Consider the following 57,671-nt stretch of genomic DNA (forward strand, 5'->3'; position numbering starts at 1 on the left):
GGTCATCTTTTGCGCGCGATTGCTGGGGAATAGCACATCCAGCGTCTGGCCATTGAGCAACCACGGACGACCATGCGTCATATAATGCTCAATCCAGTAAATCGCTTCTTCACCCATTGGCACAAGGCGCTCTTTGTTGCCTTTACCAATCACCCGCACCACCCCCTGACGCAGGCTGACATCGCTCAGGGTTAACCCCACCAGCTCAGAAACGCGCAGACCGGTGGCGTAGAGTAGCTCCAGCATCGCTTTGTCGCGCAGTTCGAGCGGAATCTCAATCGAGGGTGCCTGCAACAGGCGTTCTACCTGGCTTTCACTCAGATCCTTGGGCAAGCGCTGCGGGAGTTTCGGGGCGGAAAGCAGTGCGCTGGGATCGTCGCTACGCAGCTTTTCACGGTAAAGATATTGAAACAACCGCCGGATGGCGCTCAGGGTACGTGCTGAGCTGGTGGCTTTATAACCGCCCTCCACCCGTTCCGCCAGAAACTGCTGCAAGTCGAGTGCTTCCAGCGTCAGCAGCGTGCGCTCATGATGATGCAGCCAGCCGGTGAGAGTTTGCAGATCCTGGCGATAGGATGCGAGGGTATTTTGTGCCAGATTGCGCTCAATCCAGAGCGTATCCAGAAACTGTTCAATCAGGTCGCTGTCTGCCACTTTCTCCCTCCAGCCGGTGTGAAATCGTGCTCATTATGCCTGAAAAGCGCCTGCTTCTGGTACAATTGCGCCAGAGTGAGTCTCAGACAGAGCATTAATTGCATGAATATCGGCCTGTTTTACGGTTCAAGTACCTGCTACACCGAAATGACCGCGGAGAAGATTCGCGACTTTATTGGTGAAGAATTAGTCACCCTGCACAACCTGAAAGATGACGATCCGGCGTTGATGGAGCAGTACGATTTGCTGATCCTCGGTATCCCAACCTGGGACTTCGGTGAGTTGCAGGAGGATTGGGAAGCGATTTGGCCGCAAATCCCGGCGCTGAACCTGCGCGGAAAAATTGTCGCCCTGTATGGCATGGGTGACATGATTGGCTACAGTGAATGGTTTCTCGACGCGCTGGGTATGCTGCATGAACTGTTGCAGCCGATGGGCGTGCAGTTTGTCGGCTACTGGCCGCTGGAAGGCTACGAATTTACCAGCCCGAAACCGTTAACCGCCGATGGCAAACAATTTGTCGGTCTGGCGCTTGATGATGTGAACCAGTTTGAACTGAGTGATGAACGCATCGAACAATGGTGTGAACAGATTCTGACGGAAACCGCCGCGCTACTTTAACGCGTGATTCCTACGATGTAGCGGCGCGATTTATCGCGCGGTTTTTTCCACATTACGCACGAAACCGCGCGATAAATCGCGCCGCTACGGGCTTAAACAGCAGGCGCGCAATCTGCGCCAGTTGCCTTCTGGCATGTTGTCATGCATCAGCCACAACCGCCTGCATTGCCCCTGGTCGTTACGTAGCACCAGCAAGACGCCAATCGGCAACCAGCCTGGTGCGCACGCGTTGTGCCAGCGCATATCATCCCAGTGCCAGATACCCTGATGATCCAACGAAAGTGGCCCGCAGCATCGTTGCAACTGCCGTTGGTGACGCCATCCCTCCACCAGCAATACCAACAACAACGGCGCTTTACTCCAGCGCCATGTTTCCGGCCAGGGCAGGCAAACCACCAGTGAACAACAAAGCAGCAGCATCAGCGCCTGCAATATCCGGGCGCTGTGCGATGGATGCAGCTTACATCGCCACCGGACCGCGTTCACGATTGCGCTGCTGAATCAGTTTCACCATACGCTGAAACTCGGGATCGACCGGTTCACCGTGGTTCATCATCCAGTTGAATAAATCCGGGTCGTCGCTTTTCAATAAGGCCACGAACACCTGCTTGTCGGTGTCAGTCAGCGAATCGTACTCATATTTGAAAAACGGCATGATAGCGATGTCCAGCTCCAGCATGCCCCGACGGCACGCCCATTGGACGCGGGCTTTGTCATGAATATCCATGTCTCTTTTCCACAGCGGCAAACAATGGCACTCAGTGTACCTGCTTTTTTTCGCGGGTGCAGGCGTCACTGCACTGGCTGTGCAGTGACGCGCAAAACCCTTTCACACAATGCAGGGTTATCACGCGATTTGTGCGTCAGGTTCCGCAAACTGGTTGCAAAGCCGCGCTGCTCTTTTAACATGGAAAGATTGTCTACGGATGAACCCATTAATCAGGAAAAACCCATGCCCATATTTACCCTTCCCCCTCGTCAGCCGACTGCATCATCTCGTCTGCCTTTAACCCTGATGTCACTCGATGAGTGGGCGCTGGTTGCGGTGCAGGGCAAAGACAGCACCTCGTATTTGCAAGGCCAACTGACGCTGGATGTAGCCGCGCTGGATGCGACACAGCATCGTCCGGCCGCGCATTGCGATGCCAAAGGGAAAATGTGGAGCAGCCTGCGTCTGTTTCATCGTGGCGAAGGTTATGGCTACCTGGTACGCCGTAATCTGCGTGATACCCAGCTTACGGAGCTGAAAAAATATGCGGTGTTCGCCAAGGTGGCCATTGCCGCCGATGATGATGCCGTACTGCTGGGCCTGGCTGGCTTCCAGGCACGCACGGCACTGGCAGGTCTGTTCCCGGTGCTGCCGGATGCCACAACCCCGGTGGTGGAGCAGGGCGACACGACTCTGCTGTGGTTTGAGCAACCGGCGGAACGCTTCCTGTTGGTTACTACGCTGGCCCAGGCTGAAGCGCTGAAGGATAAACTGACGGGTGATGCGCAATTCAATGACAGCACGCAGTGGCTGGCACTGGATATTGAAGCAGGCATTCCGGTGATTGACAGCGCCACCAGCGCACAGTTGATCCCACAAGCCACTAACCTGCAAGCGCTGGATGCCATCAGCTTTAAAAAAGGCTGCTACACCGGGCAGGAGATGGTAGCACGCGCGAAATTCCGTGGCGCCAACAAACGCGCGCTGTACTGGCTGGCTGGCCAGGCCAGCCATCTGCCACCGGCCGATGGGTCGCTGGAATTACAGATGGGTGACAGGTGGCGTCGCACCGGCACCGTGCTCACCGCCGTTCAACTGGATGACGGTGAAGCATGGATTCAGGTGGTGATGAATAACGATCTGGAACCGGATAGCGTGCTGCGGGTGGAGGGTGATGAAGGGGGCAAGCTGACTATTCAGCCATTGCCCTATTCTCTCGAAGATTAAATTTCTCAGGCTTCCTTTTCCCTCACCCCGCCCCTCTCCCGCAAGACGGGAGAGGGAGATATGTCATATGCAAGACCGGGAGGATGGATTTTACATCACATAGAAATAAATAGCGCAGAAGTGGCACACACTGCCACCCAACACAAACGCGTGCCAGATTGCATGGTTATAGGGGATGCGGCGCGCGACATAGAAAATCACGCCTAACGAGTACACGATCCCGCCCGCCGCCAGCAGCCATACGCCACCCGCTGACAATTTTGTTGCCAGTTGATAAATCACCACCAGCGACAGCCAGCCCATACTGAGATAGGTGACCAGCGATAGCACCTTAAAACGGTGGGCAATGGTGAGTTTAAAGATGATTCCCGCCAGCGCGAGGCTCCAGATGACAATCATCAGCCCTTTAGCCAGCGACGATTTCAGTCCCACCAGCAGGAATGGCGTATACGTCCCCGCAATCAGCAAATAGATGGCACAGTGGTCAAATTTTTTCAGCCAGTATTTGGCTTTCTGGTGTGGAATGGCGTGATAAAGGGTCGACGCCAGAAACAGCAGGATCATGCTGCCACCATACAAACTGTAGCTGGTGATCGCGGTGGCATCCGCCTGCATTTCAACGGCTTGCGTTAAAAGCAATACCAGGCCAATAATGCCAAACAGGCAGCCTAATCCGTGGCTGATACTGTTAGCAATCTCCTCTGCCAGCGAATAGCCCTGAGCGATAAGACGGTTCTGTACCATGAGAGTGCATCCCGAAAAACGAAGAAACTGACTGTGCTTTTTCTGTGCATCAGAGTAACCAGAATTAATTTCAGTGTACACATGTACGCTAAAATTAATCTGTGAATCAGTGTTTCAGCCAGTATGATCAGACGTAGCGGCGCGATTTATCGCGCGGTTTTTCCGGCACAGCACGCGAAATTGCGCGATAAATCCGCGCCGCTACGGATCGGAGAGATATTTTGTTTACCGCCCACCTGCGGCATCAATGATAGTGCCGGTGATATAGGATGCGGCATCACTGGTGAGCCAGAGGATAGCCTCGGCGATCTCTTGCGGCTGACCGCCACGCCCCATTGGGATAACGCTGGCAAGCCGATCTACCCTGCCAGGTTCACCACCGTCAGCATGCATTTCGGTGTAAATAAATCCCGGACGTACGCCGTTCACGCGAATCCCCTGCGCGGCAACTTCCAGCGATAAGCCTTTAGTAAGTGTATCCATCGCGCCTTTGGAGGCGGCGTAATCCACATATTCTCCTGGCGCTCCGGTTCTGGCCGCGGCGGATGACACGTTGACGATCGCGCCACCGCTGCCGCCGTGTTGGGTTCCCATGCGCTTCACCGCTTCGCGGCAGCATAAGAACGTACCGGTGACATTGGTAGCAAAGACACGCTGGAGGCGTTCTGCGGTCAGGTCTTCAGTGCGGCACTGCTGAAACAGAATGCCCGCATTGTTGACCAACACCTTCAGCGGCGCTTCGTAGCGGTCAAGCTGCTGAAACATCCGTACCACCTGCGCTTCATCGGCGATATCCGCCTGCACCGTAAACGCCTTGCCACCCTGTGCTTCGATGGCGGCGACCACCTGTTGCGCTTCAGCTTCACGCTGGCGGTAATTCACCGCCACGCAATAACCTGCCTGCGCCAGTAATAACGCCGTAGCACGACCGATACCGCGACTTGCGCCAGTGACTAATGCCAGTTCCATTTTGCCTCCAAAGAAAAAGGCCGGTTTCCCGGCCTTCGATAACGTGTGGTTCAGTGTAGCTTACGCATACTCACTCATCGGTACGCAGCTACAGAACAGGTTGCGATCGCCAAACACATCATCCAGACGTTTTACCGTCGGCCAGTATTTGTTAGCGCTGCCTGCCGGGAACACGGCCAGCTCACGGCTGTACGGATGCGCCCACTCACCAACGATCTCCATCTGAGTGTGCGGCGCATTGACCAGCGGGTTGTCCTCTGCCGGCCATTCACCATCTGCCACACGATCGATTTCCATACGGATTGCCAACATCGCATCAATAAAGCGATCCAGCTCGATTTTGCTCTCTGATTCCGTCGGCTCGACCATCAGCGTCCCCGCAACCGGGAATGACATGGTTGGCGCATGGAACCCGTAATCGATCAGACGTTTGGCGATATCCATTTCGCTGATGCCGGTTTGTTCTTTCAGCGGGCGAATATCAAGAATACATTCATGCGCCACGCGATCATCGCGACCGGTATAGAGAATCGGATAGGCTGACTGCAAACGGCTGGCGATGTAGTTGGCATTGAGGATTGCCACCGAACTCGCCTGCTTCAATCCTTCAGCACCCATCATGCGGATATACATCCAGCTGATCGGCAGAATCGAGGCACTGCCAAAGGGGGCTGCGGATACCGCGCCCTGCTGCGTCAGTACACCATCAATCTGCACTACGCTATGGCCCGGTACAAACGGTGCCAGATGCGCTTTCACGCCGATCGGTCCCATACCTGGGCCGCCACCGCCGTGTGGAATACAGAAAGTTTTATGCAGGTTAAGGTGAGAGACATCCGCGCCGATATAACCTGGCGTGGTGATCCCCACCTGTGCGTTCATGTTGGCGCCATCCAGATAAACCTGACCGCCGTACTGATGCACGATCTGGCACACTTCACGGATAGTCTCTTCATACACGCCGTGCGTTGACGGGTAGGTCACCATGATGCAGGAGAGTTTATCGCCTGACTGCGCCGCTTTCTCACGCAGATCGCCGAGGTCGATGTTGCCCTGTTTGTCACAGGCCACCACCACCACCGACATTCCCGCCATCTGTGCCGACGCCGGGTTGGTGCCATGCGCAGAGCTGGGGATCAAACAAATATGACGATCGCCTTCGTTACGGCTTTCGTGGTAGCGACGGATAGCCAGCAAGCCAGCATATTCACCCTGCGCACCAGAGTTCGGCTGCATACACAGCGCGTCGTAACCGGTCAGCTGTACCAACCACTGCGACAGTTGGCCGATCATTTGCAGATAACCGGACGCCTGTTCTGCCGGGCAGAACGGGTGCAGTTCAGCGAATTCCGGCCAGGTAATTGGGATCATCTCTGCGGCGGCGTTCAGTTTCATGGTGCAGGAACCGAGCGGGATCATCGCCTGGTTCAGCGCCAGATCCTTTTTCTCCAGGCTGTGCATATAACGCATCATCTCAGTTTCGCTGTGATGACGGTTAAATACCGGGTGCTCGAGAATCGCACTCTGGCGCTGCTGCGCTGCCGGGATTCCGCTGTTTTCAGCAGCCACGGCGCTGTCCAGCGCATCAATGTCCTGGCCATGTTCATCACCCAGCAAAATGGCGAACAGCGCCTGCACGTCTTCACGACGGGTAGTTTCATCCAGCGTGATGCCCACGGCGTGATGAATGTCGCTACGCAGGTTAACACCGAAACTCAGAGCACGGTTTAGCACTGCCGCTTTGTCAGCCACTTCGACGGTCAGGGTATCGAACCAGCTATTGTGGCGCAGTTTCAGTCCGCCATTTTTCAGTCCGGCCGCCAGGATGCTGGTCAGACGGTGGATACGCGAAGCAATACGTTTCAGGCCAGCCGGTCCATGATAAACCGCATAGAAACCAGCGATGTTTGCCAGCAGCACCTGTGAAGTACAGATGTTGGAGTTGGCCTTCTCACGGCGGATATGCTGTTCACGGGTTTGCATCGCCATACGCAGCGCGGTGTTACCGGCGGCATCGCGCGACACACCGATGATACGCCCCGGCATAGAACGCTTGTGCTCGTCACGGCTGGCAAAAAATGCCGCGTGAGGACCACCGTAGCCCATTGGCACACCGAAACGTTGCGCAGAACCAAATACAATGTCTGCGCCCTGCTTGCCCGGTGCTTCCAGTTGCACCAACGCCATAAAGTCAGAGGCGACACTCACCACCACTTTGCGGCTTTTCAGCTCGGCAATCAGCGAACGGTAGTCATGCACTTCACCGGTGGTACCCGCCTGTTGCAGCAGCACACCAAACAGGTCGTCATGATCGAGCGCTTTTGCTGCGCTATCGATAATCAGTTCAAAACCAAAGGTTTCGGCACGCGTACGCACCACATCCAGTGTTTGCGGATGGATGTCGTCAGCGATAAAGAATTTGTTGGCATTTTTTAGCTTGCTGACGCGTTTTGCCATCGCCATCGCTTCAGCGGCGGCGGTGGCTTCGTCAAGCAGTGAAGCCGATGCGATATCAAGGCCGGTCAGGTCCAGCGTCAGGGTCTGGAAGTTGAGCAGCGCTTCCAGACGGCCCTGCGACACTTCCGGCTGGTACGGGGTATAGGCGGTGTACCAGCCCGGATTTTCCAGCATGTTGCGCAGAATCACCGGAGGGGTGATCACCGCAGTGTAGCCCATACCAATCCAGGATTTATAACGCTGGTTCTGACTGGCAATTGCTTTCAGCTCTGCCAGCGCCTGCTGCTCGGTGGCTGCATCACCCACAGCGGGCGGTCCCGGCAATTGGATGTCGGCAGGCACAATGGAACCAATCAGGGATTCCAAAGAGCTGGCACCAATCGCTTCCAGCATGGTGGCCTGTTGCTCCGGCGTTGGTCCGATATGGCGCTCAATAAAAGCACCGTTATGTTCAAGCTGGCTGAGAGTCTGAGTCATTAGCAGTAAATCCTGAATCGGGCTGGGTATTAATACAGACAAAAAAGAAAGGTGCCGCCACGCGACACCTTCTGATACTGGCGCTTAATCTTCGATGGTTTTTTTATAACCTTCGGCATCCATCAACGACTCGAGTTCAGACTCATCGCTGGCCTTGATTTTGAACAGCCAACCGTCGGTGTAGGGGTCGCTGTTGATCAGTTCCGGTGAGCTTTCCAGCTCTTCGTTGACCGCCAAAATTTCGCCACTGATGGGAGCGTAAATATCAGAAGCCGCTTTTACCGATTCGGCAACTGCGCAATCTTCACCGCTCTCAACCACGCGGCCCACTTCCGGCAGATCGACAAACACCATGTCACCCAACAGCTCCTGAGCATGTTCGGTAATCCCTACGGTGTAGGTGCCATCGGCTTCCTGACGCACCCACTCGTGGCTATCTTTGTACTTCAATTCGTTTGGTACATTGCTCATCGCCAAATCTCCTGAAAAAGTTACTGTGCGACCGGTTTACCGGCGCGAACAAAAATTGGTTTGGTGACCTTTACCGGCATTTCACGATTGCGGATTTCCACAATCGCCTGCTCGCCAATTCCGGCTGGCACGCGTGCCAGCGCAATGCTGTATCCCAGCGTCGGTGAGAAGGATCCACTGGTAATAATACCCTGCTGCGGCTGACCTTGTTCATCGGTGAAACGTACCGGCAGGCCGTTACGCAACACCCCTTTTTCGGTCATGATCAGACCGACCAGTTTTTCTGTTCCGGCAGCGCGCTGAGCTTCCAACGCCTCGCGGCCAATAAAATCACGGTCGGTGGGTTCCCAAACAATGGTCCAGCCCATATTCGCCGCCAGCGGTGAAACGCCCTCGTCCATCTCCTGGCCGTAGAGGTTCATCCCCGCTTCCAGACGCAACGTATCACGCGCACCCAAACCAGCCGGTTTAACCCCTGCCGCCAACAGGCGCTGCCAGAAATCCGCGGCGGCGTTAGCCGGCATGGCAATTTCGTAGCCCGCTTCACCGGTATAACCGGTGGTAGCGATAAACAGATCATCCGCCTGCACACCGAAGAACGGTTTCATGCCCGCGACGGCATCACGTTGCGCGGCACTGAACAGCGACTGCGCTTTCTGTTGCGCATGCGGTCCCTGCACCGCGATCAGTGCTAAATCGTCACGTTCAGTCAGGGTAATGCCATACGGCTGTGCGTGTTCACCAATCCATGCAAGGTCTTTCTCACGCGTGGCTGAGTTCACCACCAGACGGAAGAAGTCCTCGGTCATAAAGTAAACAATCAAATCATCAATGACGCCACCTGATGCATTTAGCATGCCGGTGTAAAGCGCTTTGCCTGGCTGGGTCAGTTTGGCGACGTCGTTCGCCAGCAGGTAACGCAGAAATTCGCGGGTGCGGGCACCGTGCAGGTCAACGATGGTCATGTGGGAAACATCAAACATGCCGGCATCAGTGCGTACCACATGATGCTCATCCATTTGCGAGCCGTAGTGGAGCGGCATCATCCAGCCGTGAAAATCCACCATACGTGCGCCGCAGGCCTGATGCTGTTCGAATAGAGGCGTTTGCTGAGTCATAACCATCCTGTAGAAACAAGTGAGCGTGACGCGCCTGCGTAGCCGATTGCGGCTGACGCAAACGTTCTCTTTGCGCTGACGTTACCACCGAACGAGGCAATTAACCATAAGCAAAACGAGGGCGAACTTGCGTTGGGCGTCAGCAAAACGCCGCACAGGATGCAGGATAATTCACTGGTTTTATGTGATTAACCACGCACAAAATACAACAAGTTAACTTTTATACAGAAAAATAATGTAATCCAGCACTCCGTATGGGCCAATGGCACCGCATAAAAAAATCTTTTGCATGAGAAAATGTAATGCGAATTACGACGTAAAATTAGAATAAATCAAACGAGGCGCAAAAAGGGTGCGAGAATGCCTCAGGATGGTGCAAAGGAGGCAATGATCGTAGCGGCGCGATTTATCGCGCGGGTTTTACCGGCATCGCGAACGGATTCGCGCGATAAATCGCGCCGCTACAGGAAGGGGAGATTAGCGCAGCCAGGCGGGGATATCATTCAGCCCCATGGCCTGCTTGAGCATCATCGGTTTGATGCCTGGCAAGGTATCGGCCAGTTTCAACCCGACATCACGCAGCAATTTCTTGGCCGGATTGCTGCCCGCAAATAATTCACGGAAGCCCTGCATACCCGCCAGCATTAACGCAGCACTGTGCTTGCGACTGCGTTCATAACGGCGCAGATAGAGATGCTGACCAATATCCTTGCCCTGACTGTGCAGGCGGCGGATTTCACCGATCAACTCCGCCGCATCCATAAAGCCGAGATTGACACCCTGGCCTGCCAATGGGTGGATGGTGTGCGCGGCATCGCCGACCAGCGCCAGTCGGTGCGCAGCAAAGTTACGTGCATAGCGCGCCATCAGCGGGAAGGTTTTACGTTCGCTCTCGACCTGGCACAGACCCAGGCGCATATCGAACGCGACGGAAAGCTGTTGATTAAACAGCGCTTCGGGCATCGCCTGCAAACGGCTGGCTTCCTGCGGCGACAACGACCAGACAATGGAGCTGAGATGCGGGTCCTGCATCGGCAAAAATGCCAGAATGCCGTCGCCGTGGAACACCTGGCGCGCCACCGCATCATGCGGCAGATCGGTGCGGATATTTGCCACCAGCGCGTGATGATCATAATCCCAGAAAGTGATAGGAATATCGGCCTTATCACGCAACCACGAGTTGGCACCGTCAGCGGCAATCAATAAACGCGCGCTCATCATGCTGCCGTCCTGGAGCGTGATAAAGGCTTCGTTGTCGCCAAACGCCACCTGCTGCAACTGCGCCGGAGCCAGCAAGGTGATATCGCTGCACTGGCTGGCACGTTGCCACAGCGCGCTGTGAATCACCGGATTTTCAATAATATGGCCGAGATGTGCGAGGCCCTGCTGCTCATCATCGAAACTGATGCTGCCAAAGCTGTCCTGATCCCACACTTCCATGCCGTGATACGCGCTGGCGCGCAGAGCCAGAATCGTTGACCAGACATCCAGTTTTTGCAGCAGGCGTTCGCTGGCGGCATTGATTGCCGAGACGCGAACGGATGGCGCAGCTGCCGGATCAAACTGCGGTTCTGCGGCCTTCTCCAGCACCGCGACGCGTAATCCGCTGCCTTGCAGCCCACAGGCGACGGCCAGTCCGACCATGCCACCACCAGCGATAGCCACATCAAAAGTTTGCATTGCTGCCCCTTAATTCATGCTTAACGTTTTACCCAGCCGAGCGTACGCGCGGCAAGGGGGTTTCGCAGCCACGGCAGGTGGTCCATCGCCACCAGCCCAAAATTTCGTCCTGCCACTAGCGGAGCATAACGGTTGGCGAACAACCGCACCAGACCATCGGTGACGCCAATGGTGGCGGCACGGTCCGGTTGGCGTCGTGCGGCAAAATGATGCAGCACCGCATAACTGCCAGGGTCCTGACGCTGGCGCCAGGCGCTGGCGAGATTTTCCGCCAGCGACATCACATCACGCAGGCCGAGGTTAAAGCCCTGCCCGGCAATGGGATGCAGCGTTTGCGCCGCATTGCCAACCAGCGCCAGACGATGCGCCACCTGGCGTTCAGCCGTTTGCAACGCCAGCGGGTAGATTTCGCGCTGACCGGTATGGGTGAAGCGCCCGAGACGCCAGCCAAAGGCCTGTTGCAACTCACGCAGGAAAGTCGCGTCATCCCACTGCATCAGGGCTTCTCGGTCATCCAGCGGATGACACCATACCAGTGACATGCGATTGCCCGACATCGGTAACAGCGCCAGTGGGCCATGTTCGGTAAAACGCTCAAAGGCGCGCCCCTGATGTGGCAACTGCGTGGTGACATTGGCAATCACCGCCAATTGCTGATAATCCTCACGCTGCCAGTTAATGCCGCAGGAGGCAGCCAGCGGTGAACGCGAACCGTCAGCCGCCACCAACAAAGCACCGTCCAGTTGCTCGCCGCTATCGAGCGTGACCTGCACGTTATCAGCGCTGCGTGACACCGCTGTGACCTGCGCCGGGCAACGTAACGTTACACCCGGCGCCTGTTTCAGACGCTGGAACAGCCGTTGTCCAACATCGAACAACTCCACCACCTGCCCCAACGCCGGGAGCTGATAATCCGCCGCCTGCATCGAGACAAACCCAGTGTGGCCACGGTCAGAAACGTGCACCTGGGTGATTGGCGTGCCGCAATCCTGCAATGAACGCCACAGATCGATCTCCGCCAGTTGCTGGCAAGTGCCGGCTGCCAGCGCGATGGCACGGCCGTCATACCCCGGATGCGCACGGCTGTCCGGCTCACTGCGCTCTATCAGCGTTACCGGCAGTTTTCCCTGAGTGAGATGGGATAACGCCAGTGCCAGAGTGGCACCGGTCATGCCGCCGCCTGCAATCAGAATGCTCATGCCTGTCGTGCCGCCGCCATTAAGGCTTCAATCGCATCAGCATCCTTCACTACGCTGTCGGTCAGATTCTCGTTGCCGTCTTCGGTGATGACGATGTCATCTTCGATACGAATACCGATTCCGCGATATTGCGGAGGCACCCTGGCGTCTGGTGCGATATACAGACCAGGCTCAATGGTCAGAACCATGCCGGGTTCGAGGATGCGGTCGCGGCTTGGTGTGCCGTAGTGACCGACATCATGTACATCCAGCCCCAGCCAATGGCTCAAACCGTGCATAAAAAATTCACGATGGGCCTGCTCGGCCAGCAGGGCATCCACTTCGCCTTCCATCACCCCCAGTTCCACCAGGCCGGTGACCATGATACGCACCACTTCTTCGTTCACGTCATGGATGCTCACGCCCGGACGGAAGAGTTCCAGCGCTTTGTACAGTGACGCCAGCACGATGTCGTAAATGGCACGCTGAGGGGCGGTGAACTTGCCGTTAACCGGGAAGGTTCGCGTGATATCGCCCGCGTAGCCCTGGAATTCGCAACCTGCGTCAATCAGTACCAAATCACCATCGCGCATCTCGCACTCATTTTCGGTGTAGTGCAGGATGCAGCCGTTTTCACCCGCTCCGACAATGGTGTTGTAGGAGGGAAAACGTGCGCCGTGACGATTGAACTCATGCTGGATTTCACCTTCAAGCTGATATTCAAACATCCCCGGACGACAGACCTGCATGGCGCGGGTATGGGCCAGCGCGCTGATTTCCCCGGCACGACGCAGGATGGCGATCTCTTCGGGTCCTTTGAACAGGCGCATATCATGCACCCACGGACGCCAGTCGGTGAGGGTATCTGGCGCGCTCAGGTTCTGACGGAAGCCACGACGCAGTTTTTCCAGCGCACTGAACACCAGTTTGTCGGCTTCGGCATACAACCCCTGGGCGTGATACACCACATCCAGACCGTTTAACAGTTGATGCAGTTGTTCGCCAATATCGTCCCACGGCAATGCCCGGTCCACGCCGAGTTTCGCCGGTGCCGCATCCTGGCCCAGACGACGGCCAAACCAGATTTCGGCGGTCAGATCACGCACGCGGTTGAACAACACGCTGTGGTTGTGCGTCTCGTCGCTTTTAATCAACACCAGCAACGCCTGCGGCTCGTTAAAACCGGTGAAATACCAGAAATCGCTGTTCTGACGGAAGGGATACTCGCTGTCGTTACTGCGCGTCACTTCCGGCGCAGCAAAAATCAATGCGGCACTACCGGGCGCCATACGGGCAATCAGCGCCTGACGACGTTGCTGGAAAGTTTCCAGTGTAATCATGTTTGCACTCCCTGTTGAAAAGCGGGCACGGCAGTACCCGGAATGACGCGCTTAGTGTAGCGTGGGCTTCTGTACTTCAGGTGCTGTCGGCGGTCGCGGCTGGGTGAAGGTGTCGTGACACAGCAGCGCGGCAACGCGCACATACTCAATCACCTCTTCGAGTGATTGCTCAAGCTCTTCCTGATCTTCATCTTCGTCGTAGCCCAGTTGAGCGATGGTGCGCAGGTCATCAATCGCTTCTCCGGTTTCGCCGGTGACCTTGTCCAGTTTCGGCTGAGTCACACCCAGTCCCAGCAGGAAATGGTTGACCCATCCCGCCAGCGCATCGGCACGGTCAAATACCGTGATGTCATCGTCGTCAGGCAACATCAGTTGAAACAGGAAACCCTCTTCATCCAGAGTGTTGGTCAGGCTTTCATGGAGCGCCTGCAACGGCTGCGACAGGCTTTGTGAAAAGGCCATGCCTTCGTTGGTGAGGTCGTGCACCAGCGTCTTCCAACTGTTATCCTGGTTACCGCCGCACAGGATGCCGCAAATCAGGCCGTGCATTTCGGCGGGTGTCATTCCCACGCCCTGCTGGGAAAGCGCCGCTGCCAGCGCGTTGTAAGTGGGCGTTGCGTTCTGTAAAGACATAAGCTTTGGTCGTCGTTGGCAGAATAAGTTCGTGTTATGCTACCACCAGGTGCCTCAGGGTTTCCAGAAAAGGGGTTGTAACTTCTCACCCAGGTCTATATAGTTGCGCTCCTCCCAAGCCATTGACTGCTAAGGGAGATGCGGGCGAAGTAATCAGTCAGGAAGGTGGCATGTCTGCACAACCGGTAGATATTCAGATTTTTGGTCGTTCGTTGAGAGTGAATTGTCCGCCTGAACAGCAAGATGCGCTGAATGCGGCAGCTGAGGACCTCAATCAACGGTTGCAAGATTTAAAAGTTCGCACTAGAGTCACAAATACAGAGCAACTGGTGTTCATCGCCGCGTTAAACATCTGCCACGAATTGGCACAAGAGAAAGGTAAGACGCGCGACTACGCAGCCAATATGGAACAACGTATTCGTATGCTGCAACAGACCATTGAACAAGCATTAGTTGAGCAAGGTCGCATAACTGATCGCCAGGGCACAAAGTTTGAATAACACTTCATGGTTATCGTGATACAGTAACGGTGAAGTAAATTTTCTCTGAGATGTTTGCATGCGGGCCAGTCCCCTGAGCCGATATTTCATTACCACAGAATGTGGCGCTCCGTAACTTGTGAGCATGCTCGGTCCGTCCGAGAAGCCTGATAGTTGCGACGACACATTCACCTTGAACCAAGGGTTCAAGGGTTACAGCCTGCGGCGGCATCTCGGAGATCTCCTCTTAGTTCCACTTCTGTTATCCCCCGGTACGCATGATATAGTGGCTGGCAACAGCCGACTTTGCCGGGGATATCATGTCTGAACCCTCATTTCGTGACCGACAAGACATTCGTCAACATGTGCGTCATCTGCGCCGCAACCTCACGGCTGAACAGCAGGAACAAGCCGCCGATTTGCTGGCAGAGCATGCGATAAATTTTGCGCCCATCAGCAATGCCGAACGTATTGCGTTGTTCTTGTCCGTTGATGGGGAGTTGAATACTCGCCCACTCATCGCCAAGCTCTGGCAACAGAAAAAACAGGTTTTCCTGCCGGTGCTGCACCCTTTCGCCCCCGGAAATTTACTGTTCCTGCGCTACACACCCGACACGCCACTCAGCCCGAATAAATTAAGCATCCCGGAACCGCCGCTGGATATCACCCAAATGGTCACCCTTGATCAGCTGGACGTGGTGATGGTGCCATTAGTCGCGTTCGACCAAAGCGGGCAGCGATTGGGTATGGGAGGCGGTTTTTACGATCGCACGCTACAAAACTGGCAGCAGCATGGTTTTCTACCGGTGGGGATTGCGCATGACTGTCAGCATGTTGAAACGCTGCCAGTAGCGACCTGGGATGTGCCGTTGCCGGTGGTGATTACACCGTCGAAATTGTGGCAGTGGTAACCGGGTTATTGCGCGATAAATCGCGCCGCTACGATAGCTGTAGCAGCGCGATGTTAAATCAGTACAGCAAGCGCGCGCGAATGGTGCCCGGAATCGCCTTCATCAGTTGCAGCGCTTTATCCGCCACATCCTGCTGTGCATCGATATCGATCACCACGTAGCCCATCAGCGGCGAGGTTTGCAGATACTGGGCGGCAATGTTGATGCCCTGCTCGGCAAAAATCTGGTTGATGGCGGTCAGGACACCCGGACGGTTTTCGTGGATGTGCAACAGGCGACTGGCGCTGGCGGCATGCATCGGCAACGACACTTCCGGGAAGTTAACGGCAGACAGGGTTGAACCGTTGTCAGAATACTTCGCCAACTTGCCAGAGACTTCCAGACCGATGTTTTCCTGCGCTTCCTGCGTCGAACCACCGATATGTGGCGTCAGAATCACATTATCGAATTCACACAGCGGTGAATTGAACGGATCGCTGTTGGTCGCCGGCTCCACCGGGAACACGTCAATCGCCGCACCCGCCAGATGTTTGTTGGACAAGGCATCGCACAGCGCCGGAATATCAATCACCGTACCGCGTGCGGCGTTAATCAGCAGCGCACCTGGCTTCATCAGCGCCAGTTCAGCGGCACTGATCATATTCTGCGTTGATGGGGTTTCCGGTACGTGCAGGCTGACCACATCACTCATGTTGAGCAGGTCAGACAGGTGACGCACCTGTGTGGCGTTGCCCAGCGGCAGTTTGTTCTCGATATCGTAGAAAAACACATGCATGCCAAGGCTTTCCGCCAGCACACCGAGCTGCATACCGATGTGGCCATAGCCGATGATACCCAGCTTCTTGCCACGAGCTTCATAGGAACCCGCTGCAATTTTATTCCAGATACCGCGGTGCGCTTTGGCGTTCGCTTCCGGGATGCCACGCAGCATCAGCAGCATTTCACCAATCACCAGTTCGGCAACCGAACGGGTGTTGGAGAACGGGGCGTTAAACACCGGCACGCCACGTTTTGCTGCTGCATTCAGGTCAACCTGGTTGGTGCCGATACAGAAGCAGCCAACCGCAACCAGTTTTTCAGCCGCAGCGAAAATCTCTTCGGTCAGTTGGGTACGGGAACGGATACCAATGAAGTGTGCGTCACGAACGGAGGACTTCAGCGTCTCCGCATCCAGTGCACCTTTGTGGAATTCGATGTTGGTGTAACCTGCTGCGCGCAGGTTATCCAGCGCACTCTGATGGACACCTTCCACCAGCAGGAACTTAATCTTGTCTTTTTCCAGTGATAACTCTGCCATTTCCCGACCCTATTCAGAATTCAACGAGGGCTGCCATAAGCCAGCCTTCTGTCAAAATATCAAAAAATTCGTTTGCAGCAAGACAATCGATTGCCTCGACCTCAGCACGCGTCAGCGCTACGGCAGCACAATGCCGTACAAAATCGGGATATGCGTACAGAGCGAAGAATGAACCTGCTGTTGATGACTGTTTTGTGACATAAGTCACCGAATTTCAGCATACGAAGAAAAGATGTTTTGCGTATGGAAATAAGCGGCGCTGCAACAGCGCCGGACAGATCATTTGGTAATGGTTTTTACGCCATCAGCAGTGCCGATCAGCGCAACATCAGCGCCGCGAGCTGCAAAAAGCCCTACTGTCACCACACCAGGCAGCGCATTGATGGCTTTTTCCAGCGCGATCGGATCGAGGATGCGTAGATTATGCACGTCGAGAATAATGTTGCCGTTATCGGTCACCACGTTCTGACGATATTCTGGCAGGCCGCCCAATTTCACCAGTTCACGCGCCACATAGGAACGCGCCATCGGGATCACTTCAACCGGCAGCGGAAAGTGGCCCAGTACATCCACTTCTTTCGAGGCATCGGCAATACAGATAAATTTCTCAGCCACGGCGGAGACAATTTTCTCACGCGTCAGCGCCGCGCCGCCGCCTTTAATCATCTGCATCTGCGGATTGATCTCATCAGCACCGTCGACATATACCGAGAGCGAATCCACTTCATTGAGATCAAACACATGAATGCCGAGGGATTTCAGTTTCTGCGTTGAGGCTTCCGAGCTGGAAACTGCGCCCTCAATTTGATGCTTAATCGAACCTAACGCATCAATAAAATGAGCAGCGGTCGAACCGGTGCCAACGCCAACAATGGTGCCCGGCTGCACATATTGCAGTGCTGCCCAACCTACCGCTTTTTTCAGTTCATCCTGGGTCATGGTATGTTTAAAACCTGTGCGACAACGAGGTGCGCGTAGTATAAAACAAGGCGGCGTAAAAAAGCGCGGCTGTTAAAGGCTTTGTAACTCAGTGCACAAAAACCATCTTTTGATTTTTTGTGGCATAGTACCCTCCATCCTGAACGAGAGAGAACAACAATGAAACGCCCGGATTATCGAACGCTTCAGGCGCTGGATGCTGTGATTCGTGAACGCGGCTTTGAGCGCGCCGCGCAAAAACTTTGTATTACGCAGTCTGCGGTGTCGCAGCGTATTAAACAGCTGGAAAATTTATTCGGTCAGCCGCTGCTGGTGCGTACCGTACCGCCGCGCCCGACGGAACAGGGGCAGAAGCTGCTGGCGTTGTTGCATCAGGTGGAGCTGCTGGAAGAGGAGTGGCTGGGTGATGAAAACGGTGGCACCACGCCGCTGTTGTTGTCACTGGCGGTCAACGCCGACAGTCTGGCAACCTGGCTGCTGCCCGCATTGAAAGATGTGCTGGCCGATTCCCCGGTGCGCCTCAACATTCAGGTCGAAGACGAAACCCGTACTCAGGAGCGCTTGCGTCGTGGTGAAGTAGTGGGTGCGGTGAGTATTCAGCCACAACCCTTACCGAGCTGTCTGGTTGATCAACTGGGTGCGTTAGATTATCTGTTTGTAGCTTCACCCGAGTTTGCCAATCGCTACTTCCCAAATGGCGTGACACGTTCGGCGCTGCTGAAAGCCCCGGCCATTGCCTTTGATCATCTCGATGATATGCATCAGGCGTTTCTGCAACAGAATTTCGATCTGTCGCCGGGTAGCGTACCCTGCCATATCGTTAACTCGTCGGAAGCCTTCGTCCAGCTGGCTCGTCAGGGGTCGACCTGCTGTATGATCCCGCATTTGCAGATTGAACGTGAACTGGCGAATGGTGAGTTGGTGGATTTGACGCCCGGCTTGTACCAGCGCCGGATGCTGTACTGGCATCGCTTTGCCCCGGAAAGCCGTCTGATGCGCCGCGTCACCGATGCATTAATTGCCCACGGCCACCGCGTATTGCGTCAGGATGATTTAGCGGCCTGACAGCAGCACGAATTCGTAGCGGCGCGAGTTATCACGCACAGGATTGAGCGATAAATCGCGCCGCTACGGAAACATTACGGTGTATTCGGTTTGATATCGAATACCACATCCACCTGATCGTCAAAGTGAATGGTCTGCTGCTCGTAGGTTTGCTGCGCTGAGGTATCCGCCTCTGGTGCCGCCGCTTTGAACATGCGTGCCATCGGCATCGGCTGATAGTTGGCTACGTGATAGCGGATGCTATACACCGGACCGAGTTTCGCATTGAAACCTTCCGCCAGTGCTGATGCCTGCTGAGTTGCATTGGCGATAGCCGCTTTACGCGCCTGATCCTTATAGGTCTGCGGATTTGCCACGCCGAGATCGACAGCACGAATCTCGTTCAACCCGGTTTTCAACGCCCCATCCAGCAGTTCATTCAGCTTCTCCAGCTGACGCAGCGTCACCTGTACCTGGCGTACTGCGCGGTAGCCTTTCAGTACCGACTTCCCCTCTTTGGTGTAATCGTACTCCGGCTGGGTGCTGAGGTTAGCAGCATCGATATCTTTCTTCTCGATGCCATTTTTTTGCAGAAAATCAAAATATTGTGCAACACGGCTATCGGCCTGCTTTTTCGCATCCGCCGCGTCTTTCGATGAAACATTCACCACAATCGAGAGCGTAGCAATATCCGGACGTGCCTCGACACTTGCCTGCCCTGATGTCACCACATGCGGCCCATTCGGCAGCTCGTCGGCCTGAACCATCGCAGGCAATGCGCCCGCGCTCATTACGGCGGCCAGCGCCAGTGCTTTGAGTTTCACGAAAGTCCTCCTTGAAGATTCAATTCTGAGGTCGCCACTATGGCGAAGCCTGCTACACATTACCATGCGTGATGGTCTGAGTTTTGATTCAACGAAAAGTTCGGGCACTCTGCTGTTTTATCGTCTCCGCGATCACAAAATAATCACCCTGTATTCGCTGAATTTGCCTACCAGTGTTTCTATTAAAGAGACACTCTGACCTCCGGGAGCGTTCCACGATGACAGAGCAACCGATAGCCCAACCCCACGTTTGTGTCCGTGCCGGGCGCACACGCTTTCTGATGCTTGGCCTGGTGTTTATCAACATCATTATTAATTACATGGACCGTACCAACCTGTCGGTCGCCGCCACGACAATGGCCGGTGAATTACGCTTCACGCCGCTGGAGATGGGGTTAATTTTCTCTGCCTTTGGCTGGATTTATGCCGCCTTACAGATCCCCGGCGGTTTCCTGATCGATCGTCTGGGCGCGCGGCTGGTGTATGGCGTCGGGCTGTTTGTCTGGTCGATGGTGACGGCGCTACACGCCTTTGCCGGTAGCTTTCTCGCGCTGTTTGGCCTGCGTCTGGGCGTCGGTGCCTTTGAAGCCCCGGTGATGCCCGCCAACAACCGGGTGATCTCCAGTTGGTTCCCGGAACAGGAGCGCGCCAGCGCCATCGGTATTTACTCTTCGGCGCAGTTTGTCGGTTTAGCCTGCATGACCCCGCTGCTGTTTCATGTGCAGGATGCGTTTGGCTGGCGCGGCTTGTTTCTGATTACCGGTGTCGCAGGCATGATTTGGGCGCTGGTGTGGTATGTCCTCTACCGCGAACCAGGCGATCACAAAGGGGTTTCCCAGGCGGAACTGAATTATCTGCGCAGCAATGGCGCGCTACTGGGTGACCGCCAGAGCGCTCAACCACCACGCGCGCGCTGGCAGGATCTGGCGCAGATGTTCCGCAGTCGCAAGCTGGTTGGCATCTACATTGGTCAGTTCACCATTTCGGCTACCTTCTGGTTCTTCCTCACCTGGTTCCCGACCTACCTGGTGGAATATCGTCATATGGCGTTTATTAAGAGCGGCTATGTGGCGTCACTGCCCTACTTCGCCGCCTTTTGCGGCGTGCTACTGGCGGGCTTTGCCTCGGACCGCATGATACGTCGGGGCGTTTCGGCCAGTGTTGCTCGCAAACTACCGGTAATCCTCGGATTATCGCTGACCTTATTTATTCTCGGGGCCAATTACACGGACAACTCCGCGCTGATCATCCTGTTTATGTCTGTCGCCTTCTTTGGCAACGGCCTCGCGACCATTACCTGGGTGTTTGTTACCGCGCTGGCACCGCGCCATTTAATCGGGCTGGCCGGTGGCGTATTTAACTTCACCGGCGCGCTCTCCTCCATTGTGGTGCCGATCGCCATTGGCGCATTAATCGATGGCGACAATTTCGCGCCAGCGCTGGCGTTTATCGCCATGCTGGCCGCTATCGGCATCGCCAGTTACGTGTTTATCGTCGGGAAAATCGACCATGTTAGCGCGCAATGATCATGCGCTGCGCCAGCGCCTGCAACTGCGCCAGACGCTGCTGGAGATGTGCCTCATCCGCCTGCCAGATTTTGGCGAACGCCAGGGCCGCGCGATTGTTATTAATCGGCAGTGCCATGCTGATTTCGCCATCGTCACGATGCCAGATGAGGGTGTCCTGCGTGCGTTTACGCGCCAGCAGCGGGGCAATCTGCGCCCATTGATCGTCGGTGAAACGTGGCCGCAAGGCTTCATCGCTCTCCGCCGCCAACAGCGATACGCCGATCACCGACTGCCAGGCGGGCAACATATGGTAGCCCGCCAGCGCCTGGCTGGTGCTGGTACGCTCGCCCGGTTCCGAGTGCCAGATATAGATCACCTGGTCCTCCCACAGCACGCCCAGCGCCACCACGATATCGCGTGGCGCATTGGCTTCCAGTTGTGGCAGCGCCTGGGCAAACAGCGACGATCCGCGAATCGCCTGTGCTGCCAGCGCATGTACCCCAGGTCCGGGCAGATAGCGGCGATGCTCATCCTGCATCGTCAGACCAATCGAGGCCATGGTCATCAGCAGACGGTTAACCCGCGTGCTGTTCATCCCCATCTGGCGCGCCAGTTCGCGACAGCCAACGGCTTTATCACTGGAAACCAGATATTGCAGGCAGCGAATACCGTCAATCAGGCTTTGATTGGGTTGAGAAGACATACATCACCCTGTGGCGGTCAAAAATTTAATCTTAGCGTCAGAGTTACAGGAATGAAATGATGCAAATTTTCTCCTCTCAGGATAGCCGCCAATTTCCCCTGCAACCTTTGCAAGCGGATGTGTTGGTGGCCGGTGGTGGTTTGGCCGGTGTCTGCGCCGCGCTGGCCGCAGCGCGTGATGGCGTGACAGTGGTGCTGATTCAGGATCGCCCGGTGCTGGGCGGCAATGCCTCCAGCGAAGTTCGTCTGTGGGCCAACGGTGCCACCTCGCACATGGGTAACAATAATCGCTGGGCGCGCGAAGGTGGCATCATGGGCGAGATCATGGAGGAGAACCTGTGGCGCAACAAAGAAGGCAACCCGGTGTTGTTTGATCTGGTGCTGCTGGATCTCGTCCAGGCACAGCCCGGCCTGACGCTGCTGCTGAACACCACAGTGACCGGGATAGAAAAATCAGGTCGCCAGTTACAGGCTGTGCATGCCTTTAACGCCATCAACCAGACGCGCTATCACGTTAGCGCCCGACAATTTATCGATGCCAGTGGGGACGGGGTATTGGGCTATCTGGCAGGTGCCGCGCATCGGGTCGGTGCGGAATCGGTGGAGGAATTCGGTGAGAAAATGGCTCCCGGCGAGCATTTTGGCCACAAACTCGGTCACTCTATCTACTTCTACACCAAACGCAGCGCTGAGCCTGTGCGTTTTATCCCGCCAGGCTTTGCCCTGAAGGATATCCAGGCCATTCCACGCTATAAACGCCTGACCTCTGAACTGAACGGTTGCGACTTGTGGTGGCTGGAATGGGGAGGACGGCTCGACACGGTGCATGAGAGCGAAACCATCAAATGGGAGCTGTGGAAAATCGTCTGGGGCGTGTGGGATTATATCAAGAATTCCGGCGAGTTTCCCGATGCGGAAAACCTGACTATCGAATGGGTCGGCCTGATCCCCGGCAAACGTGAAAGCCGCCGCTTTCTCGGTGACACGCTGCTATGTCAGCAGGATATCGTGGAACAACACGATCATTATGATGCCGTGGCCTATGGCGGTTGGTCGATTGACCTGCATCCCGCTGATGGCGTCTACAGCGAACATGATGGCTGCCGCCAGTTTCACAGCAAAGGCACCTACACCATCCCATTCCGCGCCTTGTACAGCCGGTCGCTGGATAACCTGCTGCTAACCGGCAGGTTGATCTCCGCCACCCATGTGGCGTTCGGTAGCGCACGCGTGATGTGTACCTGCGGCGTACTCGGTGAGGTGGTGGGACGTGCAGCGGCGATCTGCCAGCAGCAGCATCTCACCCCAGGCGAGCTGTCCACTCCTGAACGAATCGGACAGCTTCAGCAGCATCTGCTGCGCCAGGGCGCTTACATTCCGCGCCAGCGGCTGTTTAGCCCGTCCGGCGCAGTGAAGGTACACGTCAGCAGCACGCTTCAGCTCAGTTCCCTGCCTGCTGATGGTGGCTGGCAGCCCCTGAAATCACGTTGCGCGCTGCTGCTGCCCTTGAAAGCCGGAGAACGTTTGCCCGCACTGAAGGTGTCGATGCGGGCGGCTGCACAACAGTCGCTACAGGTGTCGCTGCTGACCAGTGAAAACCCGGCCAATACCTGTGGCGACCGTCATCTGGCCAGTCAGACGATCTGCGTCAACGATCAAGGGGAATACCGGCTGGATTTTGCCTGGCACGCCGACTGCGATCGTTACCTGATGATTGCCTTTGCCGAGAATCCGGCTATTGAGATCGCCCTGACCAACCAGCGGCTGCCGGGCATCATGATGGTGTTTAACAGCCTGAATCCACGGGTGGCAAAACGCACTCGCCAGATTAATGATGGCGATTATGGTGTCGATGAATTTGATTTCTGGCTACCACGCCGCGCACCACACCAGGTTCTCATCGCCTTCTCCCTTGAGGCTCCGTTGCAACTGTGGCATCGCGACGCGCTACTGAACGGTAAGCTGCGCCCGGAAAGTCATACTAACTGTTGGGTTCCGGCATCAGACGACAGTGCGCCGGTGGTGAGCTGGCAATGGTCACAGCCCCAGCAGGCCAGCCAACTCACCCTGTTGTTTGATAATGATTTTGACCATGCAATGGAGACGGTGCAGATGGGGCATGCGCAGGCCGTAACGCCGCATTGCACCACCCATTACCGCGTATGGCTGGATGAGATGTTGCTGGCTGAGGTGAACGATAACCATCATTCACTCTGCCATCATGCATTGCCGCAGGGCGTGAGTTTTCGGCAAATACGCCTTGAACTGCTTGCCACGGCGGGCGCTCTGCCCGCACTTTACGGTTTGCATCTGCATCACCAGTTGGCGATACCCTGACGCGCCAGCTGGAAAGCAATCACCCACATCACCGTGCCTACCAGCAAATTGATAATACGTTGCGCACGCACGGTGCGCAGTCGGGGCGATAACCATGCGGCCATCAGCGCCAGACCAAAGAACCAGATGATCGAGGCGCTGACGCTGCCGAGGGCAAACCAACGGCGTGCGGCTTCAGACGGCAACTGACCACCGAGACTCCCCAACACCACAAAGGTATCGATATAAACATGGGGGTTGAGCCAGGTTACCGCCAATAGGGTGGCGATAATGCGCCAGCGTCCCTGCTTTATCATCTCTGCCGATGCCAGCGAGACATCCCCCTGCCAGGCATTGCGCAATGCACCCCAGCCATACCAGCTCAGAAAGACCACGCCGGTCCAGGTGATAAGCATCAGCAGCACTGGCGACTGATTAAGCAAAGCGCTGCCGCCGAAGATACCGCCACAAATCAAAGCAATGTCACTCAGGATGCAGAGTGCCGCCGTCATCAAATGATAATGGCGTTTTATGCCCTGGTTCATCACGAAGGCGTTTTGCGGCCCTAACGGCAGAATGAGCGAAGCCCCAAGAGCAAGCCCTTGTAAATAAACAGATAACACGGAAATTTTTCCATCAACATGGGTGATGGCGTGAAGTATAAAGGCGTGAAATTATTAGAGGAAATGGAAAAAATTAATGGGTCATTAGTAAAAGCGATTACGTAGCGGCGCGATTTATCGCGCAATTCCGTGCGCGGTGTCGGAAAAACCCGCGCGATAAATCGCGCCGCTACGCTTGAGAGGATTACTCGGTGCGTTCAGCCACCGCTGCCTCGTTTTTCACCGGATGGAAATGTACATCCATCTGCGGATAAGGGATGCCGATCCCATGCGCGTCCAGCGTGCGCTTGTAGTTTTTCAGCAGGTCCCAGTAGACGTTTTGCAGGTCGCTGCTCTTGCTCCAGCAACGCACAACGAAGTTGAGCGACGAGGCAGCCAGTTCGTTCAGGCCAATCTGGATACCCAGGTCCTTCAGCACGCGCTCGTCCGCTTCGGTCACTTCTTTCAGTAAGCTGATAACCTGATCCACATCCGCATCATAGGCCACGCCGATAATAAATTCGTTACGGCGAATCGGTTCACGAGAGTAGTTAACGATATTACCGGCAATGATTTTGCCGTTCGGTACCACCACGATTTTGCCATCGGCGCTTTTCAGGGTGGTGGAGAAGATCTGCACGTTCTGTACGGTACCCGTCACGCCACCAAGATCAACGAACTCGCCGGTACGGAACGGACGGAAGGTCACCAGCAGCACGCCAGCTGCGAGGTTGGAGAGCGACCCCTGCAATGCCAGACCCACGGCCAGACCTGCGGCACCCAGAACGGCGATCACTGAGGCGGTCTGCACACCCACGCGTCCGAGCGCGGCGATAATGGTAAAGGCGATAATGCCGTAGCGCACCAGCGCTGACAGGAAATCTGCCACGGTAGCATCGATATGACGCGCCACCAGCACCCGATTGATGGCATTCGAAATGATGCGCGCCACAATCATCCCGATGATGATGATGGCAATCGCCGCCACAATATTGACGACATAGCTCAGGATCAGTTCCTGATTGCGTACCAGCCATCCACCCGCGTTGTTAATGCCGTCAACGACATTTAAATCTTCCATTTGTTAGCCCTGTTGTTGAGTTTCCCGCAGGAAAGAACAAAAACTGCCAGAATGAATCCGACACTCCCGCGTACAAGGGTAAACAATAATGGGGGCCAGCGCCAAAGATGGTCAGAATTTACTGAATAATCCGAAAATAATGCATAAAAAAAGGCCCTTTCGGGCCTTTTTTGTACTGAAAGGGAAAATTACAGTACGTCGATCGCGTTAAGCTCTTTGAACGCCTGTTCCAGGCGAACCACCATGGATGCCTGAGCAGAGCGCAGCCATACGCGCGGATCGTAGTATTTTTTGTTCGGGCTATCTACGCCGTTCGGGTTACCGAGCTGGCCTTGCAGATAGTCTTCGTTCTTTTTGTAGTACTGCAGGATACCGTCCCAGGTCGCCCATTGGGTGTCGGTATCGATGTTCATCTTGATCACGCCGTAGCTGATTGACTCTTCGATTTCCGCAGCAGAAGAACCGGAACCACCGTGGAATACGAAATCCAGCGAGTTGTGCGGCAGGTTGTGTTTCTTAGAAACATATTCCTGAGAATCACGCAGGATGGTCGGGGTCAGCTTAACGTTACCCGGCTTGTACACGCCGTGAACGTTACCGAAAGATGCCGCAATGGTGAAACGCGGGCTGATTTTGCTCAGTTCGGTGTACGCGTAATCCACGTCTTCCGGCTGGGTGTACAGGGCAGAAGCGTCCATGTGGCTGTTGTCCACACCATCTTCTTCGCCGCCAGTGCAGCCCAGTTCGATTTCCAGCGTCATACCCAGTTTCGCCATACGGGTCAGATATTTGCTGGAGATCTCGATGTTTTCATGCAGTGACTCTTCAGACAGGTCAATCATGTGAGAAGAGAACAGCGGCTTACCGGTTTTGGCGAAGTGTGCTTCACCCGCGTCCAGCAGACCGTCGATCCACGGCAGCAGTTTTTTCGCGCAGTGGTCAGTGTGCAGGATAACCGGCACGCCATACAGCTCAGCCATCAGGTGCACATGGTGCGCACCGGCGATAGCACCGGCAATCGCCGCGCCCTGAGGTTTGTCGGTTTTGTAACCTTTACCCGCGATGAAAGCAGCACCACCATTGGAGAACTGAACGATGACCGGCGATTTCACTTTCGCTGCCGCTTCCAGTACTGCGTTGATGGAATCTGTGCCGACGCAGTTTACTGCTGGCAGGGCGAATTTGTTCTCTTTCGCCACTTTGAAGATTTTCTGAACGTCATCACCAGTGACAACGCCGGGTTTTACGAAATCAAAAATTTTAGACATGGTTGTGTCCTGTTTCGTTTACCGTTCATCCCCGAATCGAGGGGGACTGGATTTTATGCCCCATAGCGTCAGGGCAAGTCTTCAGGCGACGCCAAAGCGCCGCCCCCAAAAGATTACTGCTTCGCGCGCTCTTCCAGCATGGCTACGGCTGGCAGTTTTTTACCTTCCACGAATTCGAGGAATGCGCCGCCACCGGTAGAGATGTAGGAAATCTTGTCTTCGATACCGAACAGATCAATGGCTGCCAGGGTGTCACCACCGCCTGCGACAGAGAACGCTTCGCTGTCAGCGATCGCGTTAGCAACGATTTCGGTGCCTTTACGGAAGTTCGGGAACTCGAACACGCCAACCGGACCGTTCCACAGGATGGTTTTTGCGTCTTTCAGCAGTTTTGCCATTGCCTGTGCGGTTTCATCACCGAAGTCCATAATTTCTTCGTTATCCGCCACTTCGGAAACCTTTTTCACGGTTGCCGGTGCGGTTTCAGAGAATTCTGTGCCTACGCGGGAGTCGGTCGGAACCGGGATACCGTACTGGTCACGCAGACCTTTGGCCGCTTCCACGAAGTCTGGCTCGTACAGGGATTTACCGACGTTGTTGTCGATAGCCACGAAGGTGTTAGCGATACCACCGCCGACGATCACGGTGTCAGCGATTTTCACCAGCGATTGCAGCACGTCGAATTTGGTAGAGACTTTAGAACCACCGACAACCGCCACCAGCGGACGCTGCGGGTTGCTCATCACTTTGCCCAGCGCTTCCAGCTCAGCAGAGAGCAGCGGACCGGCACAGGCGATCGGTGCGAATTTACCTACGCCGTGAGTTGATGCCTGCGCACGGTGCGCAGTACCGAAGGCATCCATCACAAACACGTCGCACAGCGCGGCGTATTTTTTGGACAGCGCTTCGTCGTCTTTCTTCTCGCCTTTGTTGAAGCGTACGTTTTCCAACACCACCAGCTCACCCGCACCGACTTCAACGCCGTCGAGGTAATCTTTAGCCAGGGTAACTGTGGTGCCGTTCAGCTTGTCTTTCAGATAGTTAACAACCGGCAGCAGGGAGAACTCTTCGTTGTATTCACCTTCGGTCGGACGACCCAGGTGAGAGGTAACCATCACTTTCGCGCCCTGTTTCAACGCCGCTTCGATGGTGGGCAGAGAAGCACGGATACGTGCATCAGACGTCACTTTCCCTTCTTTCACTGGTACGTTGAGATCGGCACGGATCAGAACACGTTTTCCAGCAAGATCCAGATCGGTCATCTTAATTACAGACATGGTGAACCCTCTCGTTGATTCTCATAAGTTTTGCCAGACGCAGACCGCGTCTTACCTGAAACCGCTTGCGGCCATTGCTAACGTTGTGTCGAGCATGCGGTTAGCAAAGCCCCATTCGTTGTCACACCAAACCAGGGTTTTGATAAGGTGGTGACCGCTGACCCGCGTTTGCGTGCCATCCACAATGGCACTGTGCGGATCATGGTTAAAATCTACTGAGACTAACGGTAATTCCGTATAGTCAACTATACCACGAAATGCCCCTTCTGATGCGTTTTGCAGCAAGGCATTGACCTCACATGCCTTCACCGCCTGGCGTACCGAAACGCTCAAATCAATGGCCGTAACATTGATGGTTGGCACACGCACCGCGATAGCTTCGAAGCGATCGTTAAATTTCGGAAAAATGCGCGTTATACCCGCCGCCAGCCGCGTATCCACCGGAATGATCGATTGGCTGGCTGCACGGGTACGGCGGAGATCGCTGTGATAAGCGTCGATCACCTGTTGATCATGCATCGCCGAGTGGATGGTGGTCACGGTGCCTGACTCAATGCCAAAGGCGTCATCCAACAACTTTATCACCGGAATAATGCAGTTGGTGGTGCAGGATGCGTTGGAGACAATGCGGTCAGTTTGTTTAAGAGCCTGTTCGTTCACGCCGAACACTACGGTGGCATCCAGATCGTTACCGCCCGGATGCGAGAACAACACCTTCTTCGCGCCCGCCTGCAAATGGGCTTCGCCATCCGCACGGCTGCCGTAAACACCGGTACAATCCAGCACGATATCGACATTCAGCTCCTGCCACGGCAGGGTGGCGATATCGGCCTGATGCAGGATACGGATAGTATCGTCACCGACAAACAGCTGGTCGCGTTCCTGGCGCACGTCAAAGGCAAAACGTCCGTGGCTGGTATCGTACTTCAGCAGATGCGCCATACCGGCGGCTTCCGCCAGTTCGTTAATCGCCACCACGGTGATTTCCGCTCTGCGGCCTGTTTCATACAACGCACGCAGCACATTACGCCCGATACGACCAAAACCATTTATAGCTATGCGAACGGTCATCTTTCCTTCAACCACACCTGAAAAAACGTGCCGATAGCCTGAGCGTTTCACACCCTTTTGTACAGGGAATTCTTGTCGACTGCCTGTGGTTGTCAGCGGGTTTCACGCCACAACTGAAACGGTTCAGCTAGGATAAAGCAAGGAAGGAATAACAGGAATGATTGTGATCAACTGCGCTGCTGATTATTGGATCTGCGTCACAAAATAAGCCAATTTAAGATTATTACTGGAGGAATAATGAGGTAATGCTTGCCCGAATTCGTAGCGGCGCGATTTATCGCGCAATTCCGTGCGCGATGTCGGAAAACCCCGCGCGATAAATCGCGCCGCTACGGAAATCCAAACGGGCGGCCATCGGGCCGCCCAAAAGCATTACAGAATCGATTTCGCGGTTGCGACCACATTGGCAACGGTGAAACCAAACTCTTCGAACAGTTTCTCTGCCGGGGCTGATTCACCAAAGCGGGTCATACCGACGATTGCACCGTTCAGGCCGGTGTACTTGAACCAGTAATCGGCGATACCCGCTTCGATAGCCACACGCGCAGCCACTGCTTTCGGCAGGACAGATTCACGGTAAGCCGCATCCTGTTTGTCGAACGCATCGGTGGACGGCATGGAAACTACGCGCACTTTACGGCCTTCGGTGGTCAGCTGGTCGTAAGCACCGACCGCCAGTTCCACTTCTGAACCGGTGGCGATCAGGATCAGTTCCGGCTGACCGGCACAGTCCTTCAGCACATAACCACCGCGTGCCACATTTGCCAGCTGCTCAGCGCTACGATCCTGCTGCGCCAGGTTCTGGCGGGAGAAGATCAGCGCGCTCGGGCCATCTTTACGCTCAATGGCGTATTTCCACGCCACCGCAGATTCCACCTGGTCACACGGACGCCACAGGCTCATGTTCGGGGTGGTGCGCAGGCTCGCCATCTGCTCAACCGGCTGGTGCGTCGGGCCGTCTTCGCCCAGACCGATGGAGTCGTGGGTGTAGACCATGATTTGACGGATCTTCATCAGCGCCGCCATACGTGCCGCGTTACGCGCGTATTCCACAAACATCAGGAAGGTGGCGGTGTACGGCAGGAAACCGCCGTGCAGGGCGATACCGTTGGCAATCGCGGTCATACCGAATTCGCGCACGCCGTAGTGGATGTAGTTACCGGCCGCATCTTCGTTGATCGGTTTAGAACCGGACCACATGGTCAGGTTGCTCGGTGCCAGGTCAGCTGAACCGCCGAGGTATTCCGGCAGGATTTTGCCGAAGGCTTCGATGGCATTCTGCGACGCTTTACGGCTGGCGATTTTCGCCGGATTGGCCTGCAACTGCTCAACAAATTTCTGCGACTCTTCAGCCCAGTTGGCCGGCAGTTCGTTGTTCATGCGACGTTTGAATTCGGCAGCCAGTTCCGGGTGCGCAGCAGCGTAGGCCGCGAATTTCTCGTCCCATGCGGCTTCTTTCGCTTTGCCCGCTTCTTTGGCATCCCACTGAGCGTAGATGTCTGCCGGGATCTCGAACGGCGCGTAGTCCCAGCCCAGCTGTTTGCGGGTCAGCGCCACTTCGGCGTCGCCCAGCGGTGCGCCGTGGGAGTCGTGGGTACCGGCTTTGTTCGGGGAACCGAAACCGATGATGGTTTTGCACATCAGCAGGGATGGCTTGTCAGTAACGGCTTTGGCTTCTTCCACCGCTTTTTTGATGGCGTCGGCATCGTGACCGTCCACGCCGCGCACCACATGCCAGCCATAGGCTTCAAAGCGTTTTGCGGTGTCGTCGGTGAACCAGCCATCGACGTGACCGTCGATGGAGATGCCGTTGTCGTCATAGAAGGCAACCAGTTTGCCCAGCTTCAGCGTACCGGCGATGGAGCACACCTCGTGTGAGATACCTTCCATCATGCAGCCGTCGCCCATAAACACGTAAGTGTTGTGGTCCACGATGTCGTGGCCCGGACGGTTGAACTGCGCAGCCAGTGTGCGTTCGGCAATCGCAAAGCCGACGGCGTTAGCGATACCCTGACCCAGCGGGCCGGTGGTGGTTTCAACGCCTGCGGTGTAGCCGTATTCCGGGTGACCTGGAGTTTTGGAATGCAGCTGACGGAAGTTCTGCAACTCGCTCATCGGCAGATCGTAGCCGGTAAGGTGCAGCAGGCTGTAAATCAGCATCGAACCGTGACCATTAGACAGCACAAAGCGGTCGCGCGCCGCCCATTGCGGGTTGGTCGGGTTGTGGTTCAGGAAGTCACGCCACAGCACTTCGGCAATGTCCGCCATGCCCATCGGCGCACCAGGGTGTCCCGATTTGGCTTTCTGTACTGCATCCATACTTAACGCGCGAATGGCGTTGGCAAGCTCTTTACGAGAGGGCATTTTCTACTCCAGGTCGGATTAATACTTCGCCACTCCTAACTTATTGTAATTAATCAGCTATCAGGCGAAGCAAGGAAAAAGTCGCACATCAATGTACATGAAAAACGGGGCAAAAGTACATGCTACGGGGTGCTAAATCTGGTGGTCAGAGGTTGCAATTCAGCTGCTGTCTGCTAGCCAGCGAAGCGCTTGCAGGCTATAAACAAAGCGTTTAAACACCGGCATCAAGTTCAGGTGTTTGTTTTTACTACCTTGTTACTCTGAGGATTCTGGAATGAAGATCCAACCGACCATCATTGCCTTTGGGATAGCTGCCTTGTTGAGCGGCTGTGAAGGATTCGACAACAATGCGTTGCTGCAATCCGGCGCGCAGGCGTATCAGGCTTATGCGTTAAGTGACGACCAGGTGAAGCAGCTGAGCGATCAATCCTGTGCACAGATGGATAAGGAAAATCAGCTCGCCCCGGCGAACAGCGAGTACCAGCAACGCCTGAATAAAATCGGCGCAGCGCTGGGTGACAACATCAACGGTGTGCCAGCTAACTATAAGGTCTATCTGACCAAAGATGTGAATGCCTGGGCGATGGCGAATGGCTGCATCCGCGTCTACAGCGGCCTGATGGATATGATGACCGATAACGAGGTCGAGGGGGTGCTGGGTCATGAGATGGGCCATGTCGCCCTGGGCCATACGCGTAAAGCGATGCAGGTAGCCTTCGCGACCACGGCGGCGCGTACCGCGGCAACCTCAATGGGTGGGGTCATTGGTTCGTTATCCCAATCGCAACTGGGGGAACTGGGCGAGAAGCTGGTGAATGCGCAGTTCTCACAAACGCAGGAATCAGAAGCAGATGATTATTCGTATGATTTGCTGAAGAAACGCGGCATCAATCCAATGGGACTGGCGACCAGCTTCGAAAAGTTGGCGCAACTGGAACAGGGGCGTCAAAGCTCGATGTTTGATTCACACCCCGATTCCGAAGCGCGCGCGCAGCATATTCGTGACCGGATAGCTGCCGACGGGAAATAATGCACCGTAGCGGCGCGATTTATCGCGCAATTCCATGCATCGTGCCGGAAAAGACGCGCGATAAATCGCGCCGCTACGGGAACCAGCCTAACGCTTGAACAGCTGATCGACCATCGACCCCAAATCCAACTGATTATCATGCAAACTCTGATCATCCAGTTGCCCCTGCGGCGACATTTTATCAATCAGTTGCGGCAGCAGAAGCGCCAGGGTGCCGGACGCGCCCTGTACATCGGTACCGAGCTTATCCGCCAGTGATTGTAACTCCGGCTGACCAAACGCCGACTGCATATCGCCACTGTCCACCGGCTGATTGTTGCCGGTGCCAATCCACGAACCCAGTACGTCGCCCAGCCCACCCTGCTGGAACTTATGCAGCAGTGCTTCAATACCGCCCTGCTCCTGCACCCAGCTCCAGATAGCCTGCAACTGGCCCAGCTGATTGCCTTGCCCCTGGCCGCCTTCTAACGATCCGACTAAATCATCCAGTAAGCCCATCATGACCTCCGAAGATTAATTGACCGTCAGTAAGTTTAGCCTTTATTGGCCGCCTGTACGTGCAGCATGTCCAGCGCCAGCGTCGCAGCAGCAAGTGAAGTCAGGTCGGCATGATCGTAACCCGGTGCCACTTCCACCAGATCCATCCCGACGATATTCATCCCTTGCAGGCCACGAATCAGCTTGGTGGCTTTATCGGTGGTCAGGCCGCCAATCACCGGCGTGCCAGTGCCAGGCGCATGGGCCGGATCAAGACAATCGATATCAAAGGTCAGATACACCGGCAGATCACCAACGGTGCGCTTCACTTCAGCCAGGATGTCATCGACACTGCGATCGTTAACCTGCGCCGCATCCAGCACGTTAAAACCGAGGCTCTTATCAAACTCGGTACGGATGCCGATCTGCACCGAATGGTGAGGATCGATCAACCCTTCTTTCGGCGCAGTGAAGAACATGGTGCCGTGGTCAAAGGTCGGGCCGTTGGAGTAGGTGTCGGTGTGCGCATCGAAATGCACCAGCGCCATTTTGCCGAAATGCTTGGCATGGGCACGCAGCAGCGGCAGCGTGACGTAGTGATCACCGCCGAACGTCAGCATACGTTTGCCGTTCGCCAGCAGTTTCTCGGCGTGGGCCTGCAACTTGTCAGACAGATCCTGGGAATCACCAAAGGCATACACCAGGTCGCCACAATCCACCACGTTCAGACGCTGACGCAGATCGAAATCCCACGGCCAGCGGCAGCCTTCCCAGGCGAGGTTAGTTGAGATCTGACGAATAGCGCCCGGCCCTAAACGGCTGCCCGGACGGCCCGAGGTCGCTGCATCGAAAGGCACGCCGGTGATGACCCACTCCGCGTCGCTGTCGTAAGGTTGGAAGTTGACCGGGAAACGCATGAAACCGAAGGCGTTCGAAACCAGTGAGTTATCGTACTGATTGCCGAGGGTGTTATACATAAATCGTCCTCTTTATATCCTGAATCTGCGTGAGATTAGTTATAGGTGAAATATGACCAAAAAAAATCCCTTCCGCGTCGTTAAACCCGACGAGGAAGGGATTTGATGCGGCTGATTATCGCGAAGATTCTCGTCGGCTGCAATTAACGTTCGCGCATGGCCTCTTTGGCGCGGTTAAACGGTTTAATCAGATAATCCATCACCGTCTTCTCGCCGGTTTTGATATCCACCGTAGCAACCATACCGGGGCTGATTGAGAAACGTTTACCGGCTTTATTCTGCACATAATCATGATCGGTGCGGATATACACACGGTAGTAGTAAATCTCCGGCTTCACCTCATCCTGAATGGTATCCGGTGAAATGCTCTCCACCACCCCATCCAGCCCCCCATAGATTGAATAATCATAAGCGGAGATTTTCACCAACGCTTTCTGGTCCGGGTGAATAAACGCAATATCGCGCGGTGACAGGCGTGCCTCAATCAACAGATGATCATCCATCGGCACAATGTTCATCAGCTCCCCATTGGGCGGGATCACCCCACCGACCGTGGTTACCTTGATGTCTTTCACCACGCCACGCATCGGGGCACGAATGGTCAGGCGACTGACGGTATCCTCACGCCCACGAACCGTCTGCAACAGGCTGTCGGCTTCCGCCGTGGCTTTCGCCAGATCCTCACGCGCCTGGACATAATATTGCGAGCGCATATCGGTCATCTTCAGCTCAAGGTCGGATTTGTCACGCTGCAAACGCAGCACTTCGACGCTACTGGCCGCACCGGTTTTTGCCAGACGTTCGGTAATCGCCAACTCGCGGTTAGCAAGGCTAAGCGATTGCTGGATCTGTGCGGTAGCATCTTTCAGTTGCGCGCGACGGGTTTTGAACAGGCGGGTTTCTGACGCAATCAGATCGGGAAATTTATTCAGCTCTGCCGGGAAGCTGAGCGGCAAATCGTTGACCTCGGCATTAAGACGGGCACTGGCTGCCAGCGCCGCACGATAGCGCGCCGCACTCTCCCCAACGCTCGACTCCGAGCGGATCGGGTCCAGTTTCGCCACCACCTGACCGGCTTCGACATGGCTGCCCTCGTGCACATAGATTTCGTCCAGGATGCCTCCCTCCAGCGATTGCAGCACCTGGTCATGGGAGCTGGGGATCACCTTGCCGGTACCGGTTGAGACTTCATCCAGCACGCCAAAATAAGCCCAGACGCAGGTGACCAGTAATAAAAAGAAGCTGATGACAATCAAGCGCACCGCACCTGAATAGTGGGTTTCTGATTGCAGATCGCCCGCCAGATCGTCCGAGGAATCCCCTTCTGCCGCCACCAGGCGTAATTTCGCAGGTAACTGTTTCATGGGTTAACCTCCGGGCGCGCATGGCTGGCGCGCGGTGGCGGCAACGCATTCTCTTTCGGGCTGTCCATCACCAGTTGTCCTTCCTTCAGCACCAGAATGCGATCCACCAGCGCGAGAATCGCAGCACGATGGGTGGCGACTACCAGGGTGCGGCCATTCAGCCACTGCCCAAGTCGTTCGATAAACTCTTTCTCAGTGTGATCATCCAGTGAGGCGGTTGGCTCATCCAGCAGCACGATATTCGGGTCGCGCAGCAGCATGCGGGCCAGCAGCACCGACTGGCGCTGTCCACCGGATAAGCCCACGCCCCCTTCCATCACCGGATGATCAAGGCCGAGCGGCAAACGATGAATAAAGTCAGCACCGCCGCTGACCACCAGCGCGGCAAAAATGGCGTCATCGGTGGCGTGTGCCGCCCCCATAGTCAGGTTTTCCCGCAGGGTGCCGTGGAACAGCCGTGCGTTCTGCGTCATCAGACCGACGTTGCGCCGCACATCTGCCAGATCGATATGCGGCAGGCTGAGGTTATCCAGCAGCAATTCACCGCCAATTAACTCCACGCCGCCAATCATCGCCTGCAACATGGTCGATTTACCGGCCCCGTTGCGCCCGAGGATGGCAATGCGTTCGCCCTGTTTAATGGTCAGACGGTTGATGCGTAGCGCGACGGTGAGCGTGTCGCTGTAGTAACGGAACATCGCCTCGTTAAACTGATAATTACCAAACAGCACCGGACAATGAATGCGGGTTTCGTCGGTGCTGTTCTCCACCGGCAACGTCATCAGGCCATCGAGACTGGTTTTCGCCGCTTTCACCTGCTGCCAGCGAGCCAGCACGCCGCACAGCGTCGCCATCGGCGCGATCATGCGGGATGACAGCAACGAGGCCGCCACAATCGCACCGGTGGTGATATCACCGTTAATCACCATCGGCGCACCAATCACAATCACCGTGGCGTAAACCATCCCCTGAATGGTCACTCCCCAACTGATCAGCGAATGCATTGCCTTACGGGTTTCCACCCCGGATTGCGCGGTGATGCGGATGTAGCTGTTCCACTGTTGCAGGAAGCGATCCTCCGCCTGCATCAGTTTGATATCCTCCAGCCCCTGCACACTCTCCACCAGCACGGCGTTGCGTAATGTCGACTCCTTCAGCGCCTGCTGCGCCAGCTTCGACAGTTTTTTCTGCATAAACAGGCCCGGCAACACCATCAGGATCACCGCTACCGGCGCAATCCACGCCAGTTGCGGTGCAATGATCGCCATCACCAGCAAAAACAGCAGGAAGAACGGCATATCGACAATCGCCGTCACGGTGGTGGAGGTGACCATCTCACGGATCGCCTCCAGTTCGCGCAGTTGCGAGATAAAGGTGCCGGTTGAACGCGGTACGGCGCTGTTGCGCAGGCGCAACGCATGACCAAACACCCGGTCCGACACACGCATATCTGCCCGTTTGCCGAGCAGGTCGGTAACATGGTCGCGCCCGACGCGCAGGATATAGGTGAACACCACCGAAATAATCACGCCGATATAAAGTACATACAATGTCGGATAAGACTGCGCCGGTATCACCCGATCGTAGACCTGCATCGAGAAGATAATGCCAACCAGCGCCAGCAGGTTGATCAGGAAAGATCCCAGCATCACATAGCCGTAGGGGCGCAGATCTTTCAGTACCAGGCGGCGCAGCCAGTCCGGCTTAACGGTTTCCAGGTAGCGATCGACCCGGCTGTCTTTGGCCGGGGCCAACGGGCGAAACGCCGCGGCAAAACGCACATCCGCCAGCAACGCGAGCAGGGAAAGCGGTGTGGGTTGCTCATCACCGGCAAAATGCACCCGCACTTCGTCCTCGCCATCAAAGGAGGTGATCACCCCCACCTGGCCATCATTCAGTTCGACCGCCAGCGGCAGCCGCCAGTGGGTCACCTGCCATTTCTCATCATCATACAATTGCAGCGATAAACCGGCCTGACGCGCCAGATGGCGCAGCGCCTTATCGCGCGTCTGCTTACCCTGCCATTCGCTGGAAGCCAGGATCATGCCCGGTGAGCAGGGTAAACGATAATGGGTGGCGATCTGGATGATCGCCGTTGCCCATCCCTGTAACGGCACACCGCCTTCAGCGTGATCGGGCTTTGCGCCTGGGGTTTCTGGAATCTGCATTTGCGTCATGGCTGAATCTCCACGGACTGGATGCGCTGATTATTCAGGGCGAACGCCGACCGCATATGCCCGGTGCTGTAAAGGCAATCGAGTTGCAGTGAGCGTAACTGACTGATGGTTTGCTGAAGCGTAAAGCGGGTCTGGTAGACCTCCTGTTCGGCGTTCAGCACGTCGAGCAGCGGGCGGGTGCCGAGCTGCAAATATTGGTCCTGGTAGAGTTGCTGCGTTTTCTCGCTTAGCTGTTGTTGCCGTCCCAGAATGTTGAGCGTCAGCGCCAGACTTTGCGAGGTATTCTGCGATTCACTCAGCTGTTGGCGTGCTTTAAGCCGTGCCGAGTTGACCGCCGCATTAGCCGCGCTGACGGCATTGGCCGCCGCATCACGACTGGCGGTCATGCCGCCCCCTTGATAAATCGGCATTTCGACTTTGACCCAGGCGGAATACTGGGTGCGATCCAGCGTTTCACTGCTGGCATAGTGATCGTTAAGGTAGTGGGTGACTTCCGGTTCCAGCGAGATAGTCGGCAGCATCTGCGCGTTGGCATTATCCAGCTTGGCTTGCGCCTGGTTGGCCGCCGCCCAGGCTGCCAGCACCGCCGGAATCAGACGGTCTTCCGCCTGCGACGACTGACAGGAACGCATCAGCTTCGCGGGAAAATCATCGCTGACTTTATTGACCGTTGCCCAGCCGAGGTAGGTTGCCAGCGTGGCACGCCAGCGATCCAGATTGGCCTGATATTGCGTCAGGGTGGTGCGCGCCCCTTCAATACGGGCATCGGTTTGCGTGGCATCAGAAAGGGAAGCCGCCCCTTCGTCATTACGCTGTCTGGCTAAATCGCCAATTTTATTCAGCGACGCCAGTTGTTGTTGTGCGATGACCACCAGTTGCTGATAACCCTGTACTTCAACCAGCGCGGCCGCCGTGTCATGCGCCACGGTATCAATGCTGACCAGCACGTTGGCCTGCTCTTCCGCGACGCCTGCTTCCGCCGATCGCACCGAGCTGCTGACTTTGCCGAAGTCATACAACATCTGCGACACCGACAGGACAAACGAGGGGCTGTAGCCTTTTTCGGTGTAAGCGTTGGAGTAGCCATTATTCATCCCGGCACTCACCTGCGGATAATATTTTGCTTTCGCCACATCAACCTGATTGGCCTGCTCCAGCAGTTTTCCTACCGCTTCGGCAATATCGGGATGCCAGTGCACCGCTCGCTGCACTGCCTGATTGAGCGTCAGGGTGTCCGGGATGTGGTTTAACGCGGGTTCGGCAACTTCGCCGGTTAATGAAGGTAGATCCTGCTGTTGTGTCAGACCCTGAGTGGTAATGCGTCCGGCCCTTGTCAGGGCGTCATCGGCCGCGTTTGCTTGAGAATTACTGAGAAAAACGATGCCAGCACAGAAAACGCTGAGCTTCCAGGAACGGCGATATATTGCGCTTGATTGCATCAGGTCCATCGATACTCCACCAGTCATTAAGAGAAAGGGGCACATCCTGTGCCCGGGGTGCATCCTGCCTCAGATAACAAGGGTTACGCTGTGTGGTTCTGGTGCGGTTGTTGCAGCAACTCCTCCAGTGATGCGTTAGTGCCTTCCACGGTCACCAACTGGGTGCTGCTGTAAGCCGTTCCGGTTCCGTCACGGTCGATCGAGAGCACGGTATTGCCATCAGCGGTATGATCCACTTTCACAAAATCATTAACGTTACTTGTGTCATCATTCCAGCCAATAAGCAGGTTACTGACGTCAATCTTGTCGCCATTTGCGACAGAGAAATCAGTCCAGGTATCGTGTCCATTGCCACCGGTGGCATCTGCCGCATTCAGCAAGTGGTAAACCAGCGTGTCTGCTCCGGCACCCGAGGTGATGGTGTCGTCATAGGCGCTGCTGGTCAGCGTATCCGCCGCCGAGGTTCCGGTAATGGTCGGATGCAGCTCAATGGTGAACGAATTGCTGATGAGGGTGCCATCGGTTGACGCCAGGGTGTAGCTAAACACCTCCTTGTGAGTGATGTTCTGCACGTTAATGTCGGCACTCAGCGCATAGGTATAGCTACCGTCTGCGGCAATGCTTAAGGTGCCGTAATCACCCGCCACCGCAGTACTGCCACTGCTGCTCACGGTGGTGGAATCACCGTGCTCATTGGTGATGGTCAGCGTACCGGTGTGACTGGTCGTGCTGTCGGCCCAGATGCTGCCGCTCACCGAGCTGTCGCTATCGGTCGTGGTTGAGGCTTCCGCAAACAGACTGTTCACAGCTAACAACGATGCCGTACCCGTTGAATGCACCAGATCAACGGTCAAAGTGGCCGTGGTGGCAACGCCCTGAGCATCAGTCACCGTATAGGTGAAGGTGTCTGCGGCTGGCAGTGTGTCGATATCCAGCCCGGCCTTCAGCGTATAGGTGTAGTTGCCATGAGAGTCGATGGTTAACGTGCCGTAAGTAGTACTGAACGAGGTACTGGTGCCCACCGTATGACCCGAAACCGAGGTCACCGCCGTACCTGATGGCACGGTACCGGCTACTGAGCTGGTATCGTTGGTCAGCAAGTTACCGGTGACGGTAGCCGCCACTGTTACCGCCATCACGGTGGTATCCGTGACCGTTGTGATAGTGGTGGTCGGCAGTAAGGAAACCCCGCCGGTCGAACCAATCACCACCGCATAAGTCCCGGTCCCCAGGTTGTTGTAGTTGACGTTCACCCCTGTTTTCGAGCCCAGATTGATCAATCCGGTCGAGAGATAGTTGTTGGTCACCGATACCAGCGTCCACCCCGTACTGGTCTGCTGATAGAGATACAGATTGTAGTTAGCAATCAGTGAGATACCGCCAACCGTACCATTCAAGGTCACGCTACGCGTATCGTCATTGCCTACGCTGAAGATATAAGCGTTACCGTTCGACAATACGTTGAGACCCAATACGGTTCCCAGATTCACCGTTGCCAGTGCTGAATGGCTGACGCTGGTGGTGCCATTGTTTACCGTCGCGGTAGAGGTGGTGTAATCCACTTCTGTGAGGTCATTCGCCGCCACGATTTTGATCGCACCCAGCACAGTCGCCGTCGGCGATGTGTTGCCTGCTGCATCCGTCAGGGAGACAGACAACGTCGCCCCGGTGGTTTGCGCGGTTGTCAGCGTCACGGAGAAGCTGCCATTGCTGGCCACAGTGCCAGTGCCGATGGTGTTACCCCCGGCGTCTTTCACGGTAACCGTGGTACCGGCTTCGCCCGTACCCGTCAGGAGGGTACCCGCCGTGTTGACCGCCAGCCCGGTAGCTGCCGTCGGTGCCACGGTATCAACAATCACCGTTGCCGAAGTGGTGCCACTGATGTTGCCTGCCGTATCCGTTACTGTGACGCTTAACGAATGTGAACCATTAGCAAGTACCGCAGTGGTAAAGCTCCACGTACCTCCAGCCCCGACAGAAACCGAGCCGAGGATCGTCGCGCCGTCATAGATAGTGACGCGACTGCCCACTTCTGCCGTACCGCTCAGTACCGGCGTGGTATCTCTGGTCGAGCCGCCGCTCGGTACCGTCACGTTTGGTGTGACCGAATCGTTGGTGATAGTCAGCGTTGACGCGGTTGGTGCCACCGTATCCACCGTCAGGGTAACGGAGGCGTTCGGGCTGACGTTGCCCGCCGCATCGGTCGCCGTGACGTTCAGGGTATGCGTCCCTTCAGTCAGGGTGCTGGTGATAAAGCTCCACGCCCCGTTGCTGCCTGCGGTGGTGGTGCCCAGCAGGGTCGCCCCGTCGTAGATGCTGATCTTCGCACCCGCCTCCGCCGTACCGCTCAACAACGGTGTGCTGTCGTTGGTGGTGCCGTTGTTGGGGATGGTGACCGGCGTACCATTGTTGTTGGTCGCCGTCAGACCCGTCACCGCCGCCGGGGCCACGGTGTCGATGATCACGCTGGCCGAGGTGGTACCGCTGACGTTACCTGCCGCATCGGTCACCGTCACGCTCAGCGGATGGGTACCGTTGCTGAGGGTGGCGGTGGTGAAGCTCCAGGTACCTGCCCCGCCGACCGTCAGCGTGCCCAGCACCGTGCTGCCGTCATAGATGGTGACTTTGCTGCCGACTTCCGCCGTACCGCTCAGCACCGGAGTACTGTCGTTGGTTGAACCGCCGCTCGGCACCACCGTGTTGGTGGCATCGTTGGTGATCACCAGCGTTGACGCCGTCGGGGCCACGGTATCCACCGTGATGATGGCCGAGGTGGTGCCGCTGACGTTACCGGCAGTGTCTTTCACCGTCACGCTCAGCGGATGAGTACCGTTGCTCAGCGCGCTGGTGGTGAAGCTCCAGGTACCGCCCGTCCCCACGGTGACGGAACCCAGCACCGTGCTGCCGTCGGAGATGGTGACCACCGAACCGGCTTCCGCCGTGCCGCTCAGGGTTGGCGTGTTGTCGTTGGTCGAGCCACCGCTCGGCACCGTCACGTTTGGCGTGACGTTATCCGCGGTGATGGTCAGCGTCGACGCCGCCGGGGCCGCCGTATCCACCGTCAGGGTGACGGAGGCGTTCGGGCTGACGTTGCCCGCCGCATCGGTCGCCGTGACGTTCAGGGTGTGCGGACCATCGGCCAGGGTGCTGGTGGTGAAGCTCCACGCCCCGTTGCTGCCTGCCGTCACCGTACCCAGCAGGGTCGCGCCGTCGTAGATGCTGACCTTCGCACCCGCCTCCGCCGTACCGCTCAGCGCCGGGGTGTTGTCGTTGGTGGTACCGTTGTTGGCAATCGCCACCGGCGTGCTGCCGTTGTTGTTGCTGGCCGCCAGACCCGTCACCGCTGCCGGGGCCACGGTGTCGATGATCACGCTGGCCGAGGTGGTGCCGCTGACGTTACCTGCCGCATCGGTCACCGTCACGCTCAGCGGATGGGTACCGTTGCTGAGGGTGGCGGTGGTGAAGCTCCAGGTGCCGCCCGCACCCACCGTCAGCGTGCCCAGCACCGTGCTGCCGTCATAGATGGTGACTTTGCTGCCGACTTCCGCCGTACCGCTCAGCACCGGAGTACTGTCGTTGGTTGAACCGCCGCTCGGCACCACCGTGTTGGTGGCATCGTTGGTGATCACCAGCGTTGACGCCGCCGGGGCCACGGTATCCACCGTGATGGTGGCCGAGGTGGTGCCGCTGACGTTACCGGCAGTGTCTTTCACCGTCACGCTCAGCGGATGGCTGCCGTTACTCAGCGCGCTGGTGGTGAAGCTCCAGGTACCGCCCGTCCCCACGGTGACGGAACCCAGCACCGTGCTGCCGTCGGAGATGGTGACCACCGAACCGGCCTCCGCCGTGCCGCTCAGGGTTGGCGTGTTGTCGTTGGTCGAGCCACCGCTCGGCACCGTCACGTTTGGCGTGACGTTATCCGCGGTGATGGTCAGCGTCGACGCCGCCGGGGCCGCCGTATCCACCGTCAGGGTGACGGAGGCGTTCGGGCTGACGTTGCCCGCCGCATCGGTCGCCGTGACGTTCAGGGTGTGCGGACCATCGGCCAGGGTGCTGGTGGTGAAGCTCCACGCCCCGTTGCTGCCTGCCGTCACCGTACCCAGCAGGGTGGCGCCGTCGTAGATGCTGACCTTCGCACCCGCCTCCGCCGTACCGCTGAGCGCCGGGGTGTTGTCGTTGGTGGTACCGTTGTTGGCAATCGCCACCGGCGTGCTGCCGTTGTTGTTACTGGCCGCCAGACCCGTCACCGCTGCCGGGGCCACGGTGTCGATGATCACGCTGGCCGAGGTGGTGCCGCTGACGTTACCTGCCGCATCGGTCACCGTCACGCTCAGCGGATGGGTACCGTTGCTGAGGGTGGCGGTGGTGAAGCTCCAGGTACCGCCCGCACCGACCGTCAGCGTGCCCAGCACCGTGCTGCCGTCATAGATGGTGACTTTGCTGCCGACTTCCGCCGTACCGCTCAGCACCGGAGTGCTGTCGTTGGTTGAACCACCGCTCGGCACCACCGTGTTGGTGGCATCGTTGGTGATCACCAGCGTTGACGCCGCCGGGGCCACGGTATCCACCGTGATGGTGGCCGAGGTGGTGCCGCTGACGTTACCGGCAGTGTCTTTCACCGTCACGCTCAGCGGATGGCTGCCGTTACTCAGCGCGCTGGTGGTGAAGCTCCAGGTACCGCCCGTCCCCACGGTGACGGAACCCAGCACCGTGCTGCCGTCGGAGATGGTGACCACCGAACCGGCCTCCGCCGTGCCGCTCAGGGTTGGCGTGTTGTCGTTGGTCGAGCCACCGCTCGGCACCGTCACGTTTGGCGTGACGTTATCCGCGGTGATGGTCAGCGTCGACGCCGCCGGGGCCGCCGTATCCACCGTCAGGGTGACGGAGGCGTTCGGGCTGACGTTGCCCGCCGCATCGGTCGCCGTGACGTTCAGGGTGTGCGGACCATCGGCCAGGGTGCTGGTGGTGAAGCTCCACGCCCCGTTGCTGCCTGCCGTCACCGTACCCAGCAGGGTCGCGCCGTCGTAGATGCTGACCTTCGCACCCGCCTCCGCCGTACCGCTCAGCGCCGGGGTGTTGTCGTTGGTGGTACCGTTGTTGGCAATCGCCACCGGCGTGCTGCCGTTGTTGTTGCTGGCCGCCAGACCCGTCACCGCTGCCGGGGACACGGTGTCGATGATCACGCTGGCCGAGGTGGTGCCGCTGACGTTACCTGCCGCATCGGTCACCGTCACGCTCAGCGGATGGGTTCCGTTGCTGAGGGTGGCGGTGGTGAAGCTCCAGGTACCGCCCGCACCGACCGTCAGCGTGCCCAGCACCGTGCTGCCGTCATAGATGGTGACTTTGCTGCCGACTTCCGCCGTACCGCTCAGCACCGGAGTGCTGTCGTTGGTTGAACCACCGCTCGGCACCACCGTGTTGGTGGCATCGTTGGTGATCACCAGCGTTGACGCCGCCGGGGCCACGGTATCCACCGTGATGGTGGCCGAGGTGGTGCCGCTGACGTTACCGGCAGTGTCTTTCACCGTCACGCTCAGCGGATGGCTGCCGTTACTCAGCGCGCTGGTGGTGAAGCTCCAGGTACCGCCCGTCCCCACGGTGACGGAACCCAGCACCGTGCTGCCGTCGGAGATGGTGACCACCGAACCGGCCTCCGCCGTGCCGCTCAGGGTTGGCGTGTTGTCGTTGGTCGAGCCACCGCTCGGCACCGTCACGTTTGGCGTGACGTTATCCGCGGTGATGGTCAGCGTCGACGCCGCCGGGGCCGCCGTATCCACCGTCAGGGTGACGGAGGCGTTCGGGCTGACGTTGCCCGCCGCATCGGTCGCCGTGACGTTCAGGGTATGCGGACCATCGGCCAGGGTGCTGGTGGTGAAGCTCCACGCCCCGTTGCTGCCTGCCGTCACCGTACCCAGCAGGGTGGCGCCGTCGTAGATGCTGACCTTCGCACCCGCCTCCGCCGTACCGCTGAGCGCCGGGGTGTTGTCGTTGGTGGTGCCGTTATTGGCAATCGGTACCGCCGTCGTGCCGTTGTTGTTGCTGGCCGCCAGCGTTACTGCCGCCGGAGCCGTGACATCAATCACCACGGTTGCCGAGCTGGATGCCACACTGACGTTACCTGCGGCATCCGTTGCCCTGACGGTAAATACATGGCTACCTTCCGGCAGTGTTGCGGTAGTGAAGCTCCAGGTGCCGCCCGCAGTGGTGATGGCCGTTCCCAGCACCGTGCTGCCGTCATAGATAGTGATGGTGCTGTTCGCTTCCGCCGTACCGCTGAGGGTTGGTGTGCTGTCGTTGGTGGATGCGCCGTTAGCAATCACGGTGTTAGTGGTGTCGTTGGTCACCACCAGCGTCGCGACATCCGGTGCGTGCGTATCAACCGTAAAGGTCACTGCCGCCGAGTTGGCGCTGGTATTACCGGCCGCATCGGTCGCCGTGACGCTCAGCGTGTGGGAACCGTTGCTCAGGGTCGGCGTGTTATAACTCCAGACGCCCGACGCATTTGCCGTGGTCGATCCCACCACATTGGCGCCATCATAAATGGTGATCACCGCATTGGCTTCAGACGTGCCAGTCAGCAATGGCGTGCTGTCGTTGGTTGAGGAACCGTCGGCAATCTCCACCACCGTACCACCGGTGTCCTTACTGACCACCAGATCATCCACTGCATCAGGTGCCGTGGTATCGACGGTGATATTGATGGTGTTCGACGTTGCACCTGGATTGCCAAGACCATCCACCGTTGTGATGAAAAGTGCATGGTCACCATCGGCTAACGCCGGATTAGGGGTAAAGGTCCACTGTCCACTGGCGTCAACCAGAACAGAACCCAGCACCGTCGCGCCATCGTGGATGGTGATCACATCATCCTCGGCAGCCAGACCGCTCAGCACAGGCGTGCTGTCTTTGGTATCCGCACCATCAGACAACGACACCAGAGTGCTACCGCTATCGTCGGTGATCTCCAGGGTACTGGTGGCCGGCGGCATTCCGGCGTTGATGGTAACGTCAAAAGCAGGTGAGGACGCCGCGCTGACGTTTCCTGCCGGATCAGTCACGGTGACCGTGAAGCTATGGGAACCATTACTTAATGCCGCTGGCGTAAAGCTCCATGCCCCTGCGGTTGCGGTGACGGTGCCCAACAACGTATTGCCATCGTAGATCGAAATCACATCGCCAGTCGTTGCACTACCGCTCAGCGTCGGGGTGCTGTCATCGGTGGTATCACCGCTTGCCAGCTCACCGGTCTGTCCACCGGCATCATCCGTCACCACAAAATCGTTTATGGCATCCGGTGCAACGGTGTCGATAGTAACGGTGTAGTCAGCCGACAAGGCACTGGTGTTACCCGCCGCATCAGTTACCGAGACATTAAAGGTATAGGGACCATCAGTTAACGCGCTGGTTTCAAAGCGCCATACACCATTATCCCCAACCGTCGTGCTGCCAATTAACACATCATCCTGATAGATATTCACCGTGGTGCCTGCGGTGGCATTACCACGCAATACCGGCGTCTCGTCGTTGGTCGAACCGCCATTAGCGACCACGAACGGCGTAGTACCGTCGTTGTCGTAGATAGCAAAGTTGGTAACCGGATCAGGAGTTACCGTGTTGACCGTCACGGTGACCGAGGTGGTCGAACTCACGTTTCCTGCCTCGTCAGTGACGGTAACATTCAACGTATGCGTGTCGTTCGAGAGGGTTGGCGTGGTGTAGTTCCAGTTACCATCACCGTCTGTCGTGGTGGTACCCAGCAAGGTTGTTCCGTCATAAACCGAGATAATGCTGTCCGGTTCAGCGGTACCCACCAGCTCAGGGGTGTTATCGTTGGTGGCACCGCCATCAGGTATCACCACGGACGGCGTGCTGTCGTTATTTTGCAGTACCAGATCGCCAACCGGTTCCGGTGCAGTGGCATCTACTGCTACCGTAAAGGTGGTAGAGGCAGTGCTGACGTTGCCGTTCACATCGGTAACGGTGGCGCTCAGGGTATGCGAGCCATCAATCAGGGTTGGTGTACTGAAGCTCCAGTTGCCATCCGCATCTGCGGTGGTTGAACCAATCACTACGCTGCCATCATAGATGGTGATAATGCTGTTCTCTTCCGCCGTCCCCGTCAGCAACGGTGTGTTGTCATTGGTGGTGTCGCCATCAGCCAGTGGAACAGGCGTTGTTCCGTCGTCATTGCTGACCACAATACTGGTGGCAATCGGCGCACTGGTGTCCAGCGTGAAGTTGATGGGCGTTGACGCGTCGCTGGTGTTGCCAGCCGCATCGGTGACGGTGACACTCAGGCTGTGCGATGTTCCGGTTAGCGTCGGTACACTGAAGCTCCACTGACCGTTGTTATCGACAGTTGCACTGCCAATGACGGTGCTGCCGTCACTGATGGTGACGACACTACCTGCCTCAGCACTTCCTGACAGCAGCGGTGTGCTGTCATTGGTTGTGCCGTTGTTCGGGATACCCACCGCCGTGGTGCCGTTATCATTACTGAGCGTGATACCGGTTGCCACGTCTGGCGCTGTTGCATCGACCTGTACGCTAATGGTCGCAGGTGCGCTGACGTTGCCGGCGGCATCTGTCGCGGTCACGCTCAGGGTATGAGAACCATCAGCCAATACGCTGGTGGTGTAACTCCAGGTCCCCGTGTTATCAACCACCAGCGAGCCAAGCACGCCGTTCTCATCGGAGATGGTGATGATATCCCCTTCTTCACCTGAACCACTGAGAACCGGGGTGTTGTCATTGGTTAACCCGCCATCCGGGATCGCCACAGAACCGCCACCAATATCGTTGCTCAGGGTAAGTTCGGCGATGGTCGGGACAACAGTATCAACGGTCACCGTCAGCGGATCGCTCACATCACTGACGTTTCCAGCGCTGTCCGTCACGGTGACGGTCAGACTATGCTCACCATCGGTCAGCATTGGGGTGGTGAAGCTCCAGTTGCCATCGGCATCCACCAGCGCGGTTCCCAGCACGTTGCTGCCATCCGAAACCGTCACGATACTGTTCGCTTCTGCGGTACCGCTCAACACCGGGGTGTTGTCGTTCGTCGCGCCGCCAGCGGCAATCTCGGTATCGGTCTGGTCATTGGTCAGCAGGAGATTATCCGCTGCGTCAGGTGCCTCGCTGTCAATGGTGAAGCCGATAACAGCAGAGTTTGCACTGGTGTTACCCGCCGGGTCAGTGACGGTGACACTGAGATTGTGTTCGCCTTGATCCAATGCACCAGTGGTAAAGGTCCAGGTTCCATCGGTGCCGACCACCGTTGAGCCAAGCAACGTCGTACCGTCATAGACATTAATGATGTTGCCCGCATCAGAGCTACCGGTAAGTTCCGGAGTAGGGTCATTCGTGAAGCCACCATCAGCAATCGGAACGAGGATACTGCCTTCGTTATTGTTGACCACCAAATCGGCCACGGGATCCGGGGCTGCGGTATCGATGGTGATGGCGACTGCCGGTGAGGCAGGTCCGGTGTTTCCGGCAGCATCGGTGACGGTGGTGGTCAAACTGTGCGCGCCTTCACTCAATACCGGTGAAGTGAAACTCCAGTTGCCATCGCCATCGACCGTCGCTGTCCCCAGCACGTTACTGCCTTCCGCCACCGTGACCGTACTGCCCGGTTCAGCGGTACCGCTCAACACCGGTGTCGTATCGTTGGTCGCCCCCGACGTGATCGGTACCAACGAACCGCTGGCATCAGAACTGAGTTGCAGATTGCTGGCAGCCACTGGAGGCTGCGTATCAATGGTTACCGCCAGCGGATCGGACGCGGTGCTGACGTTACCTGCCGTGTCGGTGACCGTCACGGTCAGGCTATGATCGCCGTCTGTCAGCGTTGGCGTGGTGAACGTCCAGTTGCCATCGATATCGGTCAGGGCGGTCCCCAGCACATTGCTGCCATCTGAAACCGTCACAATGCTGTTGGCTTCAGCCGTGCCACTCAACACCGGGGTGTTGTCGTTAGTCGCTCCGCCTGCCGCAATCGGTGTATCGGTCGCGTCATTGGTGAGTTGCAGATTATCCGCCGGATCGGGCGCTTCGCTGTCCACGGTGAAATCTATGGTGTCAGAGTTAGCACTGGTGTTTCCGGCAGCGTCGCTGACCGTGACGCTCAGGCTATGCGCGCCCTGGTCCAGTTCTGGGGTGATATAGCTCCATGTGCCGTCCGCACCAACGGATGTTGAGCCCAACAACGTCGTGCCATCGTAGACATTGACGATGCTGCCCGCCTCCGCCGTACCGGTCAGCTCCGGTGTCGCATCGTTGGTGAGATTACCCTCAGTGATCGGCACCAGCGTACTGCCTTCATTGTTGTTGACCACCAGATCAGTCACAGCATCCGGTGCAGCGGTATCGATATCGAAATTCACCACAGAGGAGGATGGGCCGATGTTACCTGCGGCATCGGTCACCGTGATACTCAACGCATGGCTGCCATCCAGTAACGGCGTGGTAATGAAACTCCAGTTACCACTGCCATCGGTGGTCGCACTGCCAATCACATCGGTGCCATCGTAAATGGTGATCAGGCTATTCGCCTCTGCCGTACCGCTCAGTTCTGGTGAGTTGTCGTTAGTCAGCCCCCCGTTGGTGATTGGGACGTCGGTACTGCCATTATTGTTGTTGAGAACAAAGTCGGCGGTGTCTGGTGCCGTGGTATCAACGGTCAACGCCACCATATTACTCGGCGCGCTCACATTTCCGGCCAGATCGGTCTCCGTGACCATCAGATTGTGATCGCCATCGGTCAGGGTTTGCGGCGTGAAGTTCCAGCTACCGGTGGTTGCATCCGCCTGTACCGAACCGATCACCGCCATATTGTCGTAAATGGTGATGATGCTGCCCGCTTCTGCCGTACCGCTCAAGGTTGGCGTGCTGTCACCGGTCAGACCGTTAAGCGTATCGCCATTGTCATTTTCTGCCGTCAGATTGGTTACCGGATCGGGTGCGGTGGTATCCACAGTGACAAGGATAGGATCGGAGGCATCGCCAGTATTGCCGGCCGCATCGGTTACGGTCGTCGTCAGGCTGTGATCACCTTCATCCAGTGCCGGAGAGGTAAAGCTCCAGTTACCGTCACCATCAACAGTCGCGGTTCCCAACACGTTAGCGCCATCAGAAATTGTCACGGTACTACCCGGCTCCGCCGTACCACTCAATATCGGCGTGGTATCGTTGGTCGCACCCGTGGTAATCGGCACCAGCGTGCCACTGGTATCGCTACTGAGTTGTAAGTTATCGGCTGCCGCCGGGGCAGTCGTATCAATGGTGACCGCGATCGGATCGGATGCCGGGCTGGCATTGCCTGCCGGATCGGTCACGATGGCTGTCAGGCTATGATCACCTTCATCCAGCTCAGGGGTGGTAAAGCTCCAGTTTCCGTCGCCATCTACGGTCGCCGTTCCCAGCACGTTACTGCCATCGGACACCGTGACCGTGCTACCCGGCTCCGCCGTGCCACTCAATACCGGCGAGGTATCACTGGTGCTGCTCCCTGCTGCAATCGGTACGGAGGTACCACCGGAATCATTACTGAGTTGCAAACCACTGGCCGCAACCGGTGGTTGGGTATCCACTGAAAACGTCAGCGGATCAGAGGCTGTACTGGTGTTTCCTGCCGGATCGGTGACGGTGGCCGTCAGACTGTGATCGCCTTCTGCCAGCACAGGGGTGGTGAAACTCCAGTTACCATCACCGTCAACCGTGGTGGTTCCCAGCACCGTGTCACCATCTGACACGGTAATGGTACTGCCTGGCTCTGCCGTGCCGCTTAATACCGGCGTGGTGTCGTTAGTCGCACCACCCGCAGCTACCGGCACAGACGTACCACTTGAATCATTGCTGAGTTGCACACCATCTACGGGATCGGGTGCGGTGGTATCGATGGTGATCGCAAGCGGGTCCGAAGCATCGCTGGTATTACCCGCGGGGTCGGTCACCGTCGCTGTCAGGCTATGATCACCTTCATCCAGCGCAGGGGTAGTAAAGCTCCAGTTACCATTGCCATCTACGGTCGCCGTTCCCAGCACGTTAGTGCCATCAGACACCGTCACCGTGCTTCCTGGCTCCGCCGTACCACTCAATATCGGCGTGGTATCGTTGGTGGTGCCGGCTGTGACGGGGACCGATGTCCCGGTGACATCGCTGCTGAGTTGCAAGCCCGTCGCTACATCAGGTGCGGTGGTGTCAACGGTGAAATCAATGGCCGCAGAAGGCGGGCTGGTGTTGCCTGCCGGATCGGTCACGGTCGCCGTCAGACTATGATCACCCTCACCCAGAGCGGGGGTAATAAAACTCCAGTTACCGTCGTTATCCACCGTGGTGGTGCCCAGCACATCGTTACCGTCAGAAACGGTAATGATGCTGCCCGGATCGGCGGTTCCACTTAGTACCGGAGTGGTATCATTCGTCGCCCCACCAGCAGCAACTGGCACCGGTGTGCCACTATCGTTATTACTGAGTTGAACATCACCCGCAATGGCTGGCGCGGTGGTGTCAATGGTGACAGTCACCGGATCCGAAGCCGGACCGGTATTCCCTGCCGCATCGGTCACCGTTGCCGTCAGGCTGTGATCGCCTTCGCCCAATGGGTCAGGTGTAAAGCTCCAGTTGCCATTACTGCCAACAGTGGCGGTTCCCAGCACGGTGTCGCCATCGGAAATGGTCACGATGCTGCCCGGTTCCGCTGTTCCCGTTAACACCGGTGTGGTGTCGTTGGTGACGCCGCCGTCCGCAACAGGTACCGGTGTCCCGCTCAGGTCATTACTGAGTTGCAGGCCGCTCGCCGCTTCTGGTGCGGTGGTGTCTACCGTGACGGCGATAGGGCTGGAAGCCAGGCCCGTATTACCCGCCGTATCGGTCACCGTGGTGGTCAGGCTATGATCGCCCTCATCCAGCGCAGGGGTGGTGTAGCTCCAGTTACCGTCGCTATCGGTGATCGCGGTACCCAGCACAGTATCGCCGTCAGAAATGGTGACAGTGCTGCCGGGTTCGGCGGTACCGCTAAGTACCGGCGTCGTGTCATTAGTCGCACCCGACGTGATCGGTACTGCTGTGCCGCTCGTGTCATTGCTCAGTTGCAGGTTGTCAGCAACCGCTGGCGGCGTGGTATCTACGGTGAACACAAACGGATCGGTGGCTTCGCTGGTGTTACCCGCCTGGTCGGTCACAGTGGTGGTCAGGCTATGCTCACCTTCCGTCAATGTGGGTAGCGTGAAGCTCCAGTTACCGTCGTTATCCACTGTGGCCGTGCCCAGCAAATTGTCACCATCCTGGATGGTCACGATGCTGCCGGGCTCCGCACTGCCACTCAGTACCGGGGTGTTGTCATTGGTTGCGCTACCCGGTTCGATCGGCACCGGAGTACCGCTTTCGTCATTACTGAGCTGCAATCCGCCCGCGGCACCTGTCGCCACCGTGTCGATGGTGATGGTGATGGTGTCAGAATTGGTAATGTTGCCGTTGATATCCGTGATGGTGGCCTGGAAGGCATGCGATCCATCAACCAGCGTGCCAGGCGTGAAGACCCACTGACCATTACTGTCAGCAGTGACGCTGCCCAGTACGGTGGTGCCGTCATACAGGGTGATCAGGTTGCCTGCACCCGCCAGGCCACTCAGCACTGGCGTGCTGTCATGGGTAAAATCGCCATCAGCCAACTGCACCAGGGTGTTGCCGCTATCATCCGTTACCTGGAGAGAGCTGGTTGCCGCTGGCAGATCGGCATTGATGGTCACGTTGAACGGCGTGGTTGTCGGACTAACATTACCGGCCGCATCGGTCACCGTAACGGTCAGGCTGTGATTGCCGTTGGTTAACGCGTCCGGTGTGAAGCTCCAGTTGCCGTCACTGCCCACGGTGACAGTACCCAATAGCGTATCGCCATCGTAAACGCTGACGACGGTATTCGCCTCGGCCTGACCACTCAGGGTTGGCGTGCTGTCATCACTGAATCCACCCGACGTAAGGGGTCCCTGACTGTCGCCCACATCATCGGTCACTGTCAGGCCGCTGGCTGCCGCAGGCGGTACGGTATCAACGGTAAAAATGATGGGATCGGACGCCGGGCTGGTGTTGCCTGCCGCATCGCTCACGGTGGTGGTCAGACTGTGGTTGCCATCACTCAGCACTGGAGTCGTGAAGCTCCAACTGCCATCGCTGCCGACTGTTGCCGTGCCAAGCACCGTGTTACCGTCGGAAATCGTGACGGTGCTGCCGGGTTCAGCCGTGCCGCTCAATTGCGGAGAACTGTCGTTGGTGGCACCACCCGCCGCAATCGGAACGACAGCACTGCCGTTATTGTCGCCGAGCTGCAAATCACCGGCCGCCGCCGGTGCCTGGGTATCAATGACGATATTGATGGTGATGGAGTCAGTGATGTTGCTGTTAACATCCGTGATGGTGGCATGGAACGAATGTGGACCATCATCCAGCGTGGTCGGGGTAAAGCTCCATTGCCCGTTGCTGCCTGCCACCACGCTGCCTAACAAGGTTGTGCCGTCATACAGGGTGATCAGGGTATTCGCACCAGCCAGACCGCTTAACACCGGCGTACTGTCCTGAGTGTTGGCACCATTGGCCAGTTGTACCAGGGTATTGCCGCTGTCATCGGTGACCTGCAATGAACTGGTCGCCGGTGGCAAATCTGCCGCAACGACTGCATCAAACGCAGGTGTGGCAGGGCTGACATTACCTGCGCTATCGGTCACTGTCACCGTCAGGCTGTGACTACCATTGGTCAACGCCGGAGTAGTAAAGCTCCAGTTCCCATTCACGTCGGTGGTGGTTTGCCCCAGCAACGTCGTGCCGTCATACACGCTGATCACGCTATTGGGCTCAGCCTGACCGCTCAGGGTCGGCGTGTTGTCATCGGTGGAGACACCCGAGGTGATCGGCCCCTGACTGTCGCCCACGTTGTCAGTTACCGTCAGGCCGCTAGCCGCCGCCGGTGGCGTAGTATCGACGATAAAATTGATGGGATCGGATGCCGGGCTGGTGTTCCCCGCCGGGTCGCTCACGGTGGTGGTCAGGCTGTGTTGCCCCTCACCTAACGCCGGGGTGGTGAAACTCCAGTTGCCATCACTGCCGACAACCGCCGTACCGAGCACGGTGGTGCCATCAGAAATGGTGACGGTACTGCCCGGTTCAGCCGTACCCGTCAACACCGGGGTGGTGTCATTGGTTGATCCCCCCGCAGGTACCGGTATCACGGTGCTGCCTTCGTTGTTACCGAGTTGCAAATCACCGGCCGCTTCCGGGGCCACTGTATCAATAATGATATGAATGGTGTTGGAGTCAGTCACATTGCCGTTAGCATCTGTGATGGTGGCATGAAAGGTATGTGTACCATCGGCCAGCGTGCCTGGGGTAAACACCCATTGCCCATCCGTGCCAGCCACGACGCTACCCAACAAGGTATTTCCGTCATACAGGGTAATAAGGGCGTTTGCCGTTGCCAGCCCCGTCAGTACCGGGGTGGTGTCATGCGTGCTGGATCCATCAAGCAGCTGCACCAAGGTGTTGCCGCTGTCATCCGTCACCTGCAACGACGTGGTGGCTGGTGGGAAGCCTGCCGCAATGTTGACATCAAACGCCGGGGTTGCCGGGCTGACATTCCCCGCCGCATCCGTCACGGTAACGGTGAGGCTATGGCTACCGTTGCTCAGCGCCGGGGTGGTAAAGCTCCAGCTACCGTTCGCATCTGCCACGGCACTGCCCAGCAGCGTCTGACCATCATAGATTTTGATGATGCTATTGGCTTCAGCCTGGCCGCTTAAGGTGGGTGTGTTGTCATCTGTGGTCGCGCCGGAAGTCAGTGGCCCCTGACTCCCCCCGACATCGTCTGTCACCACCAAAGCGCTGGCAGCTACCGGTGCCACGGTATCGACAACGAAGTCGACAGGATCAGATGCAGCGCTGGTATTGCCCGCAGCATCGGTAACGGTTGTGGTAATACTGTGAGATCCATCCGCCAGCGTTGGCGAGGTGAAGCTCCAGGTGCCATCTGCGCCGACCACCACGGTGCCCAGCAAGGTCGACCCGTCGTAAATGCTGACGATGCTGCCCGCTTCAGCCGTTCCGCTTAAGATCGGCGTATTGTCATCGGTGTTGGTGCCACTGGTAATCGCTCCCTGAATGGCGCCGGCATTATCGGTCAGAACAAGGTTACTGGCCGTGCCGGGTGCGGTGGTATCGCCGCCACCGCCGTTATCACCGCCCACAGCATTATTACTACCCCCTTCGGAACCACCACTGCCTGTGGTTCCCGCAAACATCGCACCCAGCCCCGCCAGCAGTGCACCTCCCATACCAAAGGCGGCAATGGCGTTATCATGGGTGGTATTTGCTGCTAACAGGCCATCGGTACTGTCGATAGAAACATACTGGAAGCCATCACCACCAGGATTCTCCACCCACCATAAAGCGCCCTTGTCATCCTGTAGCACAAGGTCACTTTCGCCATTCGGCCCATAAAAATTATGAATAACAAGATGTTCACCCGACTTCGTTGTAATAACGAGGTCATTACCATTGCGTGTGTAAGATTTAATATCTGATTGATTCAGATTGAGTTTAACCAAACTCGGAGTGGTTAACGTCACTTCGCTTCCGTTAGTAAGCGAGGCGATCGTGCCTCCTTTAGGCGTTACTGAGATATTATTCATTTTCTCTATATTCCACCGAGGTTATTAGAATCCATAAAAACGCCCGAAATCCGCAGATCCCGGTCTCACCAGTGAATAAACGTTGGATATTCACTCTTTCTCTTTGACGACCTCATACATGCTGATGATGAAATCGTACTGAGCCTTGTTAAGCCGCCATCCTGGTAATGGGGACGTTTTATTTCTTAAAATAACAACGGGGAAAATATCGTTTTTATCTATTGGCACTGCGTGAACTACATGAAACTCCTTAAATTCTTTTTTTGGCACAGTTGTTTTCCGCATGGATCGGAGGTGCTGGTGGTGCCCCATGATTTATTAATAAAATCATCAAGATACACGCCATCCCAATGATAGCCCTGCATACCATATATCGCTTTATGCGCCAGAATCTCGATATGACGTTGATTCTCAACACCCTCAATAATCACGCCACTGCATAAATCGTTGAGATGGCCTAACAACAGATCAAATATATGGCTTTCGCCATACTGCCAAAAAAACGCTTTATCAATCTTGACACACTCAAATATTCCGCTACTCATCATGGTGAGGCTGGAATATCCCGGACCAAAGTCATCCAGCCATAAGGGCGCAATTTTTGCCAACCCCTTTAAAATTAATAGATCTGCACGAGTAAAGCGGGCGATGAAAAATGAGGATATTTCAAAGCGAAAGAAAGGCAACAGTGCCAGTCTTTGTTGAGTTTTTTCATCAGAAAAAATGCTGGAAACAATATCCCTGTTAATGTTCACACTAATGATCTGCCGGAATCCCTTTTGATAGAGTCGCTCCAGTTGATCTATTTGCCGCAGGAATAGTTGCCATTTCTGCTCCACGGGTAAGTGGCTGAAAAAAACCGCTTCTCTTGCCGGATTCCTCATATGCTTAATATCAGCATCGTCCACAAAGCGCGTCAGCAATTCCCAGGCAAAAAGGTTGCCGGATAATCCGTAAACAGGTTCCAGTATAAAAGTGTATTGTTGCGGATTGCTCATCAACGCGCCCTTTTGCCACGATCTGACGCACCTTAAATGTCAGAATTTCTCATGTTAAACACAAGGAAAACATTGGTAAAACTTAACACCTTAACTGAAGGTTAACGTATAACTTACAGTTTGAGAAATAGGTTAAGCCAAGACATTCGCACATTTTGATAGGAATGGCGTATTGATTTTCATCTTGCAGCCGGTGAAATTATGACTACCGTTTCAGACAATTCCTGGAAAAAATAATGTTTTTTCCCATCTTGACAGAAATGATTTCATATTAACTATTTGATTTTAATTAAAAAAAATATATGAATGGTTGAGTTTTGGATTTCTTTTGTCAAAGTTACAGAATCGGTATGAGAAGATTTTTTCCAAAAAGCGTCGAAAAGCATTTAGTTAATAACAGTTATTATTTCACCACCAATGATCAAATTTTAATTATGCATAAAAAATATAACATAACAGAAAACCTGCTTTATAAGGCCAAATGACCTTACTGAATTAATGGGTATTTCCCGTATATAATGGATTGCGGCTTCGCTTTTTCAAATAAATGAATGAGATAGCGATGTTGT

The 57,671-nt window shown here is 56.4% G+C and carries 37 protein-coding genes and 1 other RNA gene (1 of these 38 cut by a window edge); 9 read left to right on the plus strand and 29 right to left on the minus strand.

The window, feature by feature from the left end; translation table 11 throughout:
• Positions 1-654, minus strand: partial view of a site-specific tyrosine recombinase XerD gene (gene xerD / locus AC6I8T_RS16885; protein WP_021184616.1) — the 5' portion only. It extends 240 nt beyond the left edge of the window; 654 of the gene's 894 nt are visible here — the first part of the coding sequence; it begins with the start codon at positions 652-654; its stop codon lies beyond the left edge, outside the window.
• Positions 655-756: 102 nt separating this feature from the next.
• Here xerD and fldB point away from each other — a divergent pair, with 102 nt between their 5' ends.
• A complete protein-coding gene (gene fldB, locus AC6I8T_RS16890; RefSeq protein WP_021184617.1) occupies positions 757-1,275 on the plus strand; it encodes a flavodoxin FldB in 519 nt (172 codons plus the stop codon).
• Positions 1,276-1,359: 84 nt separating this feature from the next.
• Here fldB and AC6I8T_RS16895 read toward each other — a convergent pair whose 3' ends face one another.
• Together AC6I8T_RS16895 and sdhE are read right to left on the minus strand one after the other, a co-directional pair.
• Positions 1,360-1,761 carry a protein YgfX gene (locus AC6I8T_RS16895; RefSeq protein ID WP_208723683.1) on the minus strand — a complete coding sequence of 134 codons (402 nt, stop codon included), beginning with the start codon at positions 1,759-1,761 and terminating at the stop codon, positions 1,360-1,362.
• Positions 1,736-2,002 (minus strand): FAD assembly factor SdhE, encoded by a 267-nt coding sequence (gene sdhE, locus AC6I8T_RS16900; protein WP_021184619.1) that lies wholly within the window; start codon positions 2,000-2,002, stop codon positions 1,736-1,738. Before sdhE ends, AC6I8T_RS16895 begins: the two co-directional genes overlap by 26 nt.
• 225 nt (positions 2,003-2,227) lie before the next feature.
• On the opposite strand from sdhE, the gene ygfZ reads away from it, so the two are divergent.
• Positions 2,228-3,211: a tRNA-modifying protein YgfZ gene (gene ygfZ / locus AC6I8T_RS16905; RefSeq protein ID WP_208723682.1), complete on the plus strand. Its 984-nt coding sequence runs from the start codon at positions 2,228-2,230 to the stop codon at positions 3,209-3,211.
• Between the two features lie 90 nt (positions 3,212-3,301).
• On the opposite strand, the gene trhA is transcribed toward ygfZ, so the two are convergent.
• The 9 genes from trhA to AC6I8T_RS16950 all read right to left on the minus strand — a co-directional run bounded on the left by trhA (position 3,302) and on the right by AC6I8T_RS16950 (position 14,278).
• A complete protein-coding gene (gene trhA / locus AC6I8T_RS16910) occupies positions 3,302-3,955 on the minus strand; it encodes a PAQR family membrane homeostasis protein TrhA (protein WP_021184622.1) in 654 nt (217 codons plus the stop codon).
• A gap of 225 nt (positions 3,956-4,180) precedes the next feature.
• The gene (locus AC6I8T_RS16915; protein WP_021184623.1) at positions 4,181-4,924 is read right to left on the minus strand and encodes an SDR family oxidoreductase; all 744 of its coding nucleotides are present in this window, start codon (positions 4,922-4,924) and stop codon (positions 4,181-4,183) included.
• A gap of 60 nt (positions 4,925-4,984) precedes the next feature.
• The gene (gene gcvP, locus AC6I8T_RS16920) at positions 4,985-7,858 is read right to left on the minus strand and encodes an aminomethyl-transferring glycine dehydrogenase (RefSeq protein WP_208723681.1); all 2,874 of its coding nucleotides are present in this window, start codon (positions 7,856-7,858) and stop codon (positions 4,985-4,987) included.
• Positions 7,859-7,942: 84 nt separating this feature from the next.
• Positions 7,943-8,329 (minus strand): glycine cleavage system protein GcvH, encoded by a 387-nt coding sequence (gene gcvH, locus AC6I8T_RS16925; protein WP_208723680.1) that lies wholly within the window; start codon positions 8,327-8,329, stop codon positions 7,943-7,945.
• A gap of 20 nt (positions 8,330-8,349) precedes the next feature.
• Positions 8,350-9,447, minus strand: a complete 1,098-nt coding sequence (gcvT, locus tag AC6I8T_RS16930; RefSeq protein ID WP_208723679.1) for a glycine cleavage system aminomethyltransferase GcvT — start codon at positions 9,445-9,447, stop codon at positions 8,350-8,352.
• A gap of 477 nt (positions 9,448-9,924) precedes the next feature.
• Positions 9,925-11,127, minus strand: coding sequence for an FAD-dependent 2-octaprenylphenol hydroxylase (ubiI, locus tag AC6I8T_RS16935; RefSeq protein ID WP_208723678.1), 1,203 nt, complete (start codon positions 11,125-11,127; stop codon positions 9,925-9,927).
• A gap of 20 nt (positions 11,128-11,147) precedes the next feature.
• Positions 11,148-12,326, minus strand: a complete 1,179-nt coding sequence (ubiH, locus tag AC6I8T_RS16940; RefSeq protein WP_208723677.1) for a 2-octaprenyl-6-methoxyphenyl hydroxylase — start codon at positions 12,324-12,326, stop codon at positions 11,148-11,150.
• Entirely contained in the window at positions 12,323-13,645 is a 1,323-nt protein-coding gene (gene pepP / locus AC6I8T_RS16945) for a Xaa-Pro aminopeptidase (protein ID WP_208723676.1), read from the minus strand. Before pepP ends, ubiH begins: the two co-directional genes overlap by 4 nt.
• A 51-nt stretch (positions 13,646-13,696) precedes the next feature.
• Positions 13,697-14,278, minus strand: coding sequence for a YecA/YgfB family protein (locus tag AC6I8T_RS16950; protein ID WP_013510337.1), 582 nt, complete (start codon positions 14,276-14,278; stop codon positions 13,697-13,699).
• Positions 14,279-14,448: 170 nt separating this feature from the next.
• On the opposite strand from AC6I8T_RS16950, the gene zapA reads away from it, so the two are divergent.
• The 3 genes from zapA (at position 14,449) to AC6I8T_RS16965 (ending at position 15,668) form a co-directional block, all read left to right on the plus strand.
• On the plus strand, positions 14,449-14,778 hold the full coding sequence (gene zapA, locus AC6I8T_RS16955) for a cell division protein ZapA (protein ID WP_013510338.1): 330 nt from the start codon (positions 14,449-14,451) through the stop codon (positions 14,776-14,778).
• Between the two features lie 39 nt (positions 14,779-14,817).
• Positions 14,818-15,001, plus strand: a non-coding RNA gene (ssrS, locus tag AC6I8T_RS16960) — 6S RNA.
• Positions 15,002-15,077: 76 nt separating this feature from the next.
• A complete protein-coding gene (locus tag AC6I8T_RS16965; RefSeq protein WP_021184630.1) occupies positions 15,078-15,668 on the plus strand; it encodes a 5-formyltetrahydrofolate cyclo-ligase in 591 nt (196 codons plus the stop codon).
• Between the two features lie 58 nt (positions 15,669-15,726).
• Here the strand turns inward: AC6I8T_RS16965 and serA are convergent, their stop codons facing one another.
• Both serA and rpiA read right to left on the minus strand, forming a co-directional pair.
• Positions 15,727-16,965: a phosphoglycerate dehydrogenase gene (serA, locus tag AC6I8T_RS16970; protein ID WP_208723675.1), complete on the minus strand. Its 1,239-nt coding sequence runs from the start codon at positions 16,963-16,965 to the stop codon at positions 15,727-15,729.
• A 279-nt stretch (positions 16,966-17,244) separates the two neighbouring features.
• Positions 17,245-17,904, minus strand: coding sequence for a ribose-5-phosphate isomerase RpiA (rpiA, locus tag AC6I8T_RS16975; RefSeq protein WP_021184632.1), 660 nt, complete (start codon positions 17,902-17,904; stop codon positions 17,245-17,247).
• A 159-nt stretch (positions 17,905-18,063) separates the two neighbouring features.
• Between rpiA and AC6I8T_RS16980 the strand changes: the two genes are divergently transcribed.
• Entirely contained in the window at positions 18,064-18,969 is a 906-nt protein-coding gene (locus AC6I8T_RS16980; protein ID WP_013510342.1) for a LysR family transcriptional regulator ArgP, read from the plus strand.
• A 74-nt stretch (positions 18,970-19,043) separates the two neighbouring features.
• On the opposite strand, the gene AC6I8T_RS16985 is transcribed toward AC6I8T_RS16980, so the two are convergent.
• Positions 19,044-19,772: an oxidative stress defense protein gene (locus AC6I8T_RS16985; RefSeq protein WP_021184633.1), complete on the minus strand. Its 729-nt coding sequence runs from the start codon at positions 19,770-19,772 to the stop codon at positions 19,044-19,046.
• Positions 19,773-19,990: 218 nt separating this feature from the next.
• Between AC6I8T_RS16985 and AC6I8T_RS16990 the strand changes: the two genes are divergently transcribed.
• A complete protein-coding gene (locus AC6I8T_RS16990; protein WP_208723673.1) occupies positions 19,991-21,298 on the plus strand; it encodes an MFS transporter in 1,308 nt (435 codons plus the stop codon).
• Here the strand turns inward: AC6I8T_RS16990 and AC6I8T_RS16995 are convergent.
• Positions 21,285-21,983: an IclR family transcriptional regulator gene (locus tag AC6I8T_RS16995; RefSeq protein WP_021184636.1), complete on the minus strand. Its 699-nt coding sequence runs from the start codon at positions 21,981-21,983 to the stop codon at positions 21,285-21,287. The genes AC6I8T_RS16990 and AC6I8T_RS16995 overlap by 14 nt on opposite strands.
• A gap of 59 nt (positions 21,984-22,042) precedes the next feature.
• On the opposite strand from AC6I8T_RS16995, the gene AC6I8T_RS17000 reads away from it, so the two are divergent.
• A complete protein-coding gene (locus AC6I8T_RS17000; protein ID WP_208725550.1) occupies positions 22,043-24,319 on the plus strand; it encodes an FAD-dependent oxidoreductase in 2,277 nt (758 codons plus the stop codon).
• Here AC6I8T_RS17000 and argO read toward each other — a convergent pair.
• The 6 genes from argO to tkt all read right to left on the minus strand — a co-directional run bounded on the left by argO (position 24,298) and on the right by tkt (position 31,961).
• Positions 24,298-24,921 (minus strand): arginine exporter ArgO, encoded by a 624-nt coding sequence (gene argO, locus AC6I8T_RS17005; protein ID WP_497834164.1) that lies wholly within the window; start codon positions 24,919-24,921, stop codon positions 24,298-24,300. The genes AC6I8T_RS17000 and argO overlap by 22 nt on opposite strands.
• A 184-nt stretch (positions 24,922-25,105) precedes the next feature.
• Positions 25,106-25,981 carry a small-conductance mechanosensitive channel MscS gene (mscS, locus tag AC6I8T_RS17010; RefSeq protein WP_021184639.1) on the minus strand — a complete coding sequence of 292 codons (876 nt, stop codon included), beginning with the start codon at positions 25,979-25,981 and terminating at the stop codon, positions 25,106-25,108.
• A 188-nt stretch (positions 25,982-26,169) separates the two neighbouring features.
• Positions 26,170-27,249, minus strand: coding sequence for a class II fructose-bisphosphate aldolase (gene fbaA / locus AC6I8T_RS17015; protein ID WP_021184640.1), 1,080 nt, complete (start codon positions 27,247-27,249; stop codon positions 26,170-26,172).
• A 113-nt stretch (positions 27,250-27,362) separates the two neighbouring features.
• Positions 27,363-28,526, minus strand: a complete 1,164-nt coding sequence (gene pgk, locus AC6I8T_RS17020; protein ID WP_021184641.1) for a phosphoglycerate kinase — start codon at positions 28,524-28,526, stop codon at positions 27,363-27,365.
• A 51-nt stretch (positions 28,527-28,577) separates the two neighbouring features.
• Positions 28,578-29,597, minus strand: coding sequence for an erythrose-4-phosphate dehydrogenase (epd, locus tag AC6I8T_RS17025; RefSeq protein WP_497834165.1), 1,020 nt, complete (start codon positions 29,595-29,597; stop codon positions 28,578-28,580).
• 372 nt (positions 29,598-29,969) lie between these two features.
• Positions 29,970-31,961 (minus strand): transketolase, encoded by a 1,992-nt coding sequence (tkt, locus tag AC6I8T_RS17030; protein WP_497834166.1) that lies wholly within the window; start codon positions 31,959-31,961, stop codon positions 29,970-29,972.
• 274 nt (positions 31,962-32,235) lie between these two features.
• Here tkt and loiP point away from each other — a divergent pair, with 274 nt between their 5' ends.
• Positions 32,236-32,991, plus strand: coding sequence for a metalloprotease LoiP (loiP, locus tag AC6I8T_RS17035; protein ID WP_208723669.1), 756 nt, complete (start codon positions 32,236-32,238; stop codon positions 32,989-32,991).
• A gap of 87 nt (positions 32,992-33,078) precedes the next feature.
• On the opposite strand, the gene AC6I8T_RS17040 is transcribed toward loiP, so the two are convergent.
• The 7 genes from AC6I8T_RS17040 to AC6I8T_RS17070 all read right to left on the minus strand — a co-directional run bounded on the left by AC6I8T_RS17040 (position 33,079) and on the right by AC6I8T_RS17070 (position 57,102).
• Positions 33,079-33,489, minus strand: coding sequence for a YidB family protein (locus AC6I8T_RS17040; RefSeq protein ID WP_208725549.1), 411 nt, complete (start codon positions 33,487-33,489; stop codon positions 33,079-33,081).
• 35 nt (positions 33,490-33,524) lie between these two features.
• A complete protein-coding gene (gene speB / locus AC6I8T_RS17045; RefSeq protein WP_208723668.1) occupies positions 33,525-34,445 on the minus strand; it encodes an agmatinase in 921 nt (306 codons plus the stop codon).
• A 143-nt stretch (positions 34,446-34,588) separates the two neighbouring features.
• Positions 34,589-35,809 carry an HlyD family type I secretion periplasmic adaptor subunit gene (locus tag AC6I8T_RS17050; protein ID WP_208723667.1) on the minus strand — a complete coding sequence of 407 codons (1,221 nt, stop codon included), beginning with the start codon at positions 35,807-35,809 and terminating at the stop codon, positions 34,589-34,591.
• Positions 35,806-37,986 (minus strand): type I secretion system permease/ATPase, encoded by a 2,181-nt coding sequence (locus AC6I8T_RS17055; protein WP_208723666.1) that lies wholly within the window; start codon positions 37,984-37,986, stop codon positions 35,806-35,808. Before AC6I8T_RS17055 ends, AC6I8T_RS17050 begins: the two co-directional genes overlap by 4 nt.
• Positions 37,983-39,434, minus strand: a complete 1,452-nt coding sequence (locus AC6I8T_RS17060; protein WP_497834167.1) for a TolC family outer membrane protein — start codon at positions 39,432-39,434, stop codon at positions 37,983-37,985. Before AC6I8T_RS17060 ends, AC6I8T_RS17055 begins: the two co-directional genes overlap by 4 nt.
• A 74-nt stretch (positions 39,435-39,508) precedes the next feature.
• The gene (locus tag AC6I8T_RS17065; RefSeq protein ID WP_497834168.1) at positions 39,509-56,104 is read right to left on the minus strand and encodes an Ig-like domain-containing protein; all 16,596 of its coding nucleotides are present in this window, start codon (positions 56,102-56,104) and stop codon (positions 39,509-39,511) included.
• Between the two features lie 236 nt (positions 56,105-56,340).
• Positions 56,341-57,102, minus strand: a complete 762-nt coding sequence (locus AC6I8T_RS17070; protein ID WP_497834169.1) for an EAL domain-containing protein — start codon at positions 57,100-57,102, stop codon at positions 56,341-56,343.
• Positions 57,103-57,671: the final 569 nt, after the last annotated feature.

Source organism: Pantoea sp. X-Soil-OKNW-556 (assembly GCF_059730695.1).

Bases quoted from the DNA above. Each gene is read 5' to 3' on its own strand.
- ubiH (WP_208723677.1), bottom strand. From the start codon at position 12,326: ATGAGCATTCTGATTGCAGGCGGCGGCATGACCGGTGCCACTCTGGCA.
- pepP (WP_208723676.1), bottom strand. From the start codon at position 13,645: ATGATTACACTGGAAACTTTCCAGCAACGTCGTCAGGCGCTGATTGCC.
- AC6I8T_RS17070 (WP_497834169.1), bottom strand. From the start codon at position 57,102: ATGAGCAATCCGCAACAATACACTTTTATACTGGAACCTGTTTACGGA.
- AC6I8T_RS17000 (WP_208725550.1), top strand. From the start codon at position 22,043: ATGCAAATTTTCTCCTCTCAGGATAGCCGCCAATTTCCCCTGCAACCT.
- AC6I8T_RS16980 (WP_013510342.1), top strand. From the start codon at position 18,064: ATGAAACGCCCGGATTATCGAACGCTTCAGGCGCTGGATGCTGTGATT.
- ubiI (WP_208723678.1), bottom strand. From the start codon at position 11,127: ATGCAAACTTTTGATGTGGCTATCGCTGGTGGTGGCATGGTCGGACTG.
- gcvH (WP_208723680.1), bottom strand. From the start codon at position 8,329: ATGAGCAATGTACCAAACGAATTGAAGTACAAAGATAGCCACGAGTGG.
- trhA (WP_021184622.1), bottom strand. From the start codon at position 3,955: ATGGTACAGAACCGTCTTATCGCTCAGGGCTATTCGCTGGCAGAGGAG.
- rpiA (WP_021184632.1), bottom strand. From the start codon at position 17,904: ATGACCCAGGATGAACTGAAAAAAGCGGTAGGTTGGGCAGCACTGCAA.
- AC6I8T_RS16995 (WP_021184636.1), bottom strand. From the start codon at position 21,983: ATGTCTTCTCAACCCAATCAAAGCCTGATTGACGGTATTCGCTGCCTG.
- AC6I8T_RS16915 (WP_021184623.1), bottom strand. From the start codon at position 4,924: ATGGAACTGGCATTAGTCACTGGCGCAAGTCGCGGTATCGGTCGTGCT.
- AC6I8T_RS16950 (WP_013510337.1), bottom strand. From the start codon at position 14,278: ATGTCTTTACAGAACGCAACGCCCACTTACAACGCGCTGGCAGCGGCG.
- zapA (WP_013510338.1), top strand. From the start codon at position 14,449: ATGTCTGCACAACCGGTAGATATTCAGATTTTTGGTCGTTCGTTGAGA.
- tkt (WP_497834166.1), bottom strand. From the start codon at position 31,961: ATGCCCTCTCGTAAAGAGCTTGCCAACGCCATTCGCGCGTTAAGTATG.
- ygfZ (WP_208723682.1), top strand. From the start codon at position 2,228: ATGCCCATATTTACCCTTCCCCCTCGTCAGCCGACTGCATCATCTCGT.
- speB (WP_208723668.1), bottom strand. From the start codon at position 34,445: ATGTATAACACCCTCGGCAATCAGTACGATAACTCACTGGTTTCGAAC.
- AC6I8T_RS17060 (WP_497834167.1), bottom strand. From the start codon at position 39,434: ATGGACCTGATGCAATCAAGCGCAATATATCGCCGTTCCTGGAAGCTC.
- AC6I8T_RS17055 (WP_208723666.1), bottom strand. From the start codon at position 37,986: ATGACGCAAATGCAGATTCCAGAAACCCCAGGCGCAAAGCCCGATCAC.
- fldB (WP_021184617.1), top strand. From the start codon at position 757: ATGAATATCGGCCTGTTTTACGGTTCAAGTACCTGCTACACCGAAATG.
- epd (WP_497834165.1), bottom strand. From the start codon at position 29,597: ATGACCGTTCGCATAGCTATAAATGGTTTTGGTCGTATCGGGCGTAAT.
- fbaA (WP_021184640.1), bottom strand. From the start codon at position 27,249: ATGTCTAAAATTTTTGATTTCGTAAAACCCGGCGTTGTCACTGGTGAT.
- loiP (WP_208723669.1), top strand. From the start codon at position 32,236: ATGAAGATCCAACCGACCATCATTGCCTTTGGGATAGCTGCCTTGTTG.
- sdhE (WP_021184619.1), bottom strand. From the start codon at position 2,002: ATGGATATTCATGACAAAGCCCGCGTCCAATGGGCGTGCCGTCGGGGC.
- mscS (WP_021184639.1), bottom strand. From the start codon at position 25,981: ATGGAAGATTTAAATGTCGTTGACGGCATTAACAACGCGGGTGGATGG.
- gcvP (WP_208723681.1), bottom strand. From the start codon at position 7,858: ATGACTCAGACTCTCAGCCAGCTTGAACATAACGGTGCTTTTATTGAG.
- pgk (WP_021184641.1), bottom strand. From the start codon at position 28,526: ATGTCTGTAATTAAGATGACCGATCTGGATCTTGCTGGAAAACGTGTT.
- AC6I8T_RS17050 (WP_208723667.1), bottom strand. From the start codon at position 35,809: ATGAAACAGTTACCTGCGAAATTACGCCTGGTGGCGGCAGAAGGGGAT.
- gcvT (WP_208723679.1), bottom strand. From the start codon at position 9,447: ATGACTCAGCAAACGCCTCTATTCGAACAGCATCAGGCCTGCGGCGCA.
- AC6I8T_RS16965 (WP_021184630.1), top strand. From the start codon at position 15,078: ATGTCTGAACCCTCATTTCGTGACCGACAAGACATTCGTCAACATGTG.
- AC6I8T_RS17065 (WP_497834168.1), bottom strand. From the start codon at position 56,104: ATGAATAATATCTCAGTAACGCCTAAAGGAGGCACGATCGCCTCGCTT.
- AC6I8T_RS16990 (WP_208723673.1), top strand. From the start codon at position 19,991: ATGACAGAGCAACCGATAGCCCAACCCCACGTTTGTGTCCGTGCCGGG.
- serA (WP_208723675.1), bottom strand. From the start codon at position 16,965: ATGGCAGAGTTATCACTGGAAAAAGACAAGATTAAGTTCCTGCTGGTG.
- AC6I8T_RS17040 (WP_208725549.1), bottom strand. From the start codon at position 33,489: ATGGGCTTACTGGATGATTTAGTCGGATCGTTAGAAGGCGGCCAGGGG.